This window comes from Paraburkholderia sp. 22098 (assembly GCF_052045935.1).
GTDB classification, from domain to species: Bacteria; Pseudomonadota; Gammaproteobacteria; order Burkholderiales; family Burkholderiaceae; genus Paraburkholderia; species Paraburkholderia caledonica.
Genome location: NZ_JBQEPV010000003.1, coordinates 1 through 57,671, shown reverse-complemented (window position 1 = coordinate 57,671; position 57,671 = coordinate 1). Strand labels below are relative to the sequence as shown.

The window sequence follows — 57,671 nt, the reverse complement described above, 5'->3', positions numbered from 1 at the left end:
GCCGCGATTTTTCTGATTGTGTCCTACGGCGCGCCTTACATCAGTACTGTGTTGACGCGTTGGGTCAGTTCCGAGCCGATGCAGCGCGTCGTGCTGTGGAGCGTCGCACTGCTCGTGTCGATGCCGTTTCTGGTGGCGGTTTATCGCAAGACCAAGTCACTCGCGTTGCTGCTCGCCGAGGTGAGCGTGCAGCCGGCGACGGCCGGGCGCTTTACCAGCGCGCTGCGTTATGCGATCTCCGATCTCGTGCCGGTGGTGTGCATGGTCGGCGTGTTTCTGCTCGTCGCAGCGCTCTCGGGCGGTATTCTGCCACCCACCGGCCTGCTCGCCGCGGTGCTGATCTGCGCGGCGCTGCTGCTCGCGCTCGTGTGGCGCTGGTGCGTGAAGATTCACGCGGCAATGCAGATCGCGCTGCGCGAAACTTTTGACGAACAACCGGATCCCTAAGTTAGACGGAACTGCGCGAGGCGGCCCGACAATGTGAGCAATTGTGTGCGGGTTTGCCGGGTCAGGCACGCTGGCGGATAATCAGGGCATATTCATTCGTTCGCGTGGAAGGCGCCTGTCCAACAGTCATGAGCGAAAACAAACCCGAAAACGCTGGTCAACCCGGCAGTTCAACGCCGCCTGCGGCATCGCCGGAAAGCTTCAGCCAAACCCCGGCCGAGCCGACCACATCGTTACCCCTCTCGCATGAAGACGCCATTCAGTCGCCCGTGAAAGATCCGGTCGCGTCGAAGGCGGCGCCGTCGTCTGTGCCAGTCACGGCATCGGTCACGGCGCCGGCCGCTTCGTCGGAGGCGGCTGTGAGGTCATCGACTGACGACCCCGAAAGCGCGTCCACCGTTACGCCGGTCGTCAAACGGACCGCCCAGCAACGCGACGCGGCCGAGGCGCGCAGTTCCGCCGCGGCTTCCACCGCGAAGCAGGAGGCCGCGGTTCATGAGCGCGACGCGCGCCCGGTTCGCGGCCGCGAAGTTCCGTCCACTCATAGCGCGACGCCGCTGACCAGTGAACCGATTCAAGGCGAACTCATCACTTCGGCCGACGACGTGCTCGCCGCCGAAGACGCCGCTGCATCCGCCGCGCGTCCGGCTGGTTCGCCGCCGCCGGGCTTCGGCGCCGCGCCCGATTTCACCGCGACCAACCCGCCGCCGCCGAATGCGTTGCCGCCGTCGCCACCGCGCTATCTGAAGCAGACGGACTCGGCGTGGTCCGTGTTTGGCCGCATCATCGCGGCGCGCGCGCGGCAGCTGTTCGATCGGGCCGGTCAGCGGATCACGCAGCGCACGCTGCGCATCGGCGTATCGGCGCGAATCTTTCACCCGGAGCCGGGGGCGAAAGGGCTGCGCGGCAAGACGCTGCAATATCTCGAGGAGTCAATTGCGCACTGGGTGATGTCGCGCGACGTGCTGGTCTTCATGATTCCGACCGTCGGACACCAGGGCATGCTGCATCCGAGCAACATCCGTTTGCGCGACTACGCGAAGCATCTCGACGGCCTGTTGCTGCAAGGCGGCGCGGACGTTTCGCCCCAATCGTATGCGGAGGCGGCGACAAGTCCCGAATGGCCCGGCGACCGCGTGCGCGACATGTACGAGCTCGAACTGCTGCATGAATTCATCGAGTCTGGCAAGCCGGTGCTCGGCGTGTGCCGCGGTTGCCAGCTGATCAACGTGGCGTTCGGCGGGACCCTGTATCAGGATATCGCCACCGACGTGCCGACCGCCGGTGCGCACGTGAACGAAGATTACGATCAGCATCGGCACGCCATTCATTTCCCCGACGGCTCGACGCTCGCCAATATGTTCCCCGCCCGACGCGATGCGATCGTCAACTCGATTCACCATCAGGCGGTCAAGACGCTCGGCCGCGATCTGAATATCGAGGCGGTGTCGGCATCGGACGGCATTATCGAAGCCGTGCGCTACCGGCGCGCGCCTTTCGTGATGGGTGTGCAATGGCATCCCGAGTTCCATCGCGCGGGCGGTCCTGAGTTGCTCGATTGCACGCCGCTGCTGGATACATTCCTGCGAGTGGCGCGCGAAACGCGCTTCTAGGCATGGGTTACGGCAGTTCGCGCTTGCGTATTGCCGACGAGGCCCGGTGCTGGAAAATGTGATTCGTCAGAGGCGCCACTGCGTAAGTGGCGCCTTGTTATTTATGCGCTCGCCGTTATCACTTGCGCGTGGCGTCTGGGCCTAACGTCTTGTCGATTGACGCCATATTTTTCCTGCGTCTCAAGCCTTATCCAGATATGTTTTATTTCGCGATAGGCGGGCATGTCATGTCTTTCGGAGAACGTAGTTTTATCTCAATTTAAAGTCCAATTTTGCGACGCTTCAATGCTTCGCTTAAGCGACAATCCGCGCGATAATCCAAAGCTGTTTTCTGGATCCGCATGGAGCATGCACGTATGAAGTACACCTTATTGATACGGCGCGCCATGCTGCTCGCGACTTCGTGTGCGCTGTTGCAGCATGGCGGGTTCGTGCTGGCCGCGCAAGGCGAAATGGCCGCACCCATGGTCGGCACGCGGCCGGCCATGAACACTCTGACGCCGCAGCCTGTCGTCGCTGCGTTGCGCGACGCGGCGTCGGGGGGCGCCTCGGCCTCGGCTGTGTCGCTTGCGCCAGGCGCATCGAGTTCGTTGGCGCAGTCCGCTGCATCGCCCGAGTCGCCGATGTCTGGCGACGCGCAAGGCAACGTGGCCGAGTTAATGCAAATGATTCAGGACACGAAGCTGAGCGAATTGCGCACCACGTACAACGGCAGTTATGGCGCGAGCCTTTTCTTTTATCCTCGCGAGATGACGTACTACGTCGCGTTGTTTCAGGACAAGCATTTCTGGCGGGTAATCAAGTCGGCGGACGCGGGCCGGGCTGAAGCGATTTACGCGGGATTCGTACAGCAAACCGCGCAGTTGGCTGAGGTAGAGATTCACCGGACGCAGTTGCAGGCGCAGAAGGCATACATAGAGGACACTATCGCGCTATCCGAAGATCGTGCGAAGCGCCTGCAAGCCGACCTCGAAGTCGCCCGCACCCAGCAGGCCAAGGTCAACGACTACCAGCGTCAAACGCTAAACGAAGCCGCCGCGTTACGCGAGGAGAAGGAGCGGGCGCAGGCGCAACTGCGGCAGGTGCAAGGTCAGGTCATGCAATTGCAACGGCAGACCGAAATGGGCTTGGCAGGCCAGAAGTAAATGCGCTTGAATGCGGAGGAAGCCCGGCTTTGGTAGCCGGGCTTTTTTATGCCGCCGTTCCCGTGGCTATTTGATGAATTGATCTGGGGCTTCCGTCACTCGCCGATGTGTGAGACGGGCGCTCCACTGCTGCCCGGCGCTCCCGTCCAGATTCGCGGATGGTGCCTGCTGCGCCTGCTGAGTCGAGCTGCCATGCCGAGTGCTCGCGGACATGTCGACAAACGTGTAGTCGCTCGTGCCTGGCTGCGTCGGCGCGGGCGGCGAGTATGAGCCCGCAACCGACGGTTTGACGAACATCCGCGTTACAGGCGGTGACATTGCGATAGTCGACGCGCTGTCGACTGCATGCCGGCGATGGTTCACAGCGTCAGCTCTCGGGCGATGTCCATACAGGGTCCGGCGATCGCCGTCATTCCTCTCGGCAACCGGCGTGCGTGTGCGGACGATGGTCGCTGACCGGTGCGTTTCGATCGACGCGGTTGTCGGCGAGTGCAGCGTCGAGTTGCCCGGAGCAACGGTCCGGGCCGTGCCGGACGCCGATGCGGTTTGCGCATGCTGCCGTACAGAAACAGCGCTTGCACCGCTCATGTTTGCTATTTCGGCGACGCTGTTCGAAACGTCAACGGTATCGCGCCGCGGAATCTGCGCGGCCGGCGTCTCGCGCTCGACAACAGCTATGTCAGCCCGCTTCGTAGGGTTGCTATTGCGCGGACCACGGACGTCGACATGGCCGAGCGCCGTCCATGCGAGCAGTGCGGCGCCGCTCAACGCGCAGGCGCCACTCGCCAAGGCCCACCGCGGCATGAGGGGCGCGCGTGCCGCGGGTCCTGCGACATGCGCTTTCACTGGCGCAAAGGCATGCTGAAAAGGGGGAGCCTCAGGCGCAGCCAGACTGTCCGTGAGAACGGAGTGCCCCGGAGGCAAGCCGCCCCGAAGTGGCAACGCCTCCGCCTCATGCTCGCCCACTGCCTCCGGTATCCTGGCGCCCATAGTCATCGCCGCGTTAACGTCGGCAAGCTGATGATTCGGCGCCACCCATCGACAGAACGAGCGAATAGGCTGGTCGCGTAAGTCAAATGTCTTGAGGGCCGCTCCGTAAAGCCCGTGCAGCCCTTTATCCACGCGGTGGCATGGCGCGAGCAACGTCCACCCGCGGCCGAAGGGCGCCGGCACATCATTGAACGGGCGGGAGCGGGGCAACGCCATCGCGCCGTCAATTATGGTTAAAGGTGTGGTGGGCATCGATCTCTTCCAGCGCCTCGGGGACGGACGCCGCCTGGCGTCCCGTAGGTCGGAGAGACGATGGCCTCGGAGCAGTACGCGAAGCGGAAAACGCTTCATGCGTCCACGCGCAAAAGCGCAGGGACGCGCATGAGCCTCCGCGAATGCATCAGCACTTCAGCAGGAAAGCCATCGTCGGGAAGAAAGCATGATGCGCCCGAACGAAACCGGCAACGCTCAGACGCTTCGCAACGTGAGTGCAGATCTGTCCGGGATTGCAGCGCTCAAGACGCAGTTCAACACGCAGCTCAAGACGCAACTCAAGACGCAACTCAAGCGCTCGACTTGTCCAACCGATAAACATAGCGCAGCGCCGTGATATCCACGCCGCCCATGCGATCCGGCTCTGCGCCGACATACTGCCAGCCTTGCCGTTCGTAGAAACCGATAGCCGGCAGATTGCCCTCTAACGCGAACAAATAGAGTTGGGTCTCACCCTGCGCGCGAGCCCAGTCTTCGGCGGCGCGCATCAGCAGTCTGCCGACGCCAATGCCCTGATGCTCCGGCAGTGCATGCAGGTTATCCAGCAGCACGCCCCACGCGGATTCCGGTTGACTCTCCACGCATACGAAGCCAACGGGCTCGCCGCCCAGTTCTGCAATCGCCACCATGCGACGCTCTCCGCCCGGCGCGCTCATGCGGGCTTCCCAATAGGCGGCGCGCTCCTGAGTGACTTCACCGTCCAGAAAAGCGTCGGGCAACAGACCACGATAAGTGGCGCGCCAGCTCGTGCTGTGAATAGACGCGATAAGCGCTGCGTCGGCGATGGTTGCGGGGCGCAGCGAAAGGGCAGAGGCGGTTGGCATCGGGAAGGGCATCACGGCAATGACGAGTTGCAATTCTAACGGTCGCGAGTGGCGCAGCCGGCTGTAATGAAAATGTAGGGAATACGCAACAGCAGTATCGACGGTAACATGCTGTGGCGCGGTTTCCGGCGGACCTCAACGTTTACCCTGATACCGCTAAAGTGTATTGGGTCGCAGAATTCAGCGCCCCCGGCGCGGCCCAACCTGCGGCCAACCATTTGCCTGTGGCATCCGCATTCTCACCGGGCGCGGATCGTTTCAACTGCCAGATCGCCGCGGCTCGCCGGGCGTGGGCTTATCAGAGAACGTCATGTCAACAGCGTCACACGCTATCTCCTCGTCGCAAGAATCCAAAGCCAAGACAGTGTTCCGCGTAGTCAGCGGCAACTTTCTTGAGATGTACGACTTCATGGTCTACGGCTACTACGCGTCCGCGATTGCCAAGACCTATTTTCCGAGCGGCAGCGAGTTTGCGTCGCTGATGCTTTCGCTGTCGGTATTCGGCGCGGGCTTCCTGATGCGGCCGCTCGGCGCGATTGTCCTCGGCGCTTATATCGACCATCACGGTCGCCGCAAGGGGCTGATCCTCACCCTGGGCCTGATGGCGCTCGGCACGCTGACCGTAGCGTCCATTCCCGGCTACGCGACGATCGGCCTGCTTGCCCCGGTGCTCGTGCTGCTGGGTCGTTTGCTGCAAGGCTTTTCCGCGGGCGTGGAACTGGGCGGGGTGTCGGTGTATCTGTCGGAGATCGCCACCAAAGGCAACAAAGGCTTCTATTGCGCGTGGCAGTCGGGCAGCCAGCAAGTTGCCGTGGTGTTCGCCGCGCTGCTCGGCGTGATGCTCAACAAGATGCTGCCCGCCGACCAGATGAGCGCATGGGGCTGGCGCGTGCCGTTCCTGATCGGCTGCCTGATCGTGCCGTTTCTGTTCATGATTCGCCGCTCGTTGAAGGAAACCGAGGAGTTCTCGGCGCGCAAGCATCGTCCGGGAATGGGCGAGATCATGAAGACCATGGCCGCGAACTGGGGCACCGTGCTGGGCGGCATGGGCATGGTGATCATGACCACTGTGTCCTTCTACATGATCACGGCTTATACGCCGACCTTCGGCAAGGAAGTGCTGAAGCTGTCGTCGATCGACACGCTTGTCGTCACCGTCTGCATCGGTCTGTCGAACCTGATCTGGCTGCCGCTCGCGGGCGCGCTGTCGGATCGCATCGGCCGTCGTCCGGTGTTGCTCGCTTTTACGGCGCTCACCATCGTCACCGCGTACCCGGCGCTGCAATGGCTCGTCGCGGAGCCGTCGTTCGCGCGCCTGCTCGCTGTCGAGTTGTGGCTGTCGTTCCTCTACGGCAGCTATAACGGCGCGATGGTCGTGGCGCTGACCGAAGTCATGCCGGTCGAAGTGCGCACCGCAGGCTTCTCGCTCGCGTACAGCCTTGCCACGACGATCGGCGGTTTCACGCCGGCCATTTCCACGCTGCTGATCCATTCCACCGGCAACAAGGCGGCGCCGGGCCTGTTCCTCGGCGTGGCCGCGATCTGCGGGCTGATTGCAACGCTCGTGCTGTACCGCACGCCTGAATCGCGCGATCAATACAAAGCAGCATGACTCTGAGTGTGTGCTGACGTCGCTCGCGACGTCGACGCAACAAAAACAAAAAACCCCGCGCTCGTCAGACCGCGGGGTTTTTTGTTGCCGTAGCAATCACACGACCGGGCGGCTAGCCCCGGCGCAATTCGTTTGCGACCGCCTGCACGACTTCGCGCCATGCATCGGGCTGCGGCTGACGTACCAGTGTCGCGCTGGCGTACCACGGGCTGCGCTTGTCGTCGGCGCACCAGCGCCAATCGGGCGCGAACGGCAGCATCAGCCAGAGCGGCTTGCGCAGCGCGCCGGCAAGGTGCGCGATTGACGTATCGATCGACACCACCGCGTCGAGGCGTTCGATGATCGCCGCCGTATCCGCGAAGTCGTCGATCCGCTTGTCGAACCGATGAATCGACCCGGCTCGCGGATGCGCGTCCAGCGCGGCGCATTCATCGGCACTGAGATTGGGCTGCAACACGATCCAGTCGATGCCTTCTATCGCGAAAAGCGGATCGAGCTCGGCGAGCGGCATGGAACGCGTTTCGTTCTGGTGGATGCGCCCCGACCACGCGAGTCCGATCTTGCGCTTTGCCTGGCCGCCCAGCGAGCCGCGCCATTTTCGCCGGTACGCGGGTGGCACTGTGAGATAGGGCGTGCGCTCCGGAATCGTGTCCAACGTCGTGCCGAGCGCGAGCGGCAAGCTCAGCAACGGACACTGAACATCAGCGGCGGGGCGCGGCGCGCCTCGCGGGATGAGCGTCACACGCCACGCCTGCGCGGCCGGCTCGAGTAGCGGCAGCAACTGCGGCTGTACTTCGAGCACCACACGCGCCGCACGTTGCGCGGCCAGCGGGACGAAGCGCACGAACTGCAACGTATCACCGAAACCCTGTTCGGCGTGTATCAGCAGCGTGCGTTGTGAGACCGGCTCGCCGTGCCAGCGCGGCAAGGTTTCGATGGCCGGCTCGGCGACCGTTTGCAGGCGCCATTCGTATTCAGGCAACCCACGCGCGAAGTCGCCCAGCGCGAGCCACGCTAGCGCCCGGTTCATATGCGCGGACGCGAGATCCGGCTGCACGCGCAACGCCTGATCGAATGCGCGTACGGCGGTGGCGTGCGCGCCCAGCGCCTGGTGTGCGGTGCCAAGGCTCAGCCACGCGAGCGCGAATTGCGGATCCAGTCCGACTGAGCGTTCGAGATACGGTATCGCTTGAGCATGACGCCCGAGCGCAGCCAGCGCGTTGCCCATGCCGAAGATGGCGGGCGGCAGGTTCGGCTGCAATGCAAGCGCCGCCTCGAACGAGGCAACCGCTTCTGCGTGACGGCCGGTGGCGTCGAACGTATTCGCGAGGTTGAAATGCGCAGCGACGAAGCGCGGCTCGGCGGCGAGTGCAGCCTTGAAGCAGGGGATCGCTTCGTTGGCGCGGCCGAGCGCATTGAGCGACATGCCCATGTTGTTGAGCGCCCCGGCGTGACCTGGGCGCAACTCCAGCGTGCGCCGGAACGAGGCGATGGCTTCCTCGTGACGACCGAGCGCGTGCAATGCGTTGCCCAGATTGTTATGCGACGAGGCGTCGTCCGGCTGCAGGCGCAACGAGCGGCGGAATGCGTCCGCGGCGTCTTCGTGACGACCTGCCGCCGTGTAGGCGTTGCCGAGGTTGTAGTGCGCCATAGGGAACGACGGCGCGAGCGTAAGAGCGTTGCGGAACTGGTCGATGGCTTCGTCGATCTGGCCGAGCGCCTTCAGCGCGTTGCCGAGGTTCAGTTGCAGCGCAGCGTCTTGCGGGCGCAGGTCTACCGCGCGCCGCACGAGTTCGGCGGCCTCGGCGTGCTGGCCCTGCTGGTGGCGCAGCACGCCCAGCAGGTGCAGCGCATCGACGTGCACCGGGTTGCCGTCGAGCGTCGCGCGGTAGCCGCGTTCGGCATCTTCGAGCCGGCCGTCACGATGCGCCGCGAAAGCGCGGTCAAATACAGGTTGCATGACGGGGATGGTAGTCGGGTGAGGCAAAGGCCGCATTTTCCCACACTCGCAGACTCGCACCCCGGTTTGACCCGGCGTGACTGTTTCGCTAACATGTGAACACCTGTTCATATATCTGCCGCCCATGATTCCCGCTACGGCTTCGCCGCCCTTGCCGCCTTCGCCGGCAAGTTTCGAACCGCGCCTGGCGGACAGGATCGCGCCGCTCGCCGACCTGTTTCGCCTGCTGGGCGATCCGACGCGCTTGCGCATCGTGCTGGCTTGCGTCGACGAACGCCGGGCGGTGGGTGCCATTGCCGAGGAACTGAATCTGTCGCCGTCGCTCGTGAGCCATCATTTGCGGCTGCTGCGCGCGGCGCGAATCGTGCGAGCGCAGCGGCAGGGCAAGCAGGTGTTCTATCTCGCCGCCGACCGCCACATCAGCACGATGCTGGCCGGCATGCTTGAACACGTGGCCGAACCCGCCCGTGATGACGCATTGGATCTGCCATGAAGAAAATCGAAGAAAGGGAAGACGAACACGCCCCGGTGTGGCTCGACGCGTCGGATAACAACGACGTCGCGAACGAGCAGAGTCGCGTTGCCGGCGCGCAGGTTCATGAGGACAGTGATCGCGGGGTTGTAGCGGGGGAGCGTTCTGCTCGTGGGTTTGAACAGGACGGCCATGGGGACGGCCGCGATCATACTCATGCCGCCAGCCACAACCACGGCCGCAGCGTCAGCGACGACCCAAGTCATGGCCACGACCACAGTCACGGCCAGAGCCATGACCACGGCCACGACGACAGTCACGGTCACGGCGGTGGCCACAGCCACGGACACAGCCACGCCCACGCAGGCCACCACCATCACCACCACACGCCCGTCGCCGGCCACGGCTTCGCATTCGCGCTGGCTGTCGCTCTGAATGTCGCGATCGTCGTGATTCAGGCGCTATATGGCGTGCTCGCGCACTCGACCGCGCTGCTCGCCGACGCCGGTCACAACCTGTCCGACGTACTCGGCCTGCTGCTCGCCTGGGGCGCCGCCTGGCTCACGACGCGCCGTCCTTCCGCACGTTACACATTCGGATACGGCAGCTCGTCGATTCTCGCGTCGCTGGCCAATGCGGCGCTCCTGTTGTTCGCCTGCGGCGTGATCGTCGCCGAAGCAATCGGCCGCCTGATGAATCCGGCGCCGGTCGCAGGGCTCGCCGTGTTCGTCGTTGCGACCGTGGGCGTTGTCGTGAACGGGATTTCCGCGTGGCTCTTCATGCGTGGCCAGAAAGAAGACCTCAACATCCGCGGCGCCTTCCTGCATATGGCAGCAGATGCCGGTGTGTCCGCTGCGGTGGCCATAAGCGGTCTCGTGATTCTCTATACCAACTGGACGTGGCTCGACCCGTTGATGAGCCTGCTGGTGGTCGCGGTCGTCGTCTACGGGACCTGGGGTCTGTTGCGCGATTCGGTGAGGCTCGCGCTCAATGCGGTGCCGTCAGGCGTCGACCTGCAGAGCATCCGCGATTATCTGGCAGACCTGCCCGGCGTCGAGGGCGTGCACGATCTGCACGTGTGGGCGCTGTCGACCACCGGCAACGCGCTCAGCGTGCACCTCGTGATGCCGGCCGGGCATCCTGGCGACGAGCGGCTCGATGGCATCGTGCTCGCGTTGCGGGAACGCTTTTCGATGCAACACGCGACGCTGCAAGTCGACCTCGGCACGACCAGTCATCGTTGCGCGATGGAACATCCGGCAGAGCAGCACTGACATCTGCCGACGCAGCAGCCCGCGGAAACACTGAAGCACTGACCCGCCACAGCACAACGCCGCAGTGCCGGTCTACGACAAGCCCGGCTCTGCGCGATACACCTCGCAATTGATGCACCGCGCCGTTCAGCCCGGGGGCTCGGGGCGTACACTAGAGCGCACTGTGCTCTGCGGAGTTTCGCATGGACGCTGCTGCTGATAATGCGTCGCCGGTCCTGATCGTCGGAGCGGGTCCGACCGGCCTCGCTGCTGCGATGAGCCTCGCACGCGCTCATATTCCCGTGCGTCTGATCGACCGCGCGATGCAGCCGAACCCTTATTCGCGGGCAATCGGCATTCAGGCGCGCACACTCGAACTGCTCGAGCAGCATCGGCTCGTCGAGCGGTTTCTCGAACTGGGCCATCGCGCCCGCGTCGCCAATCTGTTTTCGCACGGCATGCGCCTCGCGCAACTCGACTTCGATCCGCTGCACACGCGCTATCCGTATCTGCTGTTTCTCGATCAGTCGGTGACCGAGCGTCTGCTGACCGAGCATCTCGCGACGCTCGGCGTCACGGTCGAGCGGGGCGTCGAACTCACGATGTTCACACAAGGCTCGGCCGGCATTCAGGCGACGCTGCGGCGCGCCGACGGTCACACGCAAACCTTGCGTCCGTCCTACATGATCGCCGCGGACGGCGCGCACAGCATGATCCGCCATGGCCTCGGACTGAGCTTCGAGGGCAAGACGCTCGAGCAGACTTTCCTGCTTGCCGATCTGCACGCCGAGACGGACTGGCCCGAGGACGAATTCCACATCTTCGCTTCCGGCGAAGGTCTCGTCGCACTCTTTCCAATGGGCCACGGCCGGCATCGGCTGATCGCGGATCACGCAGTCGAGCGCGTCGCCGAAGCCGCGCCGGTGTCGCCGGTAGTGCTCGGCGAACCGCCGCTCAATCGCGCACCCGGACCGTCGATCGACGAATGCAAGGCACTGCTCGCGAGGCGCGTGCATGAACGCGTCGATGTCTCGGAACTGGCGTGGTCCTCGTATTTCCACCTGAACAGCCGGATGGTCGAGCGGCTGCGCGTGGGGCGCGTCTTCCTTGCCGGCGACGCCGCGCACGTGCATAGTCCGGCCGGCGCGCAGGGAATGAACACCGGCATGCAGGAAGCGTTCAATCTCGGCTGGAAGCTCGCGCGCGTTCTGAAGGGCGCGGCGCCCGATCGCCTGCTCGACACCTACCATCTCGAACGGCATCCCATTGAGCGCGACGTGCTGCGGCAAACCGGCTTCATCACGCAGATGGCCGAGGCGGATCATGGGCCGCTCAAGCTGCTGCGCGAGCGCGTGATGCCGGTTCTCGCCGCGCTCGGTCCGTTGCGCGACGCCGCGCGGCTCACGATCAGCGAATTGTCGGTCCAGTACCGCCGCAGTCCGCTCACGCTCGAACGCGTGCTCGACGGCGGCCCGCGCGCGGGCGAGCGCGCGCCGGATGCGGTGGTGCACGTGGTCGACGGTCCGCTCGGACGCGCGCCTGGCATCGGCTGCATTTTCGATCTGCACGACCCCGCGTTTTTTTCGCTGTTCGTGCTCGTGCCGCCATTGCCCGTCGACGAAAAGCCGCTCGATCCGGATGCAAAGCACGAGCCGCCGCGCGACGCCGAGTTCGAGCGTCTCGTGGCCGACATGGAGAGATTGTTGCCAGGCGCGGTGCGCATCTGGCGCGTGACGGATACGACCGGCGACGGCGGTCCGTCGCTAGCCGAGTCGTATGGACGAACGCGGCCGTCGTTCTATCTTCTGCGGCCCGACGGCTACATCAGCGCGCGCGGGCGCACCGGCTCGGACCTGAATGGCCTCTTGCGGCATTGCGAAGCGTGGTTCACGGTTGGCGGACAGGTACCGGAGCAGACAGCCGTGTAAAGCTGCGGCGGGCGGCTGCCCCGGTTGGAGCCGCCGCCTTTACGTGCAGATCGGGTAGAACGCGCGACCCGCTACATGCCGCTTCAGGCGATTGACGGCTCCGCAGGCGTCAGGCGTTCGCGGTGTTTGACGAGTGCTTCCCTGACGATCGCCGACATCGCGATGCCGCTTGCGTCCGGGTTATCGAGCGCCGCGAGCAACGCGCGCCGCATGCGCGGCTCCCAGAAGCGGCGGATGTGGTCGGCGACGCCTGTCACCGCTTCTTCCCGGTCCGGCATCGAATCGAAAAAGTCGCCGATGCGGTTTGCCATGTCGATCAGATTCTGTGTGTCCATGGCTCGCCTCACTTACCTGCGGTCGCGTTGGCCATCTCGCGCTGCTTCAGCAGTTCGAGTTGCTCCGCGTTAAAGCGCGAATACTCTTTCTGCCATTGCGACGGCTGTTCGACCGGCATCACCTGCACCGCTGTGACCTTGTATTCCGGACAGTTGGTCGCCCAGTCCGAGCTGTCGGTCGTAATCACGTTCGCGCCCGATTCGGGGAAGTGGAACGTCGTATAGACGACGCCGGGCTGCATCCGCTCGGTGACCTTCGCACGCAACACGGTCTGTCCCGCGCGCGATTCGATGCCGACCCAGTCGCCGGTCTTGATGCCGCGTTCTTCCGCGTCGTGCGGATGCAGTTCGAGGCGGTCCTCGTCGTGCCAGCGCGAGTTCTCCGTGCGGCGCGTTTGTGCACCCACGTTGTACTGCGACAGAATGCGCCCGGTGGTGAGGAGCAGCGGAAATTTGCGCGTGACTTTTTCCGGCGACGCGATGAACTTCGTAATCACGAACTTGCCCTTGCCGCGCACGAACGTATTGATGTGCATGGTCGGCGTGCCGTCGGGCGCCTCTTCGTTGCAAGGCCACTGGACACTGCCGAGTTCGTCGATTTTTTTGTACGACACGCCGTGGAAGGTCGGCGTGAGACGCGCGATTTCGTCCATGATCTCGGACGGATGCGCGTAGTCCATTTCATAGCCGAGTGCGCGTGAAAGCAGCAGCGTGACTTCCCAGTCGGCGTAGCCCGGCACCGGCGGCATGACCTTGCGCACGCGCGAGATGCGGCGCTCCGCATTCGTGAACGTGCCGTCTTTTTCGAGGAACGTCGAGCCGGGCAGCAGCACATGCGCATACTTCGCGGTCTCGTTCAGGAAAATGTCCTGTACGACGATGCATTCCATCGACGACAACGCAGCGGCCACGTGGTGCGTGTTCGGGTCCGACTGTACGATGTCTTCGCCCTGGCAATACAGGCCCATGAAGCTGCCGTCGAGTGCTGCTTCGAACATGTTCGGAATGCGCAGACCCGGTTCGGTTTGCAGCGTGACATTCCACGCGTCCTCGAACTGCGAGCGCACGATCGTATCGCTGATGTGTCGATAGCCCGGCAGCTCGTGCGGGAACGAGCCCATGTCGCACGAACCCTGCACGTTGTTCTGGCCGCGCAGCGGATTGACGCCGACACCTTCACGGCCGATGTTGCCGGTGGCCATCGCGAGGTTCGCAATGCCCATCACCATCGTGGAACCCTGCGCGTGTTCAGTGACGCCGAGGCCGTAGTAGATCGCGGCATTGCCGCCCGTTGCATAGATGCGCGCGGCTTCGCGCACGTCTTTGGCCGGCACGCCGGTCACGGCTTCCGTTGCTTCAGGCGCATTCTCCGGAAGCGCGACGAAATCGCGCCATTGGTCGAACGCGCGTCCCTCGCAGCGCTCGGCGATAAATGCTTCGTTCAGCAGCCCTTCGGTCACGATGACGTGAGCGAGCGCGTTGACGATGGCGACATTCGTGCCCGGACGCAATTGCAAATGATGCGACGCCTTGACGTGCGGTGTATCGACGATATCGATGCGGCGCGGATCGACCACGATCAGTTTCGCGCCTTCGCGCACGCGGCGCTTCAGACGCGAGCCGAACACCGGATGGCCTTCGGTCGGATTCGCGCCGATCACCATGATCACGTCGGCCTTATCGACCGAGGCGAACGTCTGCGTGCCCGCCGATTCGCCGAGCGTCGTCTTCAGGCCATAGCCGGTCGGCGAATGGCAGACGCGTGCGCAGGTGTCCACGTTGTTGTTGCCGAACGCGGCCCGCACGAGCTTCTGCACCAGATACGTTTCTTCGTTCGTACAACGCGACGATGTAATGCCGCCGATCGAATCGCGTCCATGCTTAGCCTGGATGCGGCGGAATTCGGAAGCTGCGTAATTGATCGCTTCTTCCCAGCTAACTTCGCGCCACGGATCGGTGATTTTCGCGCGGATCATCGGCTTGGTGATGCGGTCCTTGTGCGTCGCATAGCCCCATGCAAAGCGGCCCTTCACGCACGCGTGGCCTTCATTCGCCTGACCGTTCTTGAACGGCACCATGCGCACGACCTGGTTACCCTTCATTTCCGCCTTGAACGAGCAGCCGACGCCGCAATACGCGCAGGTGGTGACGACCGAATGTTCGGCCTGGCCGAGCATGACCACGGTCTTTTCCTGAAGTGTGGCGGTCGGGCACGCGGAGACGCACGCGCCGCACGACACGCATTCCGATTCCATGAACGGCTGGTTTTCGCTCGCCGCCACGCGCGATTCGAAACCGCGCCCCGCGATGGTCAGCGCGAACGTACCCTGGGTTTCTTCACATGCACGCACGCAGCGATTGCAGACGATGCATTTCGCCGGATCGTACGTGAAGTACGGATTCGATTCGTCCTTCTTGTCCTGCAGGTGATTTGCGCCGTCGATACCGTAACGCACTTCGCGCAGGCCGGTAACGCCCGCCATGTCCTGCAGTTCACAGTCGCCGTTCGCGGGGCAGGTCAGGCAATCGAGCGGGTGATCGGAGATATACAGTTCCATCACGTTGCGGCGCAGCGATTGCAAACGATCGCTCTGCGTGCGCACCTTCATGCCGGCTTCGACCGGCGTCGTGCACGAGGCCGGATAGCCGCGCTTGCCTTCAATCTCGACAAGACACAGGCGGCACGAGCCGAACGGTTCCAGCGAATCGGTCGCGCAGAGCTTCGGCACATTCACGCCGGCTTCGATAGCGGCGCGCATGACCGACGTGCCGGCCGGCACCGTTACCGCCTGGCCGTCGATTTCCAGTGTCACGTCGATGTCGGCGTGACGCTCGGGCGTGCCGTAGTCGGTGTCGTCGAAGTAGGAGCGCGGGGTGCGCGATTGTGCTTGCGCTTGCGATTTGCACGCGCAGTTGCCGGAGCCGCAGCCGCCGGCAGGAGTGTTGAGCATGTCTGACATGGTTGGGCTCCTCGTTCAGGCCGCGGCTTTCGGTGCGTCGGCGCGAGCGTCGGCGAGACCGAAGTCTTCAGGAAAATGGTCGAGTGCGGACAGCACGGGGTAAGGTGTCATGCCGCCCATCGCGCACAGCGAGCCGGACACCATCGTGTCGCAAAGATCGCGCAGCAACTGCACTTGCCGCGTGGACGTGTCGCCGTTACGGATTCGTGCGATCACTTCGACGCCGCGTGTGGAACCGATGCGGCACGGCGTGCACTTGCCGCAGGATTCGAGCGCGCAGAAGTGCATCGCGTATTGCGCGAGTTCGGCCAGATTCGACGTGTCGTCGTGCACGACGAGACCGCCGTGGCCGACCACGGCGCCGACCGCCGCATACGCTTCGTAATCCATTGGAATGTCCCACTGGCTTTCCGGCAGATAGGTGCCGAGCGGGCCGCCAACCTGCACGGCGCGCGCGGGCCGGCCGCTTGCCGTGCCGCCGCCGTAGTCGTGGATCAGTTCGCGCAGTGTCACGCCGAAGGCAAGTTCCACGAGTCCGCCTTGCTTGACGTTGCCTGCCAGCTGGAACGGCAGCGTGCCGCGCGAACGGCCCATGCCGAAGTCTTTGTAGAACGCCGCGCCGCGCGCGAAGATGATCGGCACCGTGGCGAGCGTGATGACGTTGTTGATCACCGTCGGCTGGCCGTACAGACCGACCAGCGCGGGCACCGGCGGCTTCGCGCGGACGATGCCGCGCTTGCCTTCGAGCGATTCGAGCAGCGCGGTTTCTTCGCCGCAGACGTACGAGCCGGCGCCCTTCGCGACGAACAATTCGAACCGATGCGCGGAGCCGAGCACGCTATCGCCGAGCCAGCCGGCGGCGCGCGCTTTTGCGATTGCGGCTTCCAGCGTCGCGATCGAATGCGGATATTCGCTGCGCACGTAGATATAGCCGGCCGTTGCGCCGGTCACGACGCCCGCGATGATCATGCCTTCTATCAGCACATACGGGTCGCTCTCCATCACGAGGCGGTCGGAGAACGTGCCGGAGTCGCCTTCGTCCGCATTACAGACGATGTACTTCTGCGCGGCTTTCGCCGCGCGCACCGTGCGCCACTTGATGCCGGCGGGGAACGCGGCGCCGCCGCGTCCGCGCAAGCCCGATTCGATCAGCGCTTCGCATGCGGCGTCGCCGTCGGTTTGCAACGCCTGGCGCAAGCCTTCGAGACCGCCGTGCGCAACGTAGTCGTCGGTGGAAAGCGGGTCGGTGATGCCGATGCGCGCGAACGTCAGACGCTGTTGCTTCTTCAGATACGGAATCTCGTCCACCACGCCGACGCGGCGAGCATGCTCGCCCCCGTCGACGAAGCCAGCGTCGAAGAGCGTGCCTACGTCACTTTCCTCGACGTTCGCGTAACCGACGCGGCCTTCGGCCGTTTGCACTTCGACGAGCGGTTCGAGCCACAGCAAGCCGCGCGAGCCGTTGCGGATCAGGTCTATCGCGATGCCGCGGCGTGCGGCCTCGGCTTTGATCGCGTCGGCCAGCGCATCGGCGCCGAGTGCCAACGCCGACGAATCGCGGGGAACATAGATGCGCGTCATGCCGTCACCTCCACGCATTTGCTGGCGGCCGCGAAAATGGCGTCGAATTTTTGCGGCGTAACCTTGGCATGGAGCGTGCCGTTCACCATCATTGCCGGCGACAGCGCGCATTGGCCAAGGCAGTACACCGACTCGAGTTCGACCGCGTCGCCGGTTTCATGCCCCGCATCGAAGCGGCAGCCCGTGTGCGCCTCGATGTGCTGCGCGAGCGCCTCGGTGCCCATGCTGCGGCAGGCTTCCGCGCGGCACAGTTGCACCGTGACGGGCGCCGCCGGACTCGTGCGGAAATGGTGGTAGTAGGTGATGACGCCGTGCACTTCCGCGCGCGACAGGTTCATCACGCGAGCGAGCGATGGCACCGTGGCGGGCGGCACGTAACCGAGTTCGTCCTGAATCGCGTGCAGCACCGCTAGCAGCGACTTGCCAGGCAGCGCATGACGCTCTACGAGCTGTTCCGGCGCGAAGGCGATGAGATCGTCCAAGTGGGGGCTCCTCCAAAGTCATATATGCACTTGTTATTCATAATGTGTGCACTTATGCTTCGTTTATTCGATATGGGATAGCCGAACGATAGGCGGGCGAAACGGCCTATGCAATAGGAGAAACCTGTACATATATGATCAGAATCGAGTGCCACGCGCAACTGGTGTTGAAGGGTCCGGACGGTCGGGAGGCAAGCCTGTCGGACGTCGTGCCGTTGCTCGCTCTCGTGAACGAGTCGGGCAGCATTGCGCAGGCGGCGACGCTTAAGGGTTTGTCCTACCGTCACGCGTGGGGTTTGTTGCGCGGAATCGAGGAGCGTCTGGGCGGTCCGCTGATCGCGAAGGAGCGCGGCCGAGGTTCGGTGCTTTCGGAACTCGGCCACGCGGTGCTGCGTGCCCAGCGTTTATGCGGCGAGCGGCTCGACGGCAATATGCAGGCGCTGGCGAGCGAGGTGGCAAGCGATCTGAATCGTTGGCTCGCGCCGCCCGTCGATCACGTGCGCATTCACGCATCGCATGGCTATGCCGTGGCGGCGCTCGTGACCGCGCTGGTCGCGAACGAGTTGCCCGTCGAAATCAAATACCGCGACGGTGCGGACGCCGTGAGTGCGCTCGCGCGCGGCGAGTGTGAACTGGCGGGCTTCCACTTGCCGCTCGGCGAGTTTCGCGAGGCTTGCGCCGATACGTACCGGCGCTGGCTCGATCCGCAACGCCATGTGCTCGTGCATCTGACGCGGCGCAAGCAGGGGCTTTTTCTGGGCAAGGGTAATCCGAAGACCATCGGCGGCCTGAGCGACCTTGCGCGCGACGACATCCGCTTCGTCAATCGTCAACATGGCTCCGGCACGCGCATGCTGCTGGATCTGGCGTTGACAAAGCTCGGCATCGACCCGGATCGGGTGAATGGTTATGCGTCGGCGGAGCTTACGCATTCGGCGATCGCCGCATTCGTTGCGAGCGGCATGGCCGACGTGGGCTTTGGCGTGGAACCGGCGGCGCATCATTTTGGGCTCGACTTCATTCCTGCCGTCGACGAAGACTATTACTTCGCATGCGACCGCGCGCGGCTCGAGCGCGAGCCGCTGTCCACGGTGATCGAACTGTTGCGCGGCAGCGCGTTTCATGAAAGCGTCGATCAACTGCAAGGCTACGATCCGCGCGAGTGCGGCAAAGTCGTGGACCTCGAAGCAGGATTGAGCGGAGCAGGCGCGTAAGCGGTTGTAAACATCGTGGCGCGTTCGACGCTGCGTATGGCTTTCGTTTGGGATACTCTCTAAGCTTCCGCTTTTGCCCAACCGCGCGCCAGGCCGCGCTACGAATCGATATGAAAGCTCTTGTACATGCATGCGCCGCCGCAGCGTCGGCTGGTTTGCTCCTCGTGACCATTCCGGTCGCTTTCGCGCAGAATTCGCCGGGCGTGCCGGGCGGCATTCTGCAGGAGCAGTTCCGGCTTGCTGAACATCCGCAAATGCCGTTCGCGGCTTCCGCGCCGTCGGACAAATATCAGTCGGACAAGAAGTCGGCCATGCGCAAGCGCGGCGACCTGGGCGACCCGAATGGCTGCAACCTGCGCTGTCCGAAAGACGAGTAGGCTGCTGTTCAGTGCATTTTTGCTAGTTGAAACGCCGGCGCTTTGCCGGCGTTTTTCGTTGGTTGTGCGTCTGGGCGCCGGTTAGGGCTTTGCCGTGTGCCAGACGTCCTTGAAGCCGTCTCCTTTTGCGTCCCCCGCCTGCTTGTCCGCCGAGTAGCGATAAAGCGGATGACCTTTGTACGCCCATTGCTGCTTGCCGTCCGCCGACGGAATCAGTGTCCAGTCCCCGGACGGTTTGTCGGAGGGGCTCGCCACGGCGGCCGGCCAATAGCTCATGCAGCCGCCCGTGCAGGCGCTGACGCCTGGCGTGGTGTCCTTGTCGAAGGTGTAGAGCGTCATGCCGTCGGCGGTAACGAAGCGGCCGTCGACAACCTTCGGGGGTTCGGCAAAAGCGGCCTGTTGCAGTGCCAGCAAGGCGAGGCAGAAGAGGGTTTTGCGCATGATGTCGGCTCCTGTTGTTTGTGATCGTGTGAGTTGTTAGCGCGCAGAGCGGCTCGCGTCCGCGCGTGAGGTATCAACGAACGAGCCGGGAGATTTATTCCACGTTTGCCGGATGTGTTCGCTATTCACTTGCGGCCCGATGTTCATTCGCGTCGTCATCTCGTTCCCGGTGCGTTTGCGGTCGCACTGTCACAGTAGGCGACGGATTCGGGTTTAGCAACGCGTCGCGACGTTGCAAGGCGTGATTTATCGCGGCTTTGTTGACCTAAGTTAATTCCTATTTTGACGTAGGAATGTTTCGCATTGTATGTGGGAGCGGCGAATTAGCCGGGTGTATGTTTTTCATGAACACGCGGTCATTAACAAAAATGATTGATTGGTATTTTTAGCGTGCGCCCATACCACGCCTGGAATAGAACCGACTGGTCGATCCGACGGTCACAGCCGTCATAGCCCGGGCAGGCTCGCCATGTGCGCCGCCGGGCAACGTAATCTGGAATATTCATGGATTAAGCGGAGAAAATTCCGATGAATAAAGATAAATGAAAAATTCCGTCAAGATGCCGTTTTCTAGAAAATCCCGGGTGCTAGAATTTGCGCCGCTCGATGAGCAAGAAATTACTTTCGAGCTAATCATTATTCAGTTAACTTAGGTAAACAAAAATGCAAAAAATCAACCGTAATGAACTGGCCAAATCCGCTGTTGCGGGCGGTTGCTGCAAGAGCAGCACCGCAAATACGACGCCGACGACGCTGAAGAGCGCTGCTCCGGTCAAGTCGCGCGCCTAATGCTCGACCGTGCCGGGACCGCGCCCGCTGGCGCGGTCCCGGCACACGAACGAACGCCAACATGAAGCCGTGGGTCGTCGGGTGGAACGTGCTGACTTTCCTGCGCAACCGGATCGCGAGTGCGAGGCGCAGCGTACAGGTCGCGTTGATTGCGCGCATGCCGCGATCGGCAATCGAGCCGCTGTCCGCCGTTTTATGGCGGGTCTATCGGCTCGTCGATGCGCGTACGCGGTGGGAAGGCGTGTGCCGTTACGAGATTGGCCGCGACGTACTTGACCTGCCACTGCGCAACCCGGGCCGCATTGCCGCCGGCCGCTTCCGGGAGCGCCTGATCGACCAGCGGATTTACTTTGGCCGGCTGTCGCGTGGCAGCGAAGCATGGTCCGACCTGCAGCAGATCGCGAGTTCGCTCGCCACACGAATCAGGCAACTGCAGGCAAATGAACCGGGTCGCCCGGTCATCGTGTCGCCGTTTCATTATGTGTCGCAATACGCGAACATTTATGTCATCGACGAATTGCGGGCGTTGCTCGGACTCGAATCAATCGCCGTGGTGTCCGGCGTGCCACGAGATATGTATGGCGATGATCACTCGCTCATACCAGGCGTGAACGTGCTGTACACCTACGGGCAAGACGATCGCAATGGCCTCGGCCTGCGTGTCGCGCGCGCGTTGAAGCGAAGTGGCGTCGCGGTGTTGTTTGCCGACGTGCCTCCGTTCGCGCTGCACCGTTATCCGATGGAGACGGTGAGCGTCTCCATGTTTGGGCGCAACGCGCGAATTCATAACGGTGTGTTCCGGCTGGGCGCGCAGTTCGACGCGATATTGCTGCCGTTCTATCTGCGCTTTGAGCGCGGCCACTTCGGCGCCGAAATATTCGATCCGTTGCCGCTTGCCGGTACAGGCGCTGTCCAGCAAGTTGCGAGGTATATCGAAGCCGCGGCCGCGAGCAACTATTCGGATTGGCTGGTTGCCGGCCATCCCTCGATGTACTCGTTCGCGCCCGTTCGCTAAAGCTTTCCCGCCCAGCGCAAGAGCCACGGTATCGCATTCGTCCCAAAAGCGCGCAGGCATAGAAATGCGCACAGACCAGCTCCCGCTGGCATCCGGCAGCAACGAGGCTATGGAACCGATTTATCTCCCACAATTCAGGGACGTCTCGTGGCGTTGGCTCGCCTATGCGGCGTCCACGCTCATCGTTGTCGCGGTCGTTTTCGCGTTTGTTCACGACGTCGAGCTGAAACAGGACGTGCGCGCGGAAATCGTGTCGCCGTCGGAAATCAAGATCCAGGGGCTGAGCGGACTGGTTTCGGACATCTATGTCAGCACCTCGGCGCGCGTCGGGCAGGGCGCACCGCTCTTCAGGCTGGAGCGCGATCTTTCGCTGGCGAGCGACGGCCGGCAGCGCCCGGCTTTTGACGCGCATGACCGCGACGAGCAGATTCGTACGAGCGAAGCGCAATACACGCAGCGCAAAGCCGACCTCAGCGCGCAACTGGACGCCGCACGTCTTGCCGCGCAAAGCCGTCGGGCGGAGATCCTCGCGCTCGATGAGCAATTGAGCCAGAACGAGCAATTAGCCAACGAAGCGCAACGTACGGTCGCACGGCTCGAATCGGTGTCGGACTACGTCACCGCAGACCGCGTCGAACAGGCGAGGGCGGTGACGCATCAGGCGAAAGTGTCGGTCGCGCAGAGCGCCGCGCGCCGTCAACAGTTGAACGCCGAACTCGGCGCGGCACTCGGAACCCAAACCGGGCTTGGTGCGCAGTTGACTGAACTCGAAGCGCGCCATGCGCGCGAACTCCAGGACATTCGTGTGCGGTTCGAGCAGATTCGCCAGGACGCGACCATTTCCGCGCCGAAGGCAGGCGTCGTTACGTTTTCTGGGCTCGTTCCTGGCCGCACGCTGTCCACGGACGACGTGGCACTCGTGATATCGACCGGCGAGAAGGGGCCGCTGCGCGCTGCATTGCGTATTCCTTCGCGACGGCGTGGCTTTATCCGCGAAGGGCAAGTTGTGCGGCTCAAGTTCGACGCGTTTCCCTATGCAAAATTCGGCAGCTACGCGGCGCGCATTGATTCGATCTCCCGCACCACGGTGCGATCAGGGATGTCACCGGCGGGCGCTTCGGAGCCGCGCGGTACGCAAGGCGACTACATGGCGTGGGCCACGTTGAGCGACGACAAGTTCAGGTTCGAACGGCAACGCTTCGACATTCTGCCCGGCATGGCCGCGACGGCGAGCATCGTGATCGAACGGCGCACCATCGCCGAATGGGTGCTCGCGCCATTTTTCCGCATGCTGCGAGCTTGACGATGCGCGCTATCTATCAAAACGAAGTTGCCGAGTGCGGCTACGCGTGTCTGGCCATGGTCCTGTCGCACTTCGGCCGAGCCATTGAAGTGCGTGAGTTGCAGGCTTTCAGGCCGATCTCAGCCAACGGCCTTTCGCTGATGGACCTGTACGACGTAGCAGTCGAATTCGGCCTCGCCGTGCAGGCATACCGCTTTGACGCCGGCGATCTGCCGAGCATCAAGCGCGGTTCGATTCTGCACTTCGGCGGCGCGCATTTCGTCGTTTTCGAGAATTGCGGGCGCGGCTATGTGAAAGTGATCGATCCGGCGTGCGGGCGGCGGCGCATCTCCATGGACACCTTTGTCGCGAATGTGTCCGGCTACCTGCTCGAATGTGCGCCGACGCCAGCCATGCCGCGTGTGCGCAACAAGTCGCGTGTGCCAGGCGCGCTGGCTCGCGTGCGTGCGCTCAATCCGCAACTCACCGCGCAGATCGCCAAGGTGATGTTCGTCGCGCTCGGCAGCCAGTTCGCGATTCTCGCCATGCCGTACCTCGGCAATCTGTTGCTCGACGACGTCGTCGCCGCCGACAACCTGAACCTGCTCAATGTGTTGATGCTGACGTTCGGCGGCATTTTTATCGTCGGTGCGTTGAGCCAGTACGTTCAGACCTACCTCGTCGAGCTTCTGCACGGTTTAGTGCAGATGAACATGACCGAGGGAATCGTGGCGCAACTGTTGCGCAACCCCATACCGTACTTCGAGAAGCGTCACGTCGGCGATCTGTTCGCACGCGTGAAGGCGCAAGACGAAGTTAGCGCCTTCACCACGCGCACTACGATCTCGTCCTGCATCGACGTCGCGGTCGGCATGCTCGCGCTCGCATTGATGCTGGTACAAAGCAGGCAACTCACGCTGATCGCCGTGCTGATTTTCATGGTCTACGTGGCGGTGTCCTTCGCGCTGTTTTCGCACATGCGCGATACCCATGCACTGGTGCTGGAGGAGTCGGCGCGCTGCGACGACACGCTTATCGAAACGATACGCGGGGCTTCGTTGATCAAGCTGTCGCAGGGCGAGGCGCGGCGCACGGCGATCTTCATGGGGAAATATCGCGCGTATATGGCGGCGTTGGTGAAGAACAGCCGTCTCGCGAGCGCACGTGACGCGATCCTCAAACTTGTGGACTACGCGGACATGATCGCGGTGAGCTGGTTCGCCGCGCGTCTGATGTTGAGCGGCACGATTTCGGTGGGCGTCTTCTATTCGTTTCTGATCTACAAGTCGCTGCTGTCCGAGCGCTTTGCGCGAGCCGTCAACGCAGCCTTCGAATATTTCATGCTGAGTGTTCCGGTTGCGCGCGTGGGCGATATCGTCGATGGCGAAGCGGAGCGGTACACCGAGCCCGGCGAGATGCATAAGGCCGTCGAGGTGCGAACGTTCGAGCGCATCGACGTGCGCGGCGTCACGTTCCGCTACGGCGTTTCCGATCAACCGGTGCTGAAGGACGCGAACATCGTGATCCGGCGGGGCGACAAGATTGTGATTACCGGCGCCTCGGGAACCGGCAAGTCGACGCTCTTCAAGCTGCTTGCCGCAGCCGAGCCGCTGCAGGAAGGCGAGATCACGCTAAACGGGATCGCGTGGCCGAATCTCAGCGTCGATGAAATCCGACGACATGCCGTTCATATGCGGCAGGGCGATCTGATCCTGCACGGCTCGATTGCCGACAACGTCTCACTTTTCGCGGGCAATGCGGACGAGGCGCGCATTCATGCATTGCTAGACGACGTCGGCTTGCTGTCCGATGTCATGCGCTTGCCGATGCGCACGCGCACGGTGATTAGCGACACGATCGCGAATATTTCAGCGGGCCAGCGGCAAAGGCTGCTGCTGGCCCGCGCGTTGTATCAGCAGCGGGAACTGCTGCTGCTCGATGAGCCGACTTCGAACCTCGACCCCGCGTCCGTGCGGCATGTTGTCGGCTTGTTGCTGCGTCTCGAACGCACGGTGGTCGTGATTACGCATGACATGTCGCTCGCTTCGGCGTTCGACACGCGCTATCGATTGGTCGACGGTGAACTGCTATGCGAGGCTCGCGAGCGAGTTCTGACGGATGAATAAACGCACGATCGCGGGCGCACTGCTTGTGTTCAGCAGCGTGGTTTACGCAGATGCTGCAGCGGCTGTCGATCTGCTTACCGTGGTGGAGCAGAGCACCGATCACGACGCGGATCTGGCGGCGTTTCGCGCCGGCTCGAGAGCCGCGGGAGAGGCCTTGCCGAAAGCCCGCGCGGCGCTGCTGCCACAAGTGGCGGCGGGTTGGGGGCGGGCGTACAACAGCACGGTGACCGAGGGCGTTCCGAACACCCACTACTGGCAGAACGGGTGGACTGTCGCGCTCACGCAGCCTGTTTTCGACTGGAGCAGATGGGCCACTTATAAGCAGGCGGATTTCGTTCAGGCGCGCGGCGCGGTGGATCTCGCGCGTGTGCAGCAAGCGGCCATTTTGCGCGCCGTGCAAACGTACTTCAACGAACTCGCAGCCGAAGACGAACTGACACGCGCCGACGACTACTCGGCGGCGCTGGATGTGCACCTGGAAGAACTGCGGCGCCGGCGGCGTGCCGGCGAGGCCACGGTGATCGATGTGCAGGAAGCGGAGGCGGCTTGCGAACAGGCGCGGTCGCAACAATTGGACGCCCGGGACGACTTGCAGTTGAAACGGCTCGCGCTAGAACACCTCACGGGGCAGCGGTTTGCGGGGCTGTCGCGCTTGTCGGACGCCGCTGTCATGCCAGGACTGTACCCGGAAGATATGGAAAGCTGGGCCTCGCAAGCCGAGGCGCACGACTACACGGTGCAACTGAGGCAGATCGATCGGCGCATTGCAGAACTCGAGGTCGAGAAGGCTCGCGCAGCTCGGTTACCGGTCGTGAATCTGACGGCGAGCCATACGCCAGCCGGCGCAGCGTCCGGCTACGTCCGCCCGACGACGACAACGACGGCGATGCTGTCGGTGAGCATCCCCATTTTCGAAGGCGGTGCAACGAGCGCGAACATCGACGAAAAACTGGCACTCGAAGACAGGGCACAGGACGAACTGGTTGCGGCGACACGGTTGGCGGGAGCGAGCGCACGCGAATACTGGTCGCGCTTTCTTGCCGGCGTCGCCCGCGTGGAAGCACTGTCGCGATTGGTGCAGAGTTCGCGCGCCGCGCTCAACGCGACGAAGGTCGGCTATCGCGTGGGTAGTCGCGGAAGCGCAGATGTACTGCGGGCATCCGACGCGTTTTTCGCGAATCGCCGCGATCTCATTCGGGCGCGGTATGCAACAGTCGTTGGGCTTCTTCAACTGAAGGCGGTAACGGCGAGCCTTGATCTCGACGAAGTGGCGCGCGTTAATGAACTCGTGCTGACCGTTGGAGACCGTCAGCCGGCGACTCGCGTGGATGTGCAACACGCGGTGGTGGATGCCAAGGTGGAGCGGGTGGCGGTTGAGGCAAAGATAGAGACGGCTGCAGCGGGTAATGAGATGCCGCTGGCGGTGGTTGGTACCCAGCCTCTACAAAGCGTAGCCGGCACGGATCCGCAGCCGGCAGCGATTGACGCGGCCGTGCAACGCGCGCTGGGCTCAATTCGTCAGCAATGAGCGCCGACGCAATAAACGCCGACGCAATCTGCGCTGCACAGTTCGTGGTGGGTGGGATCGCCATGCAGAAGCGCTGGCGATCTAAAGACAAAAAACCCCGAGCGGCTAGCGCCGTCGGGGTATTCGTTAAGGCATTGCCATTTGCCTGAAAGGTGTCTGGTGGAGGCGGCGGGAATCGAACCCGCGTCCAGAAGCACTCTACGACTAGTTCTACATGTTTAGTTCTGTCATTTGATTTAACCATAGTGACGCGGACGAACACGCTGCACTACGGCGATTCACTAGATTTTCGACCCGGACGTCGTGACTCCGTCAAGGCTTAACTGACGTATATGACCTCTGTCGGTATTGCTACCGGTCTTGCGACTCTAGCCCGTCAGTGAACTAGGCAGAGGACGGCGGCCCTTAGGCTGCCAGTGCGAACGTATCGTCGTTTGCAGTTACGTTTTTCCCATTGATTAACGAGGTTACGGGTCCTCGACATGCCCTAGCCGCTTCGCAACCCCTGTCGAAACCAGGTCGCCCCCGCGGTTCGTTGCTCAGAACTTCGAGCCAACGTATATTTTACAATAGTTTGACGGCCGTGTCTTGGCCCATTCCTGGTGGATGTGAGCTGTCCGTTCGGGCCAGTGCCGAGGCCGGTCGCTAACCGATGTCGCGAAGCAGCTTCTGCAGCTCGGCCGGCGACTGCACGACATGCTGCGCATGCCATTGCGTCGGCGGAATATCGTCCCCGCAGTAGCCGTAGGCCGCAGCCACAGTCTTCATGCCGGCAGCAAACCCCGCCTGCACGTCGCGCAGATCGTCGCCGACGTAGACGATGCGCTCGGGCGTCACATCGAGTTCGCGAGCGGCGTGCAGCAACGGCGCCGGGTGTGGTTTCGAGTGCGGAGTCGTATCGCCGCTGACCACGCAGCCCGCCCGCTCTTCCAGACCCAGTTGCGCGACCAGCGGTTCCGTGAGCCGCGCGACCTTGTTCGTGACGATGCCCCAGCGCACGCCCCGCGCATCGAGTTCATCCAGCAGTTCGGGGATGCCCGGAAAGAGCGTGGTTTCGATGCAAAGGTCCGCTTCGTAGTTGGCGAGGAACTCTTCGCGCATCGATGCAAACTCGTGGTCGTCGGGCCCAATGCCGAACGCCCCGCCGAGCAGCCCTCGCGCGCCAGCCGACGCGAGCGGCCGTAGTCTTTCGAGCGGGACCATATCCAGCCCGCGATCATGGCGCATCTTGTTGACGGCGGCGGCAAGGTCTGGCGCCGTATCGGCCAGCGTGCCGTCGAGGTCGAACAGCACGGCTTGGCAAAGACCCAGTGCGTCATCGTGGTCTTCGCGTTGGGGCAGGGGCGTAGGATCGCTCATCGATTGGATTGGGTCGGCGTTCGGGCGGATCAGGCGTCGCGGCGGCAGGCGAGCATGTAGTTCACGCTCGTATCTGCGGAAAGCGCGAAGTGCTTGCTGAGCGGGTTATAGACAATACCCTTGATGTCTGCAGTGCGCAGGCCGGTGGCTCGCACGAAGCCCGCGAGTTCGGACGGACGGATAAAACGCGCATAGTCGTGCGTGCCTTTGGGCAGCATGCGCGCAATGTATTCCGCGCCGATCACCGCAAACAGGTATGACTTCACGTTACGGTTGAGCGTGGAAAAGAACACCCAGCCGCCCGGTTTGACGAGCGTCTTGCACGCCTCGACGATCGCGGCGGGCTGCGGCACATGTTCCAGCATTTCCATGCAGGTGACCACGTCGTAGGTGCCCGGCTCACGTGCGGCGAGCGCCTCGGCGGCGATCTCCTCGTAATTAACCGTTACACCGCTTTCAAGGCTGTGAAGATCGGCGACGCCAAGAGCTTCGCTCGACAAGTCGATTCCTTTGACGTGCGCGCCGAGGCCGGCCATCGACTCGGACAGAATGCCGCCGCCGCAACCGATGTCCAGCACGTGCTTGCCGGCCAGATGCGCGTGGGCGTCGATCCAGCTCAAGCGAACGGGGTTGAGTTCATGCAGCGGTTTGAACTCGGCGTTTGGGTCCCACCAACGATGCGCAAGGTCGCTGAATTTCTGTAGTTCGTGGGGATCGGCGTTGGTCATGGCGAAGCTGCCTCGATGAGAGCGGTGAGCGGGCGCTCGAGGATAAACCCGGAGTATATAGGCGAGGGGCCGGGGCGGCAAAATGCCGCCCGCGCGTGCAAGCGGTTGGCGGCGCTCGCCTGGCTTGATCGGCGATCTGCGCAGTCTGCGCAAAAAAAAGCCCCGCCGAAGCGGGGCTTTTTGTACTGCGGTAGTTTGTAGCTTACTGCTTCGAAGTACCGACAACTTCGACTTCCACGCGACGATCCGGTGCGAGGCAGGCGATGAGTTGCTTGCGGTTCTTCTGGTTGCAACCGGTCGTGACCGGGTTGCGCTTGCCCTTGCCTTCCGTGTAGATACGGTTGGATTCGATGCCCTTGCTGACGAGGTATGCCTTCACAGCTTGAGCGCGACGCAGCGACAGACGGTCGTTGTACTTGTCCGAACCGATGCGGTCCGTGTAACCCGTTGCCACGACGACTTCGAGGTTCAAGCCCTGGATCTTCGATGCCAGATCGTCCAGCTTTTCCTTGCCAGCCGGCTTCAGGATAGCCTTGTCGAAGTCGAACAGTGCGTCAGCCTGATACGTGATTTTCTGGCTGGTGATGGCCGGTGCCGGTGCGACCGGTGCCGGCGGCGTCGGAGCCTGGGCAACCAGTGCGCCGTCGCACTTTGCGTTAGCCGTTGCCGGCGTCCAGAATGCATCGCGCCAGCAAAGCTCGTTCGTGCCGTTCATCCACACGTATTCGCCAGTACCATTCACCCAGTTGTCATTGGTAGCTTGTCGCGACGCCGGCACCGACTGTGCCATTGCGGATGCAGCCATAACTGCGGTAGCTGCAATGAACGCGAGCTTTGAAAGTTTATTCATATTTCTCCTCTCGAATTTGAGATTACCGCAGGTTTACTGCGAGCCTGTTGACGAAGACAAGTCATACATTGCTCGAAGTATAACATTGGTGCCAAACAAAAAACGTTGTGTGTAGACTTCGAGCAGTGTCTGACTCTTTGTGCGTTGGCATTTTGCCATATCGTTCCCTTCCGACGATAAAAAAATCCGCCCCCGATCAAAACGCCTTCCAATTGTGGTGCATGCGCAACAGAACCGATCGCCCGGAGCGTCCCGCCAGTCATGGCTGAGCGCGAAATTGCCCCACGCATTAATCGAGCCTGGCCGGCCCGGATATGGGGCATTTGAACGCCGCTCTGACGCCTTTGCCGAGCACTCGCTAATAGGTATACGTGCGACGGTCGGGCGCGGATGACCGGCATGTTAGAATCGCGTGATGCGTTGCGCCTGCAATGCTTACGCGAAGGCGCCGTCTTCCCGTCGCCTTCGCACGTAAAAGATACGGATAATGGATCAATTCGCCAAAGAGACTCTGCCAATCTCCCTAGAGGAGGAAATGCGCCGTTCGTATCTCGATTACGCGATGAGCGTGATCGTAGGGCGTGCGCTTCCCGACGTTCGCGATGGCCTGAAGCCGGTCCACCGGCGCGTGCTTTACGCGATGCACGAACTGAACAACGACTGGAACCGCGCGTACAAGAAGTCGGCGCGTATCGTCGGCGACGTCATCGGTAAGTACCACCCGCACGGCGACACGGCTGTATACGACACCATCGTCCGGATGGCGCAGGACTTCTCGCTGCGCTACATGCTCGTAGACGGCCAGGGCAACTTCGGTTCGGTCGACGGCGACAACGCCGCGGCCATGCGATACACCGAAATCCGCATGGCCAAGATCGGCCACGAACTGCTTGCCGACATCGACAAGGAAACGGTCGATTTCACGCCGAACTACGACGGCAGCGAGAACGAGCCGGCCATTCTGCCCGCGCGCATTCCCAATCTGCTGATCAACGGCTCGTCGGGTATTGCGGTCGGCATGGCGACCAACATTCCGCCGCACAACCTGAACGAGGTTGTCGACGCGTGCCAGCACCTGCTCAGGAACCCGGAAGCCACGATTGACGAGCTGATCGAGATCGTTCCGGCCCCCGATTTCCCGACCGCCGGCATCATCTACGGCGTGGCAGGCGTGCGCGACGGCTATCGCACCGGCCGTGGCCGCGTGGTAATGCGCGCGCTGACGCACTTCGAAGAGATCGATCGCGGCCAGCGCATGTCGATCATCGTCGACGAATTGCCGTATCAGGTGAACAAGCGCTCGCTTCTCGAGCGTATTGCCGAACTTGTCAACGAGAAAAAGCTGGAAGGCATTTCCGATATCCGCGACGAGTCCGACAAGAGCGGTATGCGCGTCGTGATCGAGTTGAAGCGCGGCGAAGTGCCGGAAGTCGTCCTGAACAATCTGTACAAGGCGACCCAGCTTCAGGACACCTTCGGCATGAACATGGTCGCGCTGGTCGACGGCCAGCCGAAGCTGCTGAATCTGAAGGAAATGTTGTCGTGCTTCCTGTCGCATCGCCGGGAAGTGCTGACGCGGCGCACTGTATACGAACTGCGCAAAGCTCGCGAACGTGGGCACGTGCTCGAGGGTCTGGCCGTTGCGCTCGCCAATATCGACGAGTTCATCGCGATCATCAAGGCCGCGCCGACTCCGCCCATCGCTAAGCAGGAATTGATGGCGCGTCCGTGGGATTCCTCCCTGGTGCGAGAAATGTTGTCGCGCGCCGAAACGGAAAACGCGTCGGCCGGTGGCCGCGAAGCCTATCGTCCTGACGGATTGAATCCGTCCTTCGGTATGCAGTCGGACGGCCTCTACCGTTTGTCCGACACACAGGCTCAGGAAATTCTGCAGATGCGTCTGCAACGCCTGACCGGCCTGGAGCAGGACAAGATCATTGGCGAGTATCGCGACGTCATGGCGCAGATTGCCGATTTGCTGGACATCCTGGCGCGCCCGGAGCGGATTACGGCGATCATCGTCGACGAACTCACGTCGATCAAGTCGGAATTCGGCGACGCGCGCCGCTCGAAGATCGAGCTCAACGCAACCGAGCTGAACACCGAAGATCTGATTACGCCGCAAGAAATGGTCGTGACCATGTCGCACGCCGGTTACGTCAAATCGCAGCCGTTGTCCGAATATCGCGCCCAGAAGCGCGGCGGTCGCGGCAAGCAGGCGACTTCCATGAAGGAAGACGACTGGATCGACACGCTGTTCATCGCGAACACGCACGACCATATTCTGTGCTTCTCGAACCGCGGCCGCGTGTATTGGGTCAAGGTCTACGAAGTGCCGCAAGGTTCGCGGAACTCGCGCGGTCGTCCGATCGTCAATATGTTCCCGCTGCTGGAAGGCGAGAAGATCACGGTCGTGTTGCCGGTCAAGGAATTTTCCGCAGACAAGTTCGTGTTCATGGCCACCGCGTTAGGAACGGTAAAGAAGACGCCGCTCGAAGCCTTCAGCCGACCGTTGCGCAAGGGTATTATCGCGGTCGGTCTCGATGACGGCGATTACCTGATCGGCGCGGCTATCACAGACGGTCAACACGACGTCATGCTGTTCTCCGATTCTGGCAAGGCGGTCCGCTTCGACGAAAACGACGTGCGGCCAATGGGACGCGAGGCGCGCGGCGTGCGCGGCATGCAACTCGAAGACGGTCAGAACGTGATCGCGTTGCTGGTGGCGGGCGACGAGCAGCAGTCGGTGCTCACGGCTACGGAAAACGGCTTTGGCAAACGCACGCCGATCACCGAGTACACGCGTCACGGTCGCGGCACGAAAGGCATGATCGCGATCCAGACGTCGGAGCGCAACGGCAAGGTCGTCGCGGCCACGCTGGTCGATCAGGAAGCGCAGATCATGCTGATCACCAATACGGGCGTGCTTATCCGTACGCGCGTGTCGGAAATTCGAGAAATGGGCCGTGCAACCCAAGGTGTTACACTCATCAGCCTTGACGAAGGGACCAAGCTTTCAGGTCTGCAACAGGTTGCCGAAGCAGAAGCAGACGTCGATGTGGAAGGCGACGCCGAAGGTCCCGCCGACGGCAGCAACGACGTCGAAGACGGCGGTGCGGCCTGACCTGCGTCGCGGCTTGCGCATTCGTTAACCGGTTGAAAGCTGCGCAGGAAACAATAGCGTGTCGGGCCGACATGCTTTCTGCGCGGCAAGCAGTTCAAGTCAATTTCTATTAGGGAGTAATGATGCAGAAACGATTTAAACAACTGGCGTTGCTGGCTGCCCTCGTGCCGACGTTTGCAATGGCTCAAGCGCTTCAGAGCCAGGCTCCGTCGGCTCCGGCTGCTGCCGCAGCACCGGTTGATCCGGCCAAGCAGGCTGCAATCAAGGACCTGCTGGACGCAATCGACGCGCAGAAGCTCGTCGGCGCAATCGGCAACAGCGCGCAAATGCAAGCAAAGCAGCTGGTCCCGGCTATCCTCTCGGACGCGCTGAGCGAGAACAAGACGATGACGGACAAGCAGAAGCAGGCTTCCGTCCCGACGCTGCAAAAGAACGCAGTGCCGAAGCTGGTTGACGGCGCAGGCCAGGTCTTCGCGACGGACAGCTTCCGCCAGGACGCAATGCAAGCTCAGTACGATGCGTACGCAAAGTACTACAGCACGTCGGAAATCAAAGATCTGACCACGTTCTACAAGAGCCCGACGGGCCGCAAGTTCATCCAGGTTCAAGACCAGGTTGGCCGCGACGTCGTCAACGGCTTGATGCAAAAGTACATGCCGCAATCGATCAAGGCGACGCGTGACCAGGCTGACAAGGAAGTCGCTTCGGTCAAGCCGGCTAAGTAAAGCCTCGGGCGGAGACTGCGCTCGCGCGCCAGTGGCGGCCCCTTGCCGGGCCGCCGGGTTTGGCGGGTTCGCGGGGACAGTGCGATAATGGCCGTTTGCGCGTGTGCGCAAATGGCCATTATTTTTTGGCGCGAGATTGTGGGGCCTGCTGCGTTTTGATCGCCGCGTTGCAGATCGACACAGCGTTTCTCGTCTGTCAATAAATCTAGCCGGTTCAGCAGCTTATTTTCGCGGCGGCCTCTTCGCCGACTCGTGCGCGATCTTCCGTTTTCGCGCCGCTTTCAGGATCTCACGATGCGCGTCTTTAATTTCTCCGCCGGCCCGGCGGCCATGCCCGAAGAAGTGCTGCGTCAGGCAGCCGACGAGATGCTCGACTGGCAAGGCAGCGGTATGAGCGTGATGGAAATGAGCCATCGTGGAAAAGAATTCATGTCGATCCACGAGGAAGCGCTCCTCGACCTGCGCGAGTTGCTGGCCGTGCCGGCGAGCCACCGCATCCTGTTTCTGCAAGGTGGCGGTCTCGGCGAAAACGCAATCGTGCCGATGAACCTGCTCGGTTCGAAGCCGCGCGCCGATTTTGTCGTCACGGGTTCGTGGTCGCAAAAGTCACTGAAGGAAGCGCAGAAGTACGGCACCGTGCACGTTGCGGCAAGCGGCGAGACGGCTGACGGTTTCACGCGCGCGCCTGCATTTTCCGAATGGCAAATGTCGGACGATCCGGCTTACGTGCACTTGTGCACGAACGAGACGATCCACGGCGTCGAGACATTCGAGATTCCTGATCTCGGCAACGTGCCGTTGGTGGCGGACGCGTCGTCTCACATCCTGTCGCGTCCCATGGACATCGCCAAATACGGCGTGCTGTTTGGCGGTGCGCAGAAGAATATCGGCATGGCCGGCGTGACGGTCGTGATCGTGCGCGAGGACATGCTGGATCGCGCGCAGGCCATTTGCCCGTCGGCGTTCGAATGGAAGACCGTCGCCGAGAACAATTCCATGTACAACACGCCGCCCACGTATGCGATCTACATCGCGGGGCTGGTGTTCAAATGGTTGAAGAAGCAGGGCGGCCTTGCTGCAATCGAAGCGCGTAATCTCGAAAAATCGAAGCTGTTGTACGACACGATCGACTCGAGCAGCTTCTATCTGAACAAGGTCGAGCGTAGCTCGCGTTCGCGGATGAACGTACCGTTCTTCCTCGCCGACGAGTCGCGCAATGAAGAATTCCTCGCCGGCGCGAAAGCGCGGGGAATGGTGCAGCTAAAGGGCCACAAGTCCGTCGGCGGCATGCGGGCGTCGATTTACAACGCCGTTCCGCTCGAAGGCGTCAAAGCGCTTGTCGAATACATGAAGGAATTTGAACAGCGCAGCGCCTGAGTGCTTCGGCATTCGGCGCGCGCATCCTTTCCAGCACGCTTTTTTCCAGCAGCTATCGGCAGGACCGTTTTCACGCATGGACGACGAACTCAATAACCGACTCAAACCTCTTCGCGAACGCATCGACGCGCTCGATGCGCAGCTGATCGCGCTTCTCAATCAGCGCGCCGCGGTGGCGCTCGAAGTCGGCGAGGTCAAAAAGCATTTCAACGCGCCGGTGTTTCGCCCCGAACGCGAGCAGCAGGTAATCGCCCGTCTGCAGGACATGAGCGAGGGGCCGCTCGCGAGCGAGCATATCAGCGCGATCTGGCGCGAGATCATGGCGGCCAGCCGGGCGCTAGAAAAGACAATCAAGGCGGCTTACCTCGGGCCGGTGGGCACCTACAGCGAGCAGGCCATGCACGAGTACTTCGGTCAATCGATCGAGGGGCTGCCGTGTCCTTCGATTGACGAAGTATTTCGCTCGGTCGAAGCGGGCGCCGCCGAATTCGGCGTCGTGCCTGTCGAGAATTCGACCGAAGGCGCGGTATCGCGCACGCTGGATCTGCTGTTGCAAACGCAGTTGGCCATTGGCGGCGAACTTGCGTTGCCGATTCATCACAATCTGTTGACGCTGAATGGCGGCCTTGCGGGCGTCACGCGCGTGTGTGCGCACGCGCAGGCGCTCGCGCAATGTCAGCGCTGGCTCGCGACCAATGCGCCGCATCTGGAGCGTCAGGCGGTGTCGAGCAACGCGGAAGCCGCGCGCATGGCGGCGGAAGATCCGACCGTCGCGGCGATCGCGGGCGACCGCGCTGCGACCCACTACGGCTTGCAAGTCGCCTATGCGCTGATTCAGGACGACCCGCACAACCGCACCCGCTTCGTCATGATCGGCAAGGAACGCACAGGCGTGAGCGGACACGACCAGACGTCGCTGATCGTGTCGGTGGCTAATGAACCGGGCGCCGTGTTCAAGCTGCTGGAGCCGCTCGCTCGTCATAGCGTCTCGATGACCCGCTTCGAATCGCGGCCAGCGCGCGTGGGTACGTGGGAGTACTACTTTTATATCGACGTCGAGGGCCACCGCGACGATCCGGCTGTAGCGGCCGCGCTTGAAGAGCTTGGCCAGAAGGCAGCATTTCTGAAGATTCTCGGCTCGTATCCGCGTGCGCGCTAACGGTCACCGGTCGGCGAGTAAGCTCACGCAGACAGCAGGCCGGCGCGCTGGCCGCGACTTTTCTAATAATCGTTCGGAGATTTCATGACAACGTCCTTCGGTCCTTCTTACGTACGCGCTATAGCGCCCTACATTGCCGGTAAGCCCATTTCTGAAGTGGCGCGCGAGTTCGGGTTGGACGAAGCGAACATCGTGAAGCTCGCATCGAACGAGAACCCGCTCGGCATGCCGGAGTCGGCTAAACGTGCGATGGCGCAAGCAGCGAGCGAGCTGGGCCGCTATCCCGACGCGAATGCGTTCGAACTGAAGGCCGCGCTGAGCGAGCGCTACGGCGTGCCGTCGGACTGGATCACGCTCGGCAATGGCAGCAACGACATTCTCGAAATTGCCGCGCACGCGTTCGTCGAGAAAGGGCAGTCGATCATTTATGCGCAGTACTCGTTCGCGGTCTACGCACTCGCCACGCAAGGCCTCGGCGCGCGTGCGATCGTGGTGCCGGCGGTCAAGTACGGGCACGATCTCGACGCGATGCTGGCCGCGATCACCGACGACACGCGCCTGATCTTCGTCGCCAATCCGAACAACCCGACCGGTACGTTTATCGAAGGTTCGAAGCTCGAAGCGTTTCTCGACAAGGTGCCGCGCAACGTGGCAGTGGTTCTGGACGAGGCGTACACCGAATATCTGCCCGCGGAAAAGCGCTACGACTCCATCGAGTGGGTGCGCCGTTATCCGAACCTGCTCGTGTCGCGCACGTTTTCGAAGGCGTTCGGTCTCGCTGGCCTGCGTGTCGGCTTCGCGATCGCCCAACCGGAGTTGACCGACTTGCTGAACCGTCTGCGTCAACCGTTCAATGTGAACACGCTCGCGCAAGCCGCAGCCATCGCCGCGCTCAACGACAAGGCGTTCCTGGAGAAAAGCGCGGCGCTCAACGCGCAGGGTTATCGCCGTTTGACTGAAGCGTTCGAGAAGCTCGGCCTCGAATACGTGCCGTCCGACGGCAATTTCGTGCTGGTGCGCGTCGGCAATGACGATGCGGCGGGCAATCGGGTGAACACTGAATTGCTGAAGCAGGGCGTGATCGTGCGTCCGGTCGGCAACTACGGATTACCGCAGTGGCTGCGCGTCACGATCGGACTGCCGGAAGAAAACGAAGCGTTCATCGCTGCACTCGAAAAAACCCTCGCCACCGCCTAGGCGGCGAACCTTGACCCACGCGCCTCGTCGATATGAAAGGCGCGCTTTTTGTGTGACCGACGTGGCCGCGTTTTCTTTTAACAAGCTGGTGATTTTTGGTGTCGGCCTGATCGGCGGATCGCTTGCGCGCGCACTGCGCGAGCGCGGCGAAGCGGACGGTGCGCGCACGGTGATTGGCGTCGGCCGCTCGGCTGCGTCGACCGGGCGCGCGGTCGAACTCGGCGTGATCGATAGTTCGGCGGCATTGTCCGACGACGCCGCGCTGCGCGAAGCGCTTGCCGACGCCGACGTCGTGCTGCTCGCGGCGCCTGTCGCGCAGACTCAGCCGCTTCTTGAACGCATTGCGCCATTTCTCGGCGCGGATACGATCGTGACCGACGCCGGCAGCACCAAATCCGACGTTGTCGCCGCTGCCCGTGCCGCACTGGGCGCGCGCATCGGCCAGTTCGTGCCAGGGCATCCCATTGCCGGGCGCGAGTCGAGCGGCGTCGAGGCCGCGTTGCCGGACCTGTATGTCGGCCGCAATGTCGTACTGTGTCCGTTGCCGGAGAATGCGCCGGGTACCGTCGAGCGCATCGCGGCGATGTGGCGCGCGACTGGCGCGCTCGTGCGCGACATGGCACCAGAGCAGCACGACCGCGTGTTCGCTTCGGTCAGTCATTTGCCGCATGTATTGTCGTTCGCGCTCGTCGAGCAGATTCTCAATTCGCCCGATGCCGCACTGAAATTTTCGTTCGCCGCGGGCGGCTTTCGCGACTTCACGCGAATTGCCGCGTCGAGCCCGGAGATGTGGCGCGACGTCTGCATTGCCAACCGCGTTGCACTGCTTGACGAACTCGACGCCTATTCTGCGGTGCTGGCGCGCCTGCGCACGGCTATCGAGGCTGCCGACGGCGCCGCGCTCGAAGCCGTGTTTGCCCGCTCTCGTCTCGCGCGTACCGAATGGCAGGAGCAACGCGCGGGCGGCGGGGCGCCGGGCGACGCGTCCAAATAACCGGAAACTGGACTCAATCATGGAATTCCTCGATCTCGGACCATTTTCTCGTGCGTCCGGCACGGTTCGTTTGCCTGGCTCGAAGAGCATTTCGAATCGGGTGCTGCTGCTCGCGGCGCTCGCCGAAGGCGAAACGACAATCACGAACCTGCTCGACTCCGACGACACCCGCGTGATGCTCGACGCGCTCGAAAAGCTGGGCGTGCGTCTGAAGCGCGACGGCGACACCTGCGTCGTGACCGGCACGCGCGGCGCTTTCACGGCGCGCACGGCCGATCTGTTCCTCGGCAATGCCGGTACGGCGGTTCGTCCGCTGACTGCGGCACTCGCGGTGAATGGCGGCGACTATCGCATTCACGGCGTGCCGCGCATGCACGAGCGGCCAATCGGCGATCTGGTCGATGGATTGCGGCAGATCGGCGCGAGAATCGACTACGAGGAAAACGAAGGCTTTCCGCCGCTGCGAATCCGCCCGGCGCAGATTTCCGCCGAGGCGCCGATCCGCGTGCGCGGCGACGTCTCCAGCCAGTTCCTCACGTCGCTGCTGATGACACTGCCGCTTTTGCGCACGGAAAGCGGCGTGAGCACCGTTCAGGTCGACGGCGAACTCATTTCCAAGCCGTATATCGATATCACGATCAAGCTGATGGCGCGCTTTGGCATCGAGGTCGAGCGCAATGGCTGGCATCAGTTCGTGGTGCCGGCGGGGCAGCGTTATCAATCGCCGGGCACCATCATGGTGGAGGGCGACGCGTCGTCGGCGTCCTATTTCCTCGCGGCGGGCGCCCTCGGCGGCGGGCCGCTGAAGGTGGAGGGCGTCGGCCGTTCAAGCATTCAGGGCGACGTCGGCTTCGCGGATGCGCTCATCAAGATGGGCGCGAATCTGCAGATGGGCGAGGACTGGATCGAAGTGCGCGGCGTCGGCCACGACAGCGGCAAGCTCGAGCCGATCGACATGGACTTCAACCTGATCCCCGACGCCGCCATGACCATAGCGGTTGCCGCGCTGTTCGCCGACGGCACGACCACGCTGCGCAACATTGCGAGCTGGCGCGTGAAAGAAACGGACCGGATCGCGGCGATGGCCACCGAGCTACGCAAGGTCGGCGCGAAGGTGCAGGAGGGCGAAGACTTCCTGGTGGTCACGCCGCCGGAGAAACTGATTCCGAACGCGTCGATCGACACCTACGACGATCACCGCATGGCGATGTGTTTTTCGCTCGTGAGTCTCGGAGGCGTGCCTGTCCGGATCAACGACCCGAAGTGCGTCGGCAAGACATTTCCCGATTATTTCGAGCGCTTCACCGCGCTTGCCCAACCCTGATTCCTGTGCGAATCGCCTGACGTGCGACTCTTTCGATGAAACCGATCCGTCCCTTTCACCAGACGCCCGTCATTACGATCGACGGCCCGAGTGCCTCCGGCAAAGGCACCGTGGCTGCCCTGGTTGCTGCGAGCCTCGGCTTCCACCTGCTCGACAGCGGAGCGCTGTACCGCCTCGCCGCGCTCGCCAGCATTCGCTACAACGTCGCGGCGGACGACGTCGACGCCCTTGTAAAGCTGATCGACGACCTGCATATCACGTTTCGCGAAGGCCTCGCGCAACTCGACGGGGTGGACGTTTCGGCGGACATTCGCGCCGAGGAAGTGGGCAGCCGCGCTTCAGCGATCGCCGTGCATGCCCCGGTGCGGGCCGCGCTGGTGGCGCGCCAGCGGGCGTTTCGTAAGGAGCCGGGCCTCGTCGCGGACGGTCGCGATATGGGGACGGTCATCTTCCAGGACGCCGTGCTCAAGGTGTTCATGACCGCCAGTGTGGAAGCCCGCGCGGCGCGGCGGCATAAGCAATTGATACAAAAAGGCTTTTCTGCTAACATAGATAACTTGCTCCGGGATTTGCGTGAGCGCGACGAGCGTGACAGTCAGCGCGCAGCCGCGCCGCTTAAGCCCGCAGCGGATGCAAAGCTGCTCGATACGTCCGCCTTATCGGTCGATCAGGCGGTCGAGCAGGTAGTCCAATGGTACGAAGCCCTGGTTCCGCAGGCGTGACTGGAATGCATCGAGCATCGGTCGCACATGAATGCGCGGCCGCAGTCGTAGTTCCATTGTGTGTTGGTGCTTCGCGATGGTCGCGAAGCGTTGTATTAACCCTTTAACCCCGCGTGGCATTCGCATTCTTGCCGTAGTTGCTGACCGTCCGGCCAGCCGGGCAGCGCGAGAACCATGCAAATTTCGATTTTTATGTCCGACCTGCAAACCTCTACCCCGAATACCGAATCTTTTGCGGCTCTGTTCGAAGAGTCGCTGACCAAGCAAGACATGCGCGCCGGCGAAGTGATCTCCGCCGAAGTCGTGCGTGTTGACCACAACTTCGTGGTCGTCAACGCTGGTCTCAAGTCCGAAGCCTACATCCCGCTCGAAGAGTTCCTGAACGACGCGGGCGAGGTAGAAGTGCAGGCGGGCGACTTCGTTTCCGTCGCGATCGACGCGCTGGAAAACGGCTATGGCGACACGATCCTGTCGCGCGACAAGGCGAAGCGTCTGGCTTCGTGGCTGTCGCTGGAAAAGGCTCTCGACAACAACGAACTCGTGACCGGCACGATCACGGGCAAGGTCAAGGGCGGCATGACCGTCATGGTCAATGGCATCCGCGCGTTCCTGCCGGGTTCGCTGGTCGACACGCGTCCGGTCAAGGACACGACCCCGTACGAAGGCAAGACGCTCGAATTCCGCGTCATTAAGCTCGACCGCAAGCGTAACAACGTCGTGTTGTCGCGCCGTGCCGTGATCGAAGCGACCCAAGGCGAAGAGCGCGCAAAGCTGCTCGAAACGCTGAAGGAAGGCGCGATCGTGGAAGGCGTGGTGAAGAACATCACCGACTACGGCGCGTTCGTGGACCTCGGCGGTATCGACGGCCTGCTGCACATCACCGACATCGCATGGCGTCGTGTGCGTCACCCGAGCGAAGTGCTGTCGGTTGGCCAGGAAGTCACCGCGAAGATCCTCAAGTTCGACCAGGAAAAGAACCGCGTTTCGCTGGGCATCAAGCAACTCGGCGACGATCCGTGGGAAGGCATCTCGCGTCGTTACCCGTCGGGCACGCGTCTGTTCGGTAAGGTTACGAACATCACCGACTACGGCGCATTCGTCGAAGTGGAATCGGGCATCGAAGGCCTCGTCCACGTGTCGGAAATGGACTGGACGAACAAGAACGTTGCACCGTCGAAGGTTGTTCAGCTGGGCGACGAAGTCGAAGTCATGGTTCTCGAAATCGACGAAGACCGCCGCCGTATCAGCCTCGGCATGAAGCAGTGCAAGCCGAACCCGTGGGACGACTTCAGCCGCAACTTCAAGAAGGGCGACAAGCTGCAAGGCGCAATCAAGTCGATCACCGACTTCGGCGTCTTCATCGGTCTGCCGGGCGGCATCGACGGTCTGGTTCACCTGTCGGACCTGTCGTGGTCGGAAACGGGCGAAGAAGCTGTTCGCAAGTACAAGAAGGGCGACGAAGTGGAAGCGATCGTTCTTGGCATCGACGTCGAGAAGGAACGCATTTCGCTGGGTATCAAGCAGCTCGAAGGCGACCCGTTCAGCAACTTCGTTGCAATGAACGACAAGGGTTCGATCGTCGACGGCGTGGTCAAGACGGTAGACGCGAAGGGTGCAGTGGTTCAGCTGTCGGCTGAAGTCGAAGGCTACCTGCGCGCTTCGGAAATCGCACAAGACCGCGTGGAAGATGCTCGTAACGTGCTGAAGGAAGGCGACAAGGTCAACGCGATGATCATCAACATCGATCGCAAGTCGCGTGGCATCAACCTGTCGATCAAGGCGAAGGACTCGGCTGAGCAACAGGAAGCGATCCGCGGCCTGGCTTCGTCGGATTCCAGCGCAGCTGCTACCGGCACGACCAACCTCGGCGCACTGCTGAAGGCCAAGCTCGACGGTCAGAACCAGTAATTGAGGAACGCCCCCGAACCTGCCGTCTTTGCGCGGCAGGTATCCCTTTGCGGGGAAAACCTGGGGGCGGCTCGGCGTTTTCTTGAGAGGTCTGCTGCAGTATGACCAAATCGGAATTGGTCGCCCAACTGGCTACGCGGTTTCCGCAACTTGTCCTAAAAGATGCGGATTTCGCGGTGAAGACGATGCTTGATGCGATGTCGGAGGCGCTTGCCAAAGGTCATCGCATCGAAATTCGAGGTTTCGGCAGCTTCGGCCTGAACCGCCGTCCTTCCCGCGTCGGGCGCAATCCGAAGTCGGGCGAAAAAGTGCTGGTGCCTGAGAAGTACGTGCCGCACTTCAAGCCGGGCAAGGAATTGCGCGAGCGGGTCGATCGTCGCGCGGGTGAGCCGTTGAAGGCGGAAGAGCCGGACGACGATCTGTAAATGCTTCGCCATACGCTGTGCATTTAGCAGCGTGGCTTTGGTAGCGTCAGCGGCCAGTGCCAGTCGGCAAAAAGAAGAAATGCGCCTCCGGGCGCTTTTTTTTCGCCTGCGCATTTTCGGTCCACCTCGGCGGACACGCACGTGCCGGTTGAGTGTCAGCCGCAATGTCCGACGCCTTAATAGCCGCGCTTTCAGCCAAGATATCAAGCAGTTTCCACGCCGAGTTCTCGGGCGACTTCAAGACCACTTCCGGGTCGAGTCTCACGCCGCCATCCCAGCCGCCGCCAAGCCGCCGTCCAAGCCCCAACCTCCCCGACACATCCACCCACACTAAGCTCACAACGATCGCGTCAAACCGGAACCCCGCTCGCATCATCACCGACGCTTTTCTGTAAGCGCAGGATCCGCCAGTTCCTGCCCAGTCGCGAGGGCTTCAATTACAATACGGGTCACTTCGGCGCGGGCAACACCGTGGCGCGACGCGTCATCAGGCCGGCGTCACCCCGCAACTGCCGTCAAGAGATCTATTCATGAAATTTATCGTCTGGCTGATCCGTGTACTGGTGTTCGTGCTGCTGTTGGTGCTCGCACTCTCCAATACGCAACCTGCTACGCTGAATTTCCTCGCTGGCTACGCGTGGTCGGCGCCGCTCATCCTGATTGGACTCGCGTTTTTCGGGGTTGGGCTGCTCGCAGGTCTCGTTTCGTCGATGCCGGCTGTCGTGCGCCTGCGCATGGAGAATGGCCGCCTCAAGCGAGAACTGCGTGTGGCACGCGAGGCGCCGGTCGTCGTTGAACAGCCGCCCATGCCGCCGCTGATCTGATTTTGTCGTTCGCCGCGCATATAGCGCGCGGCATTCCATTTCCGCCTTCAGGCTCATTTGCATTCATCGCATGGATCTAGACTTCTGGTGGCTGCTCGTCATACCCGTCGCTTTTGCGTTCGGCTGGATGGCTGCGCGCTACGACCTCAAGACGCTGCTGTCAGAAAGCGCCAATCTTCCGCGCTCCTATTTCCGCGGACTCAACTTTCTGCTCAACGAGCAGCCGGATCAGGCGATCGACGCGTTCATCGAAGTCGTCAAGCTCGATCCTGAAACCGTCGAACTTCACTTTGCGCTGGGCAATCTTTTCCGGCGCCGTGGAGAAACGGACCGCGCCATTCGCGTGCATCAGAATCTGCTGAGTCGTGCGGATCTACCGGTCAGCGAGCGTGATCACGCGCTATTCGAACTCGGGCAGGACTTCCTGAAAGCCGGCCTGCTGGACCGCGCGGAAGAAACCTTCCGTTCGCTCGAAACCGGCGACTACGCGTTGGGTGCGCAGCGCGCGCTGCTGACCATCTACGAAATCGAGAAGGACTGGATCAAGTCAATCGACACAGCGCGTCATCTGGAAACGATGGGCGCGGAGTCGCTCGACAAGGAAATCGCGCAGTTCCATTGCGAACTCGCACAGGAAGCGCTGCAACAGAAAAAGCCCGACGAAGCACGCCGGCAACTCGGCTTCGCGCTGAAGGCCAACCCTACCAACGTGCGCGCCACGATTCTGTTTGGCGACGTCGACGCGGCCGGCGGCGCACAGGAAGCGGCGATTGAGCAATGGCGGCGGGTCGAGGAACAGAACCCTGCCTATCTGCCGCTCGTCGCCGAGAAACTGATGAAAGCGTACGAAGCGCTCGGCCGCGCGCAGGAAGGCGCCGACCTGCTCACCACGTGGGTCGACCGCTATCCGAGCAATGATCTGCTCGACGTCGCGTACCAGCACGTCGCGTCGCTGCGCGGGCCAGATGCGGCGCACGCGCTCGCACGCTCGCAGATGCAAAAGTCGCCGACCCTCGCGGGTATGACGCGGCTGCTCGAAGCGCAACAGGCCGTCGCGGAAGAGCCGCGGCGCAGCGAACTCGAACTGATGCGCACGCTGATCCGCCAGCGCACAAAAAATCTGCCGCGCTACACGTGCCAGAATTGCGGCTTCAGGGCGCGGCTTTTCTACTGGCAGTGCCCGGGTTGCAGCGGTTGGGAAACCTACGCGCCGCGCCGGGTCGAACCGATCACCGCGACGAACTGAGTTCGCGGACGGATTTGACATCGTGCTGATGACTGGCTTCTTCACCGCCGGGAATCATCACCGGAACCTTCAACCGGAAAGCGTATGAAAATCACCATTATCGGCACCGGCTATGTCGGCCTCGTCACTGGCGCGTGCCTCGCTGAAATCGGCAACGACGTGTTCTGTCTCGACGTCGATCCGCGCAAAATCGAAATCCTCAACAACGGTGGCGTGCCCATTCACGAGCCGGGTTTGCAGGAAATCATCGCGCGTACTCGCGCGGCCGGCCGCATCACGTTTTCGACGGACATCGAAGCGAGCGTCGCTCACGGCGACGTGCAATTCATCGCCGTCGGCACGCCGCCCGACGAGGACGGCTCGGCCGACCTGCAATACGTGCTGGAAGCCGCGCGCAACATTGGCCGTACGATGAACGGCTTCAAGGTGATCGTCGACAAATCGACGGTGCCGGTCGGCACTGCACAGCGCGTGCGCGCGGTGATCGAAGAAGAACTGGAGAAGCGCGGGCTTGCCGGTAGCGCACAGCACCGCTTTTCGGTGGTGTCGAATCCCGAGTTCCTGAAGGAAGGCGCGGCAGTAGACGACTTCATGCGACCCGACCGCATCGTGCTCGGCAGCGACGAAGACGAAGCCGGCTTGCGCGCGCGTGAACTGATGAAGCGCCTGTATGCGCCGTTTAACCGCAATCACGAACGCACGTTGTACATGGACGTGCGTTCGGCCGAATTCACCAAGTACGCAGCCAACGCGATGCTCGCCACGCGCATCTCGTTCATGAACGAGATGTCCAATCTCGCGGACCGCGTCGGCGCGGATATCGAGGCGGTGCGCCGTGGCATCGGCTCGGACCCACGGATCGGCTATCACTTCCTGTATGCCGGTTGCGGCTACGGCGGCTCGTGCTTCCCGAAAGACGTACAGGCGCTGATTCGCACTGCCAGCGAAAGCGGCCACAATCTGCGCATTCTCGAGGCCGTCGAGGAAGTGAACTACACGCAGAAAGACGTGCTTGTACAGAAGATCGCGCACAAGTGGGGCAACGATTTGTCCGGCCGCACGTTCGCCGTTTGGGGCCTCGCGTTCAAGCCGAACACCGACGACATGCGCGAAGCGCCTAGCCGCCGCGTCATCGCTGAACTGCTGGCGCGCGGCGCCAACGTGCGCGCGTACGATCCGGTCGCCGTGGCAGAAGCGCGGCGCGTTTTCGCGATGGATCTGCACGATTCGCCGGAACAACTCGAGCGTCTTACTTTCACGAGCACGCAGGACGAAACGCTCACAGGCGCCGACGCGCTCGTGATCGTCACCGAATGGAAGGAGTTCAAGAGCCCCGACTTCGCGTATCTGAAATCCGTGCTCAAGTCGCCGGTGATTTTCGACGGCCGCAATCTGTACGAGCCGGATGCCATGAACGAACTCGGCATCGACTATCACTCGATTGGACGTCCTTATGCCCAACCCTCCAAACGTGCGGCCGATGCCTGAGATCATGCCCGCATCCGCCACGTCCACGCCCACCTCCACGACGGCGCCCGCACTTACCGTGGTGCCGCGTGCGCAACTCGCTGCCGCGCGCGTCCTCGTGGTCGGCGACGTGATGCTGGACCGCTACTGGTTCGGCGACGTCAATCGTATTTCGCCGGAGGCGCCGGTGCCGGTCGTGCACGTGCAGCGTCAGGAAGACCGGCTTGGCGGCGCGGCGAACGTCGCGCGCAATGCGGCGGCGCTCGGTGCGCAAGCGGGCCTCCTGTGCGTCGTCGGACACGACGAACCGGGCGAGCGCATCGTGCAGTTGCTCGGCGAGAGCGGCGTGAACCCGCATCTCGAACGCGATCCCGCGCTTCTAACGACAATCAAGCTACGCGTGTTGTCGCGTCAGCAACAGCTGCTGCGCGTCGATTTCGAGAACTCGCCCGCGCATGAAGTGCTGCTCGCGGGTCTTGCTCGCTTCGACGAATTGCTGCCTTCGCACGACGTGATCCTGATGTCCGATTACGCGAAGGGCGGTCTGACCCACGTCACGCAGATGATCGCGAGAGCGCATGCTGCAGGCAAACCGGTGCTGGTCGATCCGAAGGGCGACGACTGGGAACGCTATCGCGGCGCCACCTTGATCACGCCGAATCGCGCGGAGTTGCGCGAAGTGGTCGGTCAGTGGAAATCGGAAGAAGACCTGATTGAGCGCGTGAGCAAACTGCGCGCGGATCTTCAGTTCGAGGCTTTGCTGCTCACGCGTTCGGAAGAGGGCATGACGCTGTTCTCCAACGACGGCATCCTGCACACATCGGCTGTTGCACGTGAAGTGTATGATGTTTCGGGTGCGGGCGACACGGTGATCGCGACGCTCGCGGCCATGCTGGGCGCGGGTCTCACGCTGGTCGAAGCGGTTGGCCTCGCCAATCGCGCGGCCGGCATCGTGGTCGGCAAACTCGGCACCGCCACTGTCGACTACGACGAACTCTTTCAATGACGCCGCCCGCCAGATTCGTTGCCGCACGCCTTCGGGCCGCGTGCAAAATGGATCGGCGGGACGTCGACTGACCCTGACGATTCGCGTTGGCGCCTGAGCGCTCACGCGAGTCCCTACAAGGCTCATTACCGCGGGACCATCATGACCCTTATCGTCACCGGCGCGGCCGGTTTTATCGGCAGCAACCTCGTGAAAGCGCTCAACGAGCGTGGCGAACAACGCATCATCGCCGTGGACAATCTGACGCGCGCCGACAAGTTCAAGAACCTCGTCGACTGTGAAATCGACGACTACCTGGACAAGACCGAATTCGTCGAGCGCTTCAAGCGTGGCGACTTCGGCAAAGTGCGCGCGATTTTCCACGAAGGCGCCTGTTCGGACACAATGGAAACCGACGGCCGCTACATGATGGAGAACAACTTCCGCTACAGCCGCGACGTGCTCGACGTCTGCCTCGCGCAGAACATCCAGTTCCTGTACGCGTCCTCGGCGGCAACGTATGGCGGCTCGAGCCGTTTCGTCGAAGAGCGCGAAGTCGAGCAGCCGTTGAACGTGTACGGCTATTCGAAGTTCCTGTTCGATCAGGTCATTCGCCGCGTGCTGCCCACCGCCAGAAGCCAGATCGCCGGATTTCGCTACTTCAACGTGTACGGTCCGCGCGAAACGCATAAGGCGCGCATGGCGTCGGTGGCATTCCACAACTTCAACCAGTTCCGTGCCGAGGGCAAGGTCAAGCTGTTCGGCGAATACAACGGCTACGCCGCGGGCGAACAGACTCGAGATTTTGTCTCCGTGGAAGACGTGGTGAAGGTCAACCTGTTCTTCTTCGACAACCCCGACAAGTCGGGCATCTTCAACCTGGGCAGCGGGCGCGCGCAGCCGTTCAACGACATTGCGAGCACGGTGGTCAACACGCTGCGCTCGTTGAACAACGAGCCGTCGCTCTCTCTCGCAGATCAGGTGCAACGCGGGCTGATCGAGTACATTCCGTTTCCCGACGCATTACGCGGCAAGTACCAGTGCTTCACGCAAGCGGACCTCACGAAGCTGCGCGCGGCCGGTTACGACGCGCCGTTCCTGAGCGTGCAGGAAGGTGTCGATCGTTACGTGCGTTGGCTGTTCGGCCAGGTGTAAATAATTCGGATACCTCTTTAAACTGGAATCTCCCGGTTGGTGATGTCGCCAACCGGTTGTACGAGGGAGATTCCATATGTTTCGAAAAATTCTGGTTACCGCGGCCATGCTCGCCGCTTTCGGTCACGCGTATGCGTCGGTCGACGTCAACACGGCTAACGAGGACGCACTGCGCGGCATCAAAGGCATCGGTCCTGCCAAAGCGAAAGCCATTCTCGAAGAGCGTTCAGCGCATGGTCCATTCAAGGACCCGAGCGATCTCGGCAAGCGGGTCAAGGGCATGGGCGGGCATACCGTCGAGCGCCTGCAGGCGGAGGGTCTCGCTGTCGGTCCGGCTGGCGCGGCTGCTGGCTCGCAGGTTGCGGCGTCTTCACAGACCAAAGGCGCGACCGTTCCGGCCAACACGCCTAAAGGCGGCGCCACAGTGGCGGTGAAGAAATAGTCTGACGCGAGTCAGACACGAGTCGGGCGCGCGGTACCGGTTGTGCCGCGCGCGATTCGCCATCGTATTCCCTTCATGGTCGGAGCCGGCAGCAGCGCTCCTTAAGTCGTCACTCGCATGACTGGCTCCCGCGGTACTCAGCCGCGGGCTTTTTGCGTGGCGGAGGTTGCATCCATGCGGGCAGAAGGGCCGCGCGGCAACCATGGGCACCCTGGTTTAGAATCAAAGCATTGAAGACTTCGCGCATCGACAGCACCAGAACCTATATGGCTTACAAAACGATTGAAGACACGATCGGCAATACGCCGCTCGTGCAACTCGTCCGGCTCCCCGACGACGAGATCCGCAGCCGTAACAACGTGGTCCTCGCCAAGCTCGAGGGTAACAACCCCGCTGGCTCGGTGAAAGACCGCCCGGCGTTGTCGATGATCAAGAAAGCGGAAGCGCGCGGCCGTATCAAACCGGGCGACACGCTGATCGAATCGACAAGTGGCAACACCGGCATCGCGCTCGCCATGGCAGCGGCGATCCGCGGCTACAAGATGGTTCTGATCATGCCGGAAGACCTGTCGGTAGAGCGCCGTCAAAGCATGGCCGCATACGGCGCGCAGATCATCCTCACGCCGGTAACGGGCGGCATGGAATACGCGCGCGATCTGGCCGAACAGATGCAGCGCGACGGCAAGGGCATCATCCTCGATCAATTTGCGAATCCGGACAATCCGGCGGCGCACGTCGAAGGCACCGGCCCCGAAATCTGGCGCGATACCGAAGGGCGCATCACGCACTTCGTGTCGTCCATGGGCACGACGGGCACCATCATGGGCGTGTCCAGTTATCTGAAGCAGCAGAACCAGGCGATCGAAATTGTCGGCGCGCAGCCCGAGGAAGGGTCGCGCATTCCCGGCATCCGTAAATGGCCAGAGGCTTATATGCCGAAGATCTTCGACCGTAGCCGGGTTGACCGCGTCGAGAACGTGAGTCAGGCCGCTGCCGAAGCAATGGCGCGTCGCTTGGCGTCTGTCGAAGGCATTTTTGCGGGCATTTCGTCGGGCGGAGCGTGCGAGGTGGCATTGCGCGTCGCGCGTCAGGTCGAAAACGCGACCATCGTATTCATCGTCTGCGACCGCGGCGACCGTTACTTGTCCACCGGCGTGTTTCCGGCGTAAGCGGGCAGTGTCGCTCGCGCGCAATACCAGATAGAGATAGCGTCAGTTAAAAAAAGCGCCGGCAGGCGCTTTTTTTACATCTATAGCACGCAGGTATCGGCCTGCAGTCCGCGCTATGAACTATTGCGAAGCCGCGCTCGGCGGCGCTGCGTTGTTCTGAGCATTGGCCGGACTCGCTGCGTCGCTGGCTTGCATCTGCGACTTGATGCGTTCGCCCAACTGATAAACCGCGAGTGCATAAAAGAAGCTGCGGTTATAGCGCGTGAGCACGTAGAAGTTTTTCAGGCCCAGCATATATTCCGTGCCGCGGCCCGGCGATGGCAGGTCGACCACCGTGACAGGCGTTCCCGCTTCCGCTGCGATATTCACGCTCGGCTCATTGAGGAGCAGCCCCGCGCGCAACAACTGGTCGAGCGGCCAATGCGGTTCCGGCGCGCCGTCGGCGGCGGCTTGCGCGACGCCAAGGCTGCCAGCGTCCGTACCGATTTTCCATACCACGGGCCGGCCGTTTTCCCAGCCGTTCTGCCGCAGATAGTTCGCCACGCTGCCAATTGCATCCGCCTGGCTCGTGCGCAGGTCGATTTCCTTGTTGCCGTCGTAGCTCACCGCGTACTGCGTGATGCTGCTCGGCAGGAACTGCGGAATGCCGATCGCGCCTGTGTACGAGCCGAGCACCGTGGTCGGGTCGATCTGCGAATCGCGCGTCCACACCAGGTAGTCTTCGAGATTCTTGCGGAACGTTGCCTGACGGTCGGCGCGATTAGGCGTGTTCGGATAGTCGAAACTGAGCGTAGTCAGCGCGTCGAGGACGCGGAAGTTGCCCATGAAACGCCCGTAGATCGTTTCCACGCCAAGAATGCCGACGATCACCTCCGGCGGCACGCCGAACTCCTCGTACGCACGCTGCAGCGTGGCCTGATTCGCGCGCCAGAAGCGAATGCCCGCGTTGATGCGAATCTGGTCGAGAAAGCGCGACTGATACGCGCGCCAGTTCTTCACCGAAGGAGATGCCGACGGCGTCACCAGCTTGACCGCGGTCGCCGAATAACTCACGCCGGCAAAAAGCGAATGCAGCGACGACTCATCGAAGTCGTAGCGCGCCACCATATCGTTGATGAATGCATCGACATTCGGGTTGTTCGCGTAGCGCTGCGGAATGATTTCTTCTTCGAAGGTTTGCCCTTGCGGCACCGCTGTTTGCGGTTGTGCCTGAGCGAGCAGCGTCGGCGGTTTTTTTCCGGCGATCTGCGCAAGTGCCGGAGTGGTTGCCATGAACATGCACGATGCGATGGAGAGTGCGGCGGCGATGGTTCGGGTGCTGAGCCGGTTTCGTGCAGACAGAGCAAGCTTGACGGTCATAGTGAGCTGGGGGCGCAGTGCGAAAGGACAAAGACATGAGGAAAACGGATCGGGGCAGTATACCCGAGGCCTCTCGCGAAACTGTGCCGGACGCGTTACAGCGACGTCGTGTGGTAACTTGACGATGTTGGCGCGCCGCGGGCGCGCGCCCCTGGATGGAGACGCGCCGCGCACGCCTCGAAGGCCACGCGCCGCAGAAGAAAATCATGGCAACAGGCTTCTATTCTCACGCCGACTGTCTGCTGCACGACATGGGGCAATGGCATCCCGAGTGCCCTGCACGGCTGCAGGCCATCGAAGATCAATTGATCGCAAGCCGCATCGACGCGTTGATCGAACGCGAGTCGCCGCCGCTCGCCGACGAAGCGGCGCTGCTACGTGTGCACACGCAAGCGCACATCGATTACATTCGCAGCCGTTCGCCGGCCGAGGGCATGGCTGAAATCGACCCCGACACGTCGATGAACCCGCATTCCTTGCAGGCAGCGTTACGCGCCGCCGGCGCCGCGGTGGCCGCCACCGACGCGGTCATCGAAGGCCGCTTCGACAACGCCTTCTGCAGTGTGCGCCCGCCCGGTCACCACGCGGAACCCGCGCGTGCGATGGGCTTCTGCTTCTTCAACAATGTCGCGATTGCCGCGCGTCATGCGCTGGAGGTGCATGGCTTGCAGCGCGTCGCGATCATCGACTTCGACGTGCACCACGGCAACGGTACCGAGGCGGCGTTTTCCGGCGACTCGCGCGTGCTGATGTGCAGCATCTTCCAGCATCCGTTCTATCCGTTCACCGGCGCCGACAATCAGGCGCCCAATATGTGCAACGTGCCGATGCCCGCGCGCTCGAAGGGCATGGCGGTGCGCGAGGCGGTCGACATGCTGTGGCTGCCTCGTCTGAATGAATTCAAGCCTGAGATGCTGTTCATTTCGGCAGGCTTCGACGCGCATCGCGAGGACGATCTCGGCAACATGGGTCTGGTCGAAGACGACTACGTGTGGATCACCGACCAGATGCGTGACATCGCAAACCGCTATGCGCGCGGGCGAATCGTGAGTTGCCTCGAAGGGGGCTACAACCTGTCCGCTCTTGGGCGCAGCGTCGTCGCGCACGTGCGCGCGCTTGCCGGAATCTAAGCAGTCGCCGCGCCGCATAGGCTGCGGTTGCCGGACATTGAAATGGGAGCGAGCCATGAATGCCGATGCACTGAGCGCTTCGCTGATCGAGATGGAGGCCGACGCGTACGGCGTGCCGGGCGTCGTCCTTCTGACGATGAACCGGCCCGACGCGTTCAACGCACTCTCGGAGTCGTTGCTCGACGCGTTGCAGGAAGCGTTGAACGGACTCGCTGCGTCGCAAGCGCGCGTGGTGGTGATCGCCGGCGCGGGGCGCGCATTCTGTGCGGGACACGATCTGAAAGAGATGCGTGCGGCGCCGTCGCTCGAGTATTACCAAACGCTGTTCGCGCGCTGCACGAAACTCATGATGACAATCCAGCGCTTGCCTCAGCCGGTGATCGCGCGTGTTCACGGGATTGCGACGGCGGCCGGCTGCCAGCTTGTCGCTATGTGCGATCTGGCCGTGGCTTCGGACACCGCGCGGTTTGCCGTCTCGGGCGTGAACCTCGGGCTGTTTTGCGCGACGCCGTCGGTGCCGCTGTCGCGCAACCTCTCTCGCAAGGCCGCGCTCGAAATGCTGTTGACCGGCGATTTCATCGACGCCGCAGAGGCGAAGCGGCAAGGCCTCGTCAATCGCGTGGTCCCTGCGGACTCCGTGGATGCGGAGGTGGCAAGGCTTGCCACCAGTATTTGCGCAAAGCCCGTGGAAGCCGTGACTGCCGGCAAGGGGCTGTTCTACCGGCAGCTTGAAATGGGCATCGAAGCCGCGTATCAGCTTGCGGGCCAGACCATGGCCTGCAACATGATGGACGACTCGGCGCTCGAAGGCGTGCAGGCGTTCATCGACAAACGCCCACCTGGCTGGAAGCGTTAGCGCGTGCGCCCCAGTCTCTGATCGATCCACTCGATCAGTTCGCTCATCACGCGCTCGCCGTCCAGATCGTTCATCGTCTCGTGAAAGCTGCCTTCATACAGGCGTAGCGTCTTGTCCGGCGATCCGGCGTACTCGCTAAAGTCGCGGCTTCCTTCAGGCTCGGTGAGCTTGTCGGCGGTGCCGTGATAGACGAGTAGCGGCAAGCGCAGCGCCGCGCGGCCCGCTTCGATGCGCGCCATCGCCAGCAGCAATTCCGCGCCCGTGCGCGCGGGGATCGGACCGTGATGCACGAGCGGGTCGTTGCGGTTCGCGTCCACCACGGCAGGCACGCGCGAGAGCAGGGCGGCGTCGATTTTCATTGCCGGGAAGCTCGGCCAGATGCGGCTGATCACCTGACTCAGCTTGAGCATCCAGCGAGGCACGTCGCGCCCTGGCGCGAGCGCTGGGCTCGACAGGATCAGACCGCTCAAACGTGTGCCGAGGTCGTCGCGAGCGGTGCCGAGGCGCTCGGTCACGTAAAGCGCGGCTACGGCGCCTCCCATGCTATGGCCCATCAGAAAAATCGGTGCATGCGGACGTGCCTGGAATGCGGCATCGAGTAAAGCCTGTGCGTCCAGCAGGTAATCGTCGAATCGGTCGACGTATGCACGCTTGCCGGGTGCCCGGCCATGGCCGCGCAAGTCGATTGCCAGCAGTTCGACGCCAGCCGCGTTGAGCCTCGTGGCCAGCGCCCGATAGCGGCCCGCGTGTTCAGCCAGTCCGTGAATGAGTGCGACCGTTGCGCGCGGCGTTCCTATGACAGGCCAGCGGTACAGCGGCAATTCGACGTTGTCGGCTGCAAAGACTGACGAGCGAAAAGGCTCGGTGCTCTCTGCGCCGCTCGGGGCGGCGAAAACGCTGGTGTTTTGGGAAGTCTGCATGACGGCGCGTCCATTGGTTCTGGTCCCGGCAGATCATAGACCGCCGCCAGGTCGCCCGGCGAAATCGCGCCTTGCGCGTTCCTCTAATGTCGATTAGTTATGAAAGAATCGTAATTGATTATTAAAGAGAATGACGCCGCCTACGGTAGAATCGCGGGCTCAAATCCCAATAAAAGTGACGGCGGATGCTTGGTCGCAGAGCGCATGACGCTCGTCGACAAACCCGCCGTTTCGTTTTTCCATGATCGAAATACGCAATATCTCCCAGCGGTTCGCGGGACCCCGGGGCTGGGTCGAGGCACTGCACAACGTCAATCTGTCGATTCCGGCGGGCGAAGTGTTCGGCATCATCGGCCGCAGCGGCGCGGGCAAGAGCACGCTTGTGCGGACCATCAACCTGCTGACGCGTCCGACGGAAGGCAACATCGTCGTCGACGGCCGGGATCTGACCACGCTGCCCGCTGCGCAACTGCGCGAGGCGCGCCGCGAAATCGGCATGATCTTCCAGCACTTCAACCTGCTGTCGTCGCGCACGGTGTATGAGAACGTCGCGCTTCCGCTCGAACTCGCCGGCATGAAGCGCGACGAGATCGAGGCGCACGTGCTGCCGCTGCTTGAACTCGTGGGCTTGTCCGCGCAGAAGGACCGCTACCCGGCGCAGATTAGCGGCGGGCAAAAACAGCGCGTGGGGATCGCGCGAGCGCTCGCTAGCAAGCCGAAGGTGCTGCTCTCGGACGAAGCGACGTCCGCGCTCGATCCCGAAACCACGCGCGCGATCCTCGAACTGCTCAAGCGGATCAATCGCGAACTGAATCTGACCATCGTGTTGATCACGCATCAGATGGACGTGATCAAGCAGGTTTGCGATCGCGTCGCCGTGCTCGACGCGGGCCGCGTGGTCGAAGAGGGCAAGGTGATCGACGTGTTCCTGCAGCCCCATCACGAAGTCACGCGCGCGCTGATCGGCGACGTGATCGCGCAAGAACTTCCGCCTGCAATGAAGGCGCGTGTGGCCGAGCGTCTGAAGACCGGCAGCGGTCATCTGCTGCGCCTCGCGTTTACGGGTTCGGGCGTCGATCAGCCGATTCTCTCGGAGACGATTCGCCGCTACGAACTCGACTTCAACATCCTGCACGGACAGATCGACGAGATTCAGGGCCAGGCGTTCGGCTCGCTCGCGGTGCTCGCGGGCGGCGAGCCGACCAAGGTGGCGCAAGCGCTCACTTATCTGCGCGAACAAGGTGTGGTGGTGGAGGAACTCTCGTATGTTGAGTGAAATGTTCGATATGTTCGTCCAGTCGTTCTGGGAAACGCTCGTCATGGTGGGCATTTCCGGACTGGTCGGCGCGCTGGTGGGTTTGCCGCTCGGCGTATTGCTGTATCTGACGGACCGTCAAGGCGTATTGCAGAACGTCGCAGTCAATCGTGCGATGGGCGTGGTCGTCAATGCGGTTCGCTCTACGCCGTTCATCATCCTGCTCGTGGCGGTGATTCCGTTCACGCGCCTCGTGGTCGGCTCGTCGATCGGCACGGCTGCGGCCGTTGTCCCGTTGACCATTGCCGCGGCGCCGTTCATTGCGCGTCTTGTCGAGACCGCGCTGCGCGAAGTCGATCGCGGCCTGATCGAGGCGGCGCAAGCAATGGGTGCGACCACCAGCCAGATCGTATTCAAGGTGTTGTTGCCGGAATCGCTGCCGGGCGTCGTCGCCGGGTTGACGATCACGTTCGTCTCGCTGGTCGGGTATTCGGCGATGGCGGGCGCGATCGGCGGCGGCGGTCTTGGCGACCTCGGCATTCGGTACGGGTATCAGCGGTTTCTGCCGGAAGTCATGTTGACGGTCGTCGTGATTCTGATCGTCTTCGTGCAATTGGTGCAGTCGTTCGGGGATTGGCTCGTGCGTCGTCTGAGCCATAAATAATCAAAAGGTCCATCATGCAACGTCGTTTCATTTTCAAGCTCGCCGCGGCGCTCGGTGCCGTATCGATCTTCGCCGCCAACGCGGCTCACGCTGAAGACGCGATCAAGGTCGGCGTCACCGGCGGTCCGCACGCGCAGATCATGGAAGTCGTGAAGACTGTCGCGGCAAAGAACGGTCTGAACATCAAGATCGTCGAATTCTCCGACTACGTGCAGCCGAACGCGGCGCTCGCCGGCGGCGACCTCGACGCGAACAGCTATCAGCACGACCCGTACTTGCAGGCGCAGGTGAAGGACCGCGGCTACAAGCTGATTCGTGTCGCGGACACGGTCACGTATCCGATGGGCATCTATTCGAAGAAAGTGAAGACGCTGGCCGAGCTGCAGCCCGGCGCGAAGATCGCGGTGCCGAACGACCCGACCAACGGCGGCCGCGCGCTGCTGCTGCTGCAAAAGCAGGGGCTCCTGAAGTTGCGCGCCGACGCGGGTCTGAAGGCTACGCCGCTCGACATCGTCGACAATCCCCGGAAGCTGAAGATCGTCGAACTCGACGCCGCGCAGATTCCGCGCTCCCTTAACGACGTAGATGCGGCGGCAATCAACACCAACTTCGCGATGGAAGCAGGGCTGAAGCCGAAGCAGGATGCGATCGCGATCGAAGACCCGAAGGGTCCGTACGTGAACATCATCGCAATCCGCGAGGCGGACAGGAATAAGCCGTGGGTCGCCAAGCTGGTGGCGGCTTACCATTCGCCGGAAGTGAAGCAGTTCGTCGAGGGCAAGTTCGGCGGCGCTGTCATCACCGCCTGGTGAGCCGAGCGGCTTCAGAAACGGCAAAACACGTCGGCGATATGAGAACTGGAGTCGTAAGTGAGAACCCGGGGTTGCTGCCCGGGTTTTTTTGCGATTAAAATAGAACGACCGTTCGATATTGCCGTCACGCCACTGGGGAGCGATATCCTCGTGCTAGAACACCCGCGATAAGGCTGCAGTGAGGCAGTCGCTATAATGTTCGTTGGGTTGACGTATTCGTAACTTTGGAGCGTGTGCATGAAAATCCTGGTGCCAGTCAAGAGAGTGGTCGATTACAACGTGAAGGTCCGAGTCAAGTCGGACGGCACGGGCGTCGACATTGCGAACGTGAAGATGTCGATGAATCCGTTCGACGAAATCGCGGTTGAAGAAGCCGTGCGTCTGAAAGAAGCCGGTGTGGCGACCGAGGTGATCGCGGTGTCGGCTGGCGTCGCGCAATCGCAGGAAACGCTGCGCACGGCGCTCGCCATCGGCGCCGACCGCGCGATCCTGATCGAGTCGTCGGAAGAACTGCAGCCGCTGGCGGTCGCCAAGCTGCTGAAGGCGCTGGTCGACAAGGAGCAGCCGCAACTGGTGATTCTCGGCAAGCAGGCCATCGACGACGATTCGAATCAGACCGGTCAGATGCTTGCCGCGCTGGCTAACCTGCCGCAGGCAACGTTCGCGTCGAAAGTGGTCGTGGCCGACGGCAAGGCAACGGTTTCGCGCGAAGTGGACGGCGGTGCCGAAACGCTGTCGCTCACGCTGCCCGCAGTGGTCACCACCGACCTGCGCCTGAACGAGCCGCGCTATGTGACGCTGCCGAACATCATGAAGGCGAAGAAAAAGCCGCTCGAAACGATCAAGCC

At 62.3% G+C, this 57,671-nt stretch carries 48 protein-coding genes and 1 other RNA gene (1 of these 49 running past the window's edge); 36 read left to right on the top strand and 13 right to left on the bottom strand.

Features of this window, described 5'->3' with window-relative positions:
• The 3 genes from ACTJLB_RS06920 to ACTJLB_RS06910 form a co-directional block, all read left to right on the top strand.
• On the top strand, positions 1-447 hold the 3' portion of the coding sequence (locus ACTJLB_RS06920) for a cation:proton antiporter (protein ID WP_440782868.1). 1,311 nt of this gene lie to the left of the window's left edge; the window shows 447 of its 1,758 coding nt (coding positions 1,312-1,758); its start codon lies off the left edge, out of view; it ends in the stop codon at positions 445-447.
• Positions 448-575: 128 nt separating this feature from the next.
• On the top strand, positions 576-2,060 hold the full coding sequence (locus tag ACTJLB_RS06915; protein ID WP_440782867.1) for a gamma-glutamyl-gamma-aminobutyrate hydrolase family protein: 1,485 nt from the start codon (positions 576-578) through the stop codon (positions 2,058-2,060).
• 356 nt (positions 2,061-2,416) lie between these two features.
• Entirely contained in the window at positions 2,417-3,205 is a 789-nt protein-coding gene (locus tag ACTJLB_RS06910; RefSeq protein ID WP_392394234.1) for a DUF2968 domain-containing protein, read from the top strand.
• A gap of 1,553 nt (positions 3,206-4,758) precedes the next feature.
• Here the strand turns inward: ACTJLB_RS06910 and ACTJLB_RS06905 are convergent.
• Positions 4,759-5,292, bottom strand: a complete 534-nt coding sequence (locus ACTJLB_RS06905; RefSeq protein ID WP_440782866.1) for an N-acetyltransferase family protein — start codon at positions 5,290-5,292, stop codon at positions 4,759-4,761.
• A 310-nt stretch (positions 5,293-5,602) separates the two neighbouring features.
• Between ACTJLB_RS06905 and ACTJLB_RS06900 the strand changes: the two genes are divergently transcribed.
• The gene (locus ACTJLB_RS06900; RefSeq protein ID WP_027804790.1) at positions 5,603-6,904 is read left to right on the top strand and encodes an MFS transporter; all 1,302 of its coding nucleotides are present in this window, start codon (positions 5,603-5,605) and stop codon (positions 6,902-6,904) included.
• Positions 6,905-7,016: 112 nt separating this feature from the next.
• Here ACTJLB_RS06900 and ACTJLB_RS06895 read toward each other — a convergent pair whose 3' ends face one another.
• The gene (locus ACTJLB_RS06895) at positions 7,017-8,864 is read right to left on the bottom strand and encodes a tetratricopeptide repeat protein (RefSeq protein WP_440782865.1); all 1,848 of its coding nucleotides are present in this window, start codon (positions 8,862-8,864) and stop codon (positions 7,017-7,019) included.
• Between the two features lie 124 nt (positions 8,865-8,988).
• Here ACTJLB_RS06895 and ACTJLB_RS06890 point away from each other — a divergent pair, with 124 nt between their 5' ends.
• The 3 genes from ACTJLB_RS06890 (at position 8,989) to ACTJLB_RS06880 (ending at position 12,517) form a co-directional block, all read left to right on the top strand.
• Positions 8,989-9,357, top strand: coding sequence for an ArsR/SmtB family transcription factor (locus tag ACTJLB_RS06890; protein WP_020068996.1), 369 nt, complete (start codon positions 8,989-8,991; stop codon positions 9,355-9,357).
• Complete coding sequence (locus ACTJLB_RS06885; RefSeq protein WP_440782864.1) at positions 9,354-10,610, top strand: cation diffusion facilitator family transporter; 1,257 nt, start codon at positions 9,354-9,356, stop codon at positions 10,608-10,610. Before ACTJLB_RS06890 ends, ACTJLB_RS06885 begins: the two co-directional genes overlap by 4 nt.
• Before the next feature lie 182 nt (positions 10,611-10,792).
• Positions 10,793-12,517, top strand: coding sequence for an FAD-dependent monooxygenase (locus tag ACTJLB_RS06880; protein ID WP_408130912.1), 1,725 nt, complete (start codon positions 10,793-10,795; stop codon positions 12,515-12,517).
• An 83-nt stretch (positions 12,518-12,600) separates the two neighbouring features.
• On the opposite strand, the gene ACTJLB_RS06875 is transcribed toward ACTJLB_RS06880, so the two are convergent.
• The 4 genes from ACTJLB_RS06875 to ACTJLB_RS06860 are packed head-to-tail and all read right to left on the bottom strand — an operon-like array spanning position 12,601 to position 17,875.
• Positions 12,601-12,852 (bottom strand): formate dehydrogenase subunit delta, encoded by a 252-nt coding sequence (locus ACTJLB_RS06875; protein WP_020068993.1) that lies wholly within the window; start codon positions 12,850-12,852, stop codon positions 12,601-12,603.
• An 8-nt stretch (positions 12,853-12,860) separates the two neighbouring features.
• The gene (fdhF, locus tag ACTJLB_RS06870) at positions 12,861-15,812 is read right to left on the bottom strand and encodes a formate dehydrogenase subunit alpha (protein WP_440782863.1); all 2,952 of its coding nucleotides are present in this window, start codon (positions 15,810-15,812) and stop codon (positions 12,861-12,863) included.
• A 15-nt stretch (positions 15,813-15,827) separates the two neighbouring features.
• The gene (locus ACTJLB_RS06865) at positions 15,828-17,393 is read right to left on the bottom strand and encodes a formate dehydrogenase beta subunit (protein ID WP_408162363.1); all 1,566 of its coding nucleotides are present in this window, start codon (positions 17,391-17,393) and stop codon (positions 15,828-15,830) included.
• Complete coding sequence (locus ACTJLB_RS06860; protein WP_020068990.1) at positions 17,390-17,875, bottom strand: NAD(P)H-dependent oxidoreductase subunit E; 486 nt, start codon at positions 17,873-17,875, stop codon at positions 17,390-17,392. Before ACTJLB_RS06860 ends, ACTJLB_RS06865 begins: the two co-directional genes overlap by 4 nt.
• Positions 17,876-18,009: 134 nt before the next feature.
• On the opposite strand from ACTJLB_RS06860, the gene ACTJLB_RS06855 reads away from it, so the two are divergent.
• A complete protein-coding gene (locus ACTJLB_RS06855) occupies positions 18,010-19,089 on the top strand; it encodes a substrate-binding domain-containing protein (protein ID WP_392394228.1) in 1,080 nt (359 codons plus the stop codon).
• Positions 19,090-19,199: 110 nt separating this feature from the next.
• On the top strand, positions 19,200-19,466 hold the full coding sequence (locus tag ACTJLB_RS06850) for a hypothetical protein (RefSeq protein WP_020068988.1): 267 nt from the start codon (positions 19,200-19,202) through the stop codon (positions 19,464-19,466).
• An 81-nt stretch (positions 19,467-19,547) separates the two neighbouring features.
• Here ACTJLB_RS06850 and ACTJLB_RS06845 read toward each other — a convergent pair whose 3' ends face one another.
• Positions 19,548-19,907, bottom strand: coding sequence for a COG4315 family predicted lipoprotein (locus ACTJLB_RS06845; protein WP_020068987.1), 360 nt, complete (start codon positions 19,905-19,907; stop codon positions 19,548-19,550).
• 850 nt (positions 19,908-20,757) lie between these two features.
• On the opposite strand from ACTJLB_RS06845, the gene ACTJLB_RS06840 reads away from it, so the two are divergent.
• The 4 genes from ACTJLB_RS06840 (at position 20,758) to ACTJLB_RS06825 (ending at position 26,647) form a co-directional block, all read left to right on the top strand.
• Complete coding sequence (locus ACTJLB_RS06840) at positions 20,758-21,711, top strand: hypothetical protein (RefSeq protein ID WP_440782862.1); 954 nt, start codon at positions 20,758-20,760, stop codon at positions 21,709-21,711.
• 109 nt (positions 21,712-21,820) lie between these two features.
• Entirely contained in the window at positions 21,821-23,014 is a 1,194-nt protein-coding gene (locus tag ACTJLB_RS06835) for an HlyD family secretion protein (RefSeq protein WP_408131012.1), read from the top strand.
• Positions 23,015-23,016: 2 nt separating this feature from the next.
• Positions 23,017-25,119: a peptidase domain-containing ABC transporter gene (locus tag ACTJLB_RS06830; protein WP_440782861.1), complete on the top strand. Its 2,103-nt coding sequence runs from the start codon at positions 23,017-23,019 to the stop codon at positions 25,117-25,119.
• Positions 25,112-26,647 (top strand): TolC family outer membrane protein, encoded by a 1,536-nt coding sequence (locus tag ACTJLB_RS06825; RefSeq protein WP_440782860.1) that lies wholly within the window; start codon positions 25,112-25,114, stop codon positions 26,645-26,647. The genes ACTJLB_RS06830 and ACTJLB_RS06825 overlap by 8 nt, the downstream gene beginning before the upstream one ends.
• Before the next feature lie 157 nt (positions 26,648-26,804).
• Here the strand turns inward: ACTJLB_RS06825 and ssrA are convergent.
• From ssrA to ompA, 4 genes are all read right to left on the bottom strand, one after another.
• Positions 26,805-27,174, bottom strand: a transfer-messenger RNA (tmRNA) gene (gene ssrA, locus ACTJLB_RS06820).
• Between the two features lie 118 nt (positions 27,175-27,292).
• On the bottom strand, positions 27,293-28,006 hold the full coding sequence (gph, locus tag ACTJLB_RS06815; RefSeq protein ID WP_440782859.1) for a phosphoglycolate phosphatase: 714 nt from the start codon (positions 28,004-28,006) through the stop codon (positions 27,293-27,295).
• A 29-nt stretch (positions 28,007-28,035) separates the two neighbouring features.
• The gene (ubiG, locus tag ACTJLB_RS06810; protein WP_440782858.1) at positions 28,036-28,734 is read right to left on the bottom strand and encodes a bifunctional 2-polyprenyl-6-hydroxyphenol methylase/3-demethylubiquinol 3-O-methyltransferase UbiG; all 699 of its coding nucleotides are present in this window, start codon (positions 28,732-28,734) and stop codon (positions 28,036-28,038) included.
• Between the two features lie 202 nt (positions 28,735-28,936).
• Positions 28,937-29,584, bottom strand: a complete 648-nt coding sequence (gene ompA, locus ACTJLB_RS06805) for an outer membrane protein OmpA (RefSeq protein WP_013340148.1) — start codon at positions 29,582-29,584, stop codon at positions 28,937-28,939.
• A gap of 487 nt (positions 29,585-30,071) precedes the next feature.
• Between ompA and gyrA the strand changes: the two genes are divergently transcribed.
• From gyrA to cysM, 17 genes are all read left to right on the top strand, one after another.
• Entirely contained in the window at positions 30,072-32,708 is a 2,637-nt protein-coding gene (gene gyrA / locus ACTJLB_RS06800) for a DNA gyrase subunit A (protein WP_027804785.1), read from the top strand.
• Positions 32,709-32,830: 122 nt separating this feature from the next.
• Complete coding sequence (locus ACTJLB_RS06795) at positions 32,831-33,433, top strand: DUF2059 domain-containing protein (protein ID WP_027776416.1); 603 nt, start codon at positions 32,831-32,833, stop codon at positions 33,431-33,433.
• 294 nt (positions 33,434-33,727) lie between these two features.
• Positions 33,728-34,810 (top strand): 3-phosphoserine/phosphohydroxythreonine transaminase, encoded by a 1,083-nt coding sequence (gene serC / locus ACTJLB_RS06790; RefSeq protein ID WP_088175425.1) that lies wholly within the window; start codon positions 33,728-33,730, stop codon positions 34,808-34,810.
• Positions 34,811-34,886: 76 nt separating this feature from the next.
• Positions 34,887-35,969, top strand: coding sequence for a prephenate dehydratase (gene pheA, locus ACTJLB_RS06785; RefSeq protein WP_027804783.1), 1,083 nt, complete (start codon positions 34,887-34,889; stop codon positions 35,967-35,969).
• Between the two features lie 84 nt (positions 35,970-36,053).
• Positions 36,054-37,166: a histidinol-phosphate transaminase gene (gene hisC, locus ACTJLB_RS06780; RefSeq protein ID WP_288826161.1), complete on the top strand. Its 1,113-nt coding sequence runs from the start codon at positions 36,054-36,056 to the stop codon at positions 37,164-37,166.
• 52 nt (positions 37,167-37,218) lie between these two features.
• The gene (locus ACTJLB_RS06775) at positions 37,219-38,160 is read left to right on the top strand and encodes a prephenate dehydrogenase (protein ID WP_408162370.1); all 942 of its coding nucleotides are present in this window, start codon (positions 37,219-37,221) and stop codon (positions 38,158-38,160) included.
• A 19-nt stretch (positions 38,161-38,179) separates the two neighbouring features.
• Complete coding sequence (aroA, locus tag ACTJLB_RS06770) at positions 38,180-39,484, top strand: 3-phosphoshikimate 1-carboxyvinyltransferase (RefSeq protein WP_087752745.1); 1,305 nt, start codon at positions 38,180-38,182, stop codon at positions 39,482-39,484.
• A gap of 35 nt (positions 39,485-39,519) precedes the next feature.
• Positions 39,520-40,206 (top strand): (d)CMP kinase, encoded by a 687-nt coding sequence (gene cmk / locus ACTJLB_RS06765; RefSeq protein WP_440782857.1) that lies wholly within the window; start codon positions 39,520-39,522, stop codon positions 40,204-40,206.
• 174 nt (positions 40,207-40,380) lie between these two features.
• A complete protein-coding gene (gene rpsA, locus ACTJLB_RS06760) occupies positions 40,381-42,114 on the top strand; it encodes a 30S ribosomal protein S1 (protein ID WP_020068971.1) in 1,734 nt (577 codons plus the stop codon).
• Between the two features lie 101 nt (positions 42,115-42,215).
• The gene (locus ACTJLB_RS06755) at positions 42,216-42,539 is read left to right on the top strand and encodes an integration host factor subunit beta (protein ID WP_006050255.1); all 324 of its coding nucleotides are present in this window, start codon (positions 42,216-42,218) and stop codon (positions 42,537-42,539) included.
• A 530-nt stretch (positions 42,540-43,069) separates the two neighbouring features.
• Complete coding sequence (locus ACTJLB_RS06750) at positions 43,070-43,363, top strand: LapA family protein (protein ID WP_020068970.1); 294 nt, start codon at positions 43,070-43,072, stop codon at positions 43,361-43,363.
• Between the two features lie 70 nt (positions 43,364-43,433).
• Positions 43,434-44,609, top strand: a complete 1,176-nt coding sequence (gene lapB / locus ACTJLB_RS06745) for a lipopolysaccharide assembly protein LapB (RefSeq protein ID WP_440782854.1) — start codon at positions 43,434-43,436, stop codon at positions 44,607-44,609.
• 84 nt (positions 44,610-44,693) lie between these two features.
• Positions 44,694-46,097, top strand: coding sequence for a UDP-glucose dehydrogenase family protein (locus tag ACTJLB_RS06740; RefSeq protein WP_020068968.1), 1,404 nt, complete (start codon positions 44,694-44,696; stop codon positions 46,095-46,097).
• A complete protein-coding gene (gene rfaE1, locus ACTJLB_RS06735) occupies positions 46,063-47,082 on the top strand; it encodes a D-glycero-beta-D-manno-heptose-7-phosphate kinase (protein ID WP_087752741.1) in 1,020 nt (339 codons plus the stop codon). Before ACTJLB_RS06740 ends, rfaE1 begins: the two co-directional genes overlap by 35 nt.
• A gap of 141 nt (positions 47,083-47,223) precedes the next feature.
• Complete coding sequence (gene rfaD, locus ACTJLB_RS06730; protein ID WP_088175318.1) at positions 47,224-48,216, top strand: ADP-glyceromanno-heptose 6-epimerase; 993 nt, start codon at positions 47,224-47,226, stop codon at positions 48,214-48,216.
• 76 nt (positions 48,217-48,292) lie between these two features.
• The gene (locus ACTJLB_RS06725; RefSeq protein ID WP_020068965.1) at positions 48,293-48,658 is read left to right on the top strand and encodes a ComEA family DNA-binding protein; all 366 of its coding nucleotides are present in this window, start codon (positions 48,293-48,295) and stop codon (positions 48,656-48,658) included.
• Between the two features lie 266 nt (positions 48,659-48,924).
• Positions 48,925-49,827 carry a cysteine synthase CysM gene (gene cysM, locus ACTJLB_RS06720; RefSeq protein ID WP_020068964.1) on the top strand — a complete coding sequence of 301 codons (903 nt, stop codon included), beginning with the start codon at positions 48,925-48,927 and terminating at the stop codon, positions 49,825-49,827.
• A gap of 120 nt (positions 49,828-49,947) precedes the next feature.
• Here the strand turns inward: cysM and mltB are convergent, their stop codons facing one another.
• A complete protein-coding gene (gene mltB / locus ACTJLB_RS06715; protein WP_131317137.1) occupies positions 49,948-51,105 on the bottom strand; it encodes a lytic murein transglycosylase B in 1,158 nt (385 codons plus the stop codon).
• Positions 51,106-51,392: 287 nt separating this feature from the next.
• Here mltB and ACTJLB_RS06710 point away from each other — a divergent pair, with 287 nt between their 5' ends.
• Positions 51,393-52,316, top strand: a complete 924-nt coding sequence (locus ACTJLB_RS06710; protein ID WP_408175432.1) for a histone deacetylase family protein — start codon at positions 51,393-51,395, stop codon at positions 52,314-52,316.
• A 55-nt stretch (positions 52,317-52,371) separates the two neighbouring features.
• Positions 52,372-53,172 (top strand): enoyl-CoA hydratase, encoded by an 801-nt coding sequence (locus ACTJLB_RS06705; protein ID WP_440782853.1) that lies wholly within the window; start codon positions 52,372-52,374, stop codon positions 53,170-53,172.
• Here the strand turns inward: ACTJLB_RS06705 and ACTJLB_RS06700 are convergent.
• Positions 53,169-54,092: a lysophospholipase gene (locus tag ACTJLB_RS06700; RefSeq protein ID WP_440782851.1), complete on the bottom strand. Its 924-nt coding sequence runs from the start codon at positions 54,090-54,092 to the stop codon at positions 53,169-53,171. The genes ACTJLB_RS06705 and ACTJLB_RS06700 overlap by 4 nt on opposite strands.
• 241 nt (positions 54,093-54,333) lie before the next feature.
• Between ACTJLB_RS06700 and ACTJLB_RS06695 the strand changes: the two genes are divergently transcribed.
• From ACTJLB_RS06695 to ACTJLB_RS06680, 4 genes are all read left to right on the top strand, one after another.
• Positions 54,334-55,368: a methionine ABC transporter ATP-binding protein gene (locus tag ACTJLB_RS06695; protein ID WP_020068959.1), complete on the top strand. Its 1,035-nt coding sequence runs from the start codon at positions 54,334-54,336 to the stop codon at positions 55,366-55,368.
• On the top strand, positions 55,358-56,011 hold the full coding sequence (locus tag ACTJLB_RS06690) for a methionine ABC transporter permease (protein ID WP_020068958.1): 654 nt from the start codon (positions 55,358-55,360) through the stop codon (positions 56,009-56,011). Before ACTJLB_RS06695 ends, ACTJLB_RS06690 begins: the two co-directional genes overlap by 11 nt.
• 14 nt (positions 56,012-56,025) lie before the next feature.
• On the top strand, positions 56,026-56,823 hold the full coding sequence (locus ACTJLB_RS06685) for a MetQ/NlpA family ABC transporter substrate-binding protein (protein WP_088175323.1): 798 nt from the start codon (positions 56,026-56,028) through the stop codon (positions 56,821-56,823).
• A gap of 237 nt (positions 56,824-57,060) precedes the next feature.
• Positions 57,061-57,671: electron transfer flavoprotein subunit beta/FixA family protein (locus ACTJLB_RS06680; protein ID WP_440782850.1), on the top strand; the 611-nt coding region annotated here is incomplete at its 3' end.

Coding starts and splice junctions, on each gene's coding strand:
- ACTJLB_RS06915 (WP_440782867.1), top strand. CDS start 576: ATGAGCGAAAACAAACCCGAAAACGCTGGTCAACCCGGCAGTTCAACG.
- ACTJLB_RS06910 (WP_392394234.1), top strand. CDS start 2,417: ATGAAGTACACCTTATTGATACGGCGCGCCATGCTGCTCGCGACTTCG.
- ACTJLB_RS06905 (WP_440782866.1), bottom strand. CDS start 5,292: ATGCCAACCGCCTCTGCCCTTTCGCTGCGCCCCGCAACCATCGCCGAC.
- ACTJLB_RS06900 (WP_027804790.1), top strand. CDS start 5,603: ATGTCAACAGCGTCACACGCTATCTCCTCGTCGCAAGAATCCAAAGCC.
- ACTJLB_RS06895 (WP_440782865.1), bottom strand. CDS start 8,864: ATGCAACCTGTATTTGACCGCGCTTTCGCGGCGCATCGTGACGGCCGG.
- ACTJLB_RS06890 (WP_020068996.1), top strand. CDS start 8,989: ATGATTCCCGCTACGGCTTCGCCGCCCTTGCCGCCTTCGCCGGCAAGT.
- ACTJLB_RS06885 (WP_440782864.1), top strand. CDS start 9,354: ATGAAGAAAATCGAAGAAAGGGAAGACGAACACGCCCCGGTGTGGCTC.
- ACTJLB_RS06880 (WP_408130912.1), top strand. CDS start 10,793: ATGGACGCTGCTGCTGATAATGCGTCGCCGGTCCTGATCGTCGGAGCG.
- ACTJLB_RS06875 (WP_020068993.1), bottom strand. CDS start 12,852: ATGGACACACAGAATCTGATCGACATGGCAAACCGCATCGGCGACTTT.
- fdhF (WP_440782863.1), bottom strand. CDS start 15,812: ATGTCAGACATGCTCAACACTCCTGCCGGCGGCTGCGGCTCCGGCAAC.
- ACTJLB_RS06865 (WP_408162363.1), bottom strand. CDS start 17,393: ATGACGCGCATCTATGTTCCCCGCGATTCGTCGGCGTTGGCACTCGGC.
- ACTJLB_RS06855 (WP_392394228.1), top strand. CDS start 18,010: ATGATCAGAATCGAGTGCCACGCGCAACTGGTGTTGAAGGGTCCGGAC.
- ACTJLB_RS06850 (WP_020068988.1), top strand. CDS start 19,200: ATGAAAGCTCTTGTACATGCATGCGCCGCCGCAGCGTCGGCTGGTTTG.
- ACTJLB_RS06845 (WP_020068987.1), bottom strand. CDS start 19,907: ATGCGCAAAACCCTCTTCTGCCTCGCCTTGCTGGCACTGCAACAGGCC.
- ACTJLB_RS06840 (WP_440782862.1), top strand. CDS start 20,758: ATGAAGCCGTGGGTCGTCGGGTGGAACGTGCTGACTTTCCTGCGCAAC.
- ACTJLB_RS06835 (WP_408131012.1), top strand. CDS start 21,821: ATGGAACCGATTTATCTCCCACAATTCAGGGACGTCTCGTGGCGTTGG.
- ACTJLB_RS06830 (WP_440782861.1), top strand. CDS start 23,017: ATGCGCGCTATCTATCAAAACGAAGTTGCCGAGTGCGGCTACGCGTGT.
- ACTJLB_RS06825 (WP_440782860.1), top strand. CDS start 25,112: ATGAATAAACGCACGATCGCGGGCGCACTGCTTGTGTTCAGCAGCGTG.
- gph (WP_440782859.1), bottom strand. CDS start 28,006: ATGAGCGATCCTACGCCCCTGCCCCAACGCGAAGACCACGATGACGCA.
- ubiG (WP_440782858.1), bottom strand. CDS start 28,734: ATGACCAACGCCGATCCCCACGAACTACAGAAATTCAGCGACCTTGCG.
- ompA (WP_013340148.1), bottom strand. CDS start 29,584: ATGAATAAACTTTCAAAGCTCGCGTTCATTGCAGCTACCGCAGTTATG.
- gyrA (WP_027804785.1), top strand. CDS start 30,072: ATGGATCAATTCGCCAAAGAGACTCTGCCAATCTCCCTAGAGGAGGAA.
- ACTJLB_RS06795 (WP_027776416.1), top strand. CDS start 32,831: ATGCAGAAACGATTTAAACAACTGGCGTTGCTGGCTGCCCTCGTGCCG.
- serC (WP_088175425.1), top strand. CDS start 33,728: ATGCGCGTCTTTAATTTCTCCGCCGGCCCGGCGGCCATGCCCGAAGAA.
- pheA (WP_027804783.1), top strand. CDS start 34,887: ATGGACGACGAACTCAATAACCGACTCAAACCTCTTCGCGAACGCATC.
- hisC (WP_288826161.1), top strand. CDS start 36,054: ATGACAACGTCCTTCGGTCCTTCTTACGTACGCGCTATAGCGCCCTAC.
- aroA (WP_087752745.1), top strand. CDS start 38,180: ATGGAATTCCTCGATCTCGGACCATTTTCTCGTGCGTCCGGCACGGTT.
- cmk (WP_440782857.1), top strand. CDS start 39,520: ATGAAACCGATCCGTCCCTTTCACCAGACGCCCGTCATTACGATCGAC.
- rpsA (WP_020068971.1), top strand. CDS start 40,381: ATGCAAATTTCGATTTTTATGTCCGACCTGCAAACCTCTACCCCGAAT.
- ACTJLB_RS06755 (WP_006050255.1), top strand. CDS start 42,216: ATGACCAAATCGGAATTGGTCGCCCAACTGGCTACGCGGTTTCCGCAA.
- ACTJLB_RS06750 (WP_020068970.1), top strand. CDS start 43,070: ATGAAATTTATCGTCTGGCTGATCCGTGTACTGGTGTTCGTGCTGCTG.
- lapB (WP_440782854.1), top strand. CDS start 43,434: ATGGATCTAGACTTCTGGTGGCTGCTCGTCATACCCGTCGCTTTTGCG.
- ACTJLB_RS06740 (WP_020068968.1), top strand. CDS start 44,694: ATGAAAATCACCATTATCGGCACCGGCTATGTCGGCCTCGTCACTGGC.
- rfaE1 (WP_087752741.1), top strand. CDS start 46,063: ATGCCCAACCCTCCAAACGTGCGGCCGATGCCTGAGATCATGCCCGCA.
- rfaD (WP_088175318.1), top strand. CDS start 47,224: ATGACCCTTATCGTCACCGGCGCGGCCGGTTTTATCGGCAGCAACCTC.
- ACTJLB_RS06725 (WP_020068965.1), top strand. CDS start 48,293: ATGTTTCGAAAAATTCTGGTTACCGCGGCCATGCTCGCCGCTTTCGGT.
- cysM (WP_020068964.1), top strand. CDS start 48,925: ATGGCTTACAAAACGATTGAAGACACGATCGGCAATACGCCGCTCGTG.
- mltB (WP_131317137.1), bottom strand. CDS start 51,105: ATGTTCATGGCAACCACTCCGGCACTTGCGCAGATCGCCGGAAAAAAA.
- ACTJLB_RS06710 (WP_408175432.1), top strand. CDS start 51,393: ATGGCAACAGGCTTCTATTCTCACGCCGACTGTCTGCTGCACGACATG.
- ACTJLB_RS06705 (WP_440782853.1), top strand. CDS start 52,372: ATGAATGCCGATGCACTGAGCGCTTCGCTGATCGAGATGGAGGCCGAC.
- ACTJLB_RS06700 (WP_440782851.1), bottom strand. CDS start 54,092: ATGCAGACTTCCCAAAACACCAGCGTTTTCGCCGCCCCGAGCGGCGCA.
- ACTJLB_RS06695 (WP_020068959.1), top strand. CDS start 54,334: ATGATCGAAATACGCAATATCTCCCAGCGGTTCGCGGGACCCCGGGGC.
- ACTJLB_RS06690 (WP_020068958.1), top strand. CDS start 55,358: ATGTTGAGTGAAATGTTCGATATGTTCGTCCAGTCGTTCTGGGAAACG.
- ACTJLB_RS06685 (WP_088175323.1), top strand. CDS start 56,026: ATGCAACGTCGTTTCATTTTCAAGCTCGCCGCGGCGCTCGGTGCCGTA.